Raw genomic sequence first — 55,543 nt, forward strand, 5'->3', positions numbered from 1 at the left:
CCAACGGCCGCGTCGGCGCCTACACCGTCACGACCAGCACGGACGGCGCCACGTTCGGGGCGCCCGTCGCGAGCGGCACCTGGAAGGACGACGACACCGTCAAGGGGGCCACCTTCTCCCGCACCGTCAGCGCGCGTTACGTACGCCTGACGGCGACCACCGAGGCGGGCGGGCGCGGGCCGTGGTCCTCGGCGGCGGAGATCCGGCTCAGCACCCCGGCGAACCCGGCGACCGCCGGCTCCTGGGGCCGGGTCACCGGATTCCCGCTGGTGCCCGTGGCCACCGCCTTGTTGCCGAACAACAAGTTGCTCGCCTGGTCCGCGTACGGCGTCGACCGCTTCGGGGGCAGCAACGGCTACACACAGACCGCGATCATGGATCTCGGCACCGGGACCGTCACACAACGGCGCGTCGACAACACCCGGCACGACATGTTCTGCCCCGGCATCGCGGTCCTGAAGGATGGCCGGGTGCTGGTCACCGGCGGCAGCAACGCCGAACGGGCCAGCCTCTACGATCCGGCGACCGACACCTGGACAGCCACCGCCGACATGAACATCGCCCGTGGCTACCAGGCCATGACCCTGCTCTCCAACGGCGACGCCTTCGTCCTCGGCGGCTCCTGGAGCGGCGGCCAGGGCGGCAAGGACGGCGAGGTCTGGTCGCCGGCCACCGGCACCTGGCGGGGGCTGCCCGGCGTACCGGTGACCACCACCATGACAGCCGACCCGGCGGGCCCCTACCGCGCCGACAACCACCAGTGGCTGCACGCGACTTCGGGCGGCCGGGTCCTCCAGCTGGGACCGAGCAAGCAGATGAACTGGATCTCCACCCAGGGAGACGGCTCCGTCACCGCCGCCGGAACACGCGCCGACAGCGCGGACGCCATGAACGGCAACGCCGTCGCCTACGACATCGGCAAACTCCTCACCCTGGGAGGTGCGACCGCGTACGAGAACACTACGGCCACCCGGCGCGCCTACACGGTCGACCTCAACGGGGGCGGTACCCCGGTGGCCGCGCGCACCGGCGACATGGACTTCGCGCGCTCCTTCAGCAACAGCGTGGTCATGCCGGACGGCAAGGTCGCCGTGTTCGGCGGGCAGTCCTACCCCGTGCCGTTCAGCGACGCGACCTCCTCGCTCACACCGGAGATCTGGGACCCGGCGACAGGCCGGTTCACCCGCATGGCGAGCATGGCCGTGCCGCGCAACTACCACAGCGTGGCCAACCTGCTGCCCGACGGACGCATCTTCTCCGGAGAATGCGGTCTGTGCGGCGACTGCGCCACCAACCACGCCGACGGGGCCGTCTTCACACCGCCCTACCTGCTCAACGCCGACGGCACCGAGCGCACCCGCCCGGTCATCACGGGCACCGTGCCCGCCCACGTGGCCGACGGGGCGACCGTTCCGGTGACCACGGACTCGGCGGTCACCTCGTTCGCCCTGGTCCGGGCGGGAGCGGCGACCCACTCCACGGACAACGACCAGCGGCGCGTGCCGCTCACCTTCACCCGGGACAGCGCGACGTCGTACACCCTCACCGTCCCCTCCGATCCGGGGGTGGCGCTGCCCGGCAGCTATCTGCTGTTCGCGCTCGACTCGGCCGGGGTACCGAGCAAGGCCCGGACGGTCAGCGTGGGGTGACCGCGCGCGGGCCCGGCCCGCGACGTTCCGCGGCACCTCAAGGGGATCAGGACAGGGCGTCCGGCGGGCAGAATGGCCCCATGACAAAGCTGCCGGTACGGTCGTCGGTCCGTCGCCCCTGCTCTGGTTCGGTGCTGTCCTTGTGGTCGCGGGACTCCGTACTGTCGATCGGCTCGGTAGGTTCGGTGCTGTCCGTGGGGTCCGTCGGTTCGGCCCTGTCGGTCGGCTCGATCGGAAGTGCCCTGTCGGCAGGCTCGATCGGTTCTTCCCTGTCGCTGATCTCGACCGGGTCGTGGCTGAGTACGGGGTCCTTGTTCTCGGCGCACTCGCGGTGGTCGGTGCTCTCCTGGCGCTCCTCCCACGGCTTCCTGGCCGCAGGAGCGGCAGGGGCCGCGATCGGAGGCGCTCTGCTGCTGACCCGGAGGGCGCGCCCGGACAAAGCCCTTACTGTGCACGGGCGTTGATCCCGGACGCTCGTGGGTGGGAAGGGGCATCGCTCTCGGCCGTCATGGGCCGGACCGGTGCCCCTCCCCTTCGTCCGCGGTGACTTCGCTCAGGCGCGCTGGAAGAACTCCACCTCCGCGAGGGCGATGCCGCGCCCCTTCGTCAGCCCGGCGGGGGCGTTGAGCGTCAGACGGATCGTCGTGACGTCGCTGATGCCGGCCTGCAACGTCTGCGGGCCCGGCTTGTCGCTCAAGGTGAACTGTTCCCGGTGCACGTCGCCGTCCCGCGTCGTCATCTCGGCGTCGATACGCAGCGCACGGGCCTGGCGCGCGTACTCCTCGGCCGACTTCGAGGCGCCGTTGGTGACGATCAGGTCGACCAGCCGGAACGGTGTGCCGAACGTGTACGTGACCGAGGCCCCTGGACCGGGCACGGCCCAGTACCGGTTGCTCAGGCCGTCGGTGCTGTCGGCCGCGGGATGACCGGGCAACTGGGCGGTGGCGGTGACGCCCGACGGGGTCACCGCCTTGGCCTTGCCGAGCTTGTCCCGCGTGTCCTCGATCAGATGGCGCCCCGCGGGGAGCAGGAGGAGAGCGCCGACGCACAGCGCCAGGACGACGCCGAGGACGACCAGCAGCCGGACCATACGGCCCGAGCCGGCCCGGGTCCGCCGCCGGAACGGCCACACCGTCCGCCACCACGGCAGCCGGGCGGCTGCGACGGGCGCGGTCAGCGGCGCCGCGCACCGGCGGCAGAAGCGACGGCCCGGCTGGTTCGGCGTACCGCAGACCGGGCACGGCACACCGGACGTGTCCTCGTCCGCGCGGGCGGCCCGGGCCGCCGGGCGCGGGGCGGCCGCCTTGGCCGGCTTCACCGGCTGCGGCGCGGGCGCGCGGGGCGGGACCTGCGGCCGTACCGGAGCCGTGGGAGCCGGGGCCTGCGGCCGTACGGGTGCGGCGGGGGCCGGGGGCGCGCTGTCCGTCGCCTCCTGTGCGGGGGCGGGGCCGGGGAGGGTGCCTGGCGTCGGGCCGGGCCGCGAGGCGGCGTCCGTCCGGCGGACGGAGGGCGGTGCGGACGGCACGGCGGACGGCGGGGCGGTGTCGGTGCCCGCCGCGTCCGAGGGGCCTTGGGGCGGGCGCCCGGTGCCGGTGCCTGTGGCGGCGCCGGTTCGCGAGTCCGGCGGGGTCGCGGGCCGCGGCGCGCTGTCCGGGGTGCGGGACGGCGCGGCCGCGCGGGCGGCGGCGGGCGGCAGGGTCGCGGGCGCGGAGTCGCCACTCGTCGGTGACGGCAGGCCGAGCGGCCCTTCGCCGTGCGGCCGCCCGGCCGCCGGCCCTCCGGCAGCCGACGGTCCGCGGCCGGATCCCTCGGCACCCGCCTCCGCCTCCGCCTCCGCACCCGCTCCCCGGCTCGGCCGCACGGTCGGTTCCGGGCCAGGCGGTTCGGTAGGGGCGGCCGTCGTGGCGGGGGCCGGGTCCGGCTCCGGGCCCGGGTCCGGGTCGGCGGCGGGTGTCCGGGGCGACCGGCGCGAAGCTTCCTCGTCGGACCAGCCCAGATAGCTGCCGCAGTTGCCGCAGAAGTCGTCCGTCTCCCCGTTGGACGCCCCGCAGGCAGGGCACTCGCGCATCAGGTCACCTTCCGTCGTCGGCGGGCGGCCCGGACAGGACCTCCAGCCGGTACGCCATGTGCACCGGGCACAGGGCCCGGAGGAGTTCGTGGACCCGGTCCGCCTCGACGGTCGCTGTCCGGTCGGGCCAGACCCGGACCAGGACCTCGGCGGCCGGGGCGGGCGGCAGTGCGGCTCCCGCGGTGCGCGACCAGGCCGCTCCCCCGCCGCCGACCACGTCCGCGCCGACGCCGAGCACCACCCCCAGCGCCTCGGTCAGCCCGCGTGCGGTGCCGCGTCTGCGGTGCAGTTCCATCGCCCGGACCGTCGCCTCGCGGCGCAGTTCCAGCGGGCGGCGCGGGTCGTCGGCGGCGCCGACCCACGAGGCGAGCCAGGCCAGGAAGTCGGCCGGGGCCACCCGCGGGTCGAGGTAGGCGGGCAGGTTGTCGAGGGTGGCGAACACCGGTGCCAGGACCGTGTCGAGCCCGGCCGTGAACCGCTGCGCGAAGTCGTCCTCCGCGTACAGGGCGGGCAGTTGACCGCCGATGGGATACCGGCTCGGCAGGCCGGGAACAGCGGCGCGGCTCATGATCCGGCCCCCGGCTCCGCGGCGGTGACGACCACTTGGTGCTGGTACGAGAAGACGAGGGTGCCCGCGCCGATGTCGATGCGGTCGGCCGGAGAGCCGCGCCGCCCGGTGATCGGATCGGCGGCGAACAGCCGGATGTCCTCCACCAGGACGTCCCCGACGGCGCGTTGCAGCACCCCGAACACCTCCCCGTACTGCACCGGCCGCCCGAACGGCCAGCCCATGCCGTCGGGTCCGCCGTGCAGCGGGTTGAGGTGGCGGAACAGCGCGGCAAGGGCCGCCGTGCGGACCCGGTCGACGTCGGCTGCCGGGGCGGTGAGCCGGGCGACGACGGTGACGCCCTGGTAGACCGGTGGCTCCACGACGAGCCGGGTGCCGATCAGCCGGCGTTCGTCGAGGGCCTCGGTGATCGTGGCGAGGACCTGGTCGGAGGGGATCAGCTGCTCGAAGCGGAGCCGGTCGTCGCCCTCGTCGGCGACCGCGTCCGGCACCACCAGGACCCGTACCGCGCCCGGTTCGTCGGCGGCCGGCAGACAGCGCGCCCGCCGGACGGAGGGCGCGGCCTGGCGGGCGATGATCTCGTGGTCCTCCGCGGTCACCGCGCGCTCCTGCATGCGCAGGGCCTGGGGGGCGCGCAGCCTGGCGTTGGCGACGGTCTCACCGGCGACGCCGCCGTGCGCCGCCTCACGGTTGTCGACCCGTGCCACGTAGGGGACGGAGCTGCGCAGCACGTTGATCGCGCCCCGGGCGACGTTGCCGGCCGGGCCGCCGCCGGTGCGGTAGCGGGCCACGCGCACCTGGGCGCCCTTCGGTGGTACGGCGCCGCAGGAGCGGAGCGTGCCGTCGGCCTCACGCAGCACCGGCGCGAACATGAACTCGCCGGTGGAGGCGTTGACTTGTACGTGCGTGTCCCCCGGTCCCGAATGCCCGAAGTGGTCCACGACGTCCCAGCGCCGCCATCCCTCGGACGTGGACACCTCCACCACCGGCGGCTCCCCGTCGAGCAGCACGGGCGGCCGGTCGAGGCGGAAGGACTGCCCCGCGACGCCCTCCGACGCGCCCAGCGGCACGTCGACGACCGTCTCCGCGTGCTCCACGCGCACGGTGCCGCCCACGGTGAACACGGCGGCCTCGCGCACGGTGGGCGACTCGGAGTAGAACGGCTGGCCCGGCTCCGGTTCGACGACCCGGCAGCGCAGCCAGCCCGCACGGGCACCGCCGATCACCGACGCGGTGTGCCCGGCCGGGACGTACACGATGATCTCGCCCGGCCGGTTCAGACCGCCGGTGGAGTCCTCGCCGGTCTCGCACCGCTGCCAGCGGCCGCCGTCCCACGCCTCCCACACCAGCGGGGGCTGGCGCGGGTCGACGCCGACGCCCTCGACGCGGCTGTCCAGGCGCACCGCGACGATGCAGCGCGGCGTCGCCGTCGGCAGCCCGAACAGCAGGGCGTCGCCGGGTTCGGGCGTCGCCTGGAAGCAGGGCACGTCGAGGCCCTCGCTGAGCGCGTTGGTCCTGTCGGTCTGCTCACCGCTGCGCGGCGCGGTCACCAGCCGCACCAACTCACTGGGCACGATGGGCAGTTCGCGTACCGTGGCGAAGACCACGGCGTCCTCGTCCTCCCCCGCGGCCGTGGTGACCTCGGTGCCCGCGGTCACCGTCACCAGCTCCGGTTGCGGGGCCGACAGCCAGAAGTCGATCTCGGCCCCGGCGGCGGCGGGCGGGAACAGCTGGATGCCCAGCAGGTCGAGGAAGGCCAGGTAGTTCTTGTCCGGGACCCGGTTGAGCCGGTACAGCAGCTGGTCCACGAGGTAGGCGAACGTCTCGATCAGGGTGACGCCCGGGTCGGACACGTTGTGGTCGGTCCACTCGGGGGCACGCTGCTGCACGTACCGCTTCGCCTCGTCGACGAGCTGCTGGAACCGTCGGTCGTCCAGGTTCGGGGAGGGCAGGGCCATCAGTTGCCGACCGCTTCCTCGGCCCCCTCCTCCGAGGGGATCGTGTAGAAGGGAAAGACCAGGTTGCGCCGGTCGTTGGTGCTCCGCACGGTGTAGTGCACGTCGATGTAGAGCGTGCCCGCGTCCACCGAGTCGAAGGCGACGACCACGTCGTCCACGCCGATCCGCGGCTCCCACCGCTCCAGCGCCTCGCGGACCTGCTGGGCGACGCGCCCGGCGGTGGCGCCGTCGCCCGGCGCGAAGACGTAGTCGTGGATGCCGCAGCCGAACTCCGGGCGCATGGGCCGCTCGCCCGGCGCGGTGCCGAGGACGAGCCGGATGGCCTCCTCGATCTCCCGGCTCCGGTCGACCATGGCGATGCCCCCGGTGGGGCCGACCCGCAGCGGGAACGCCCAGCCGCGGCCGATGAACCGCTCGCTCACAGCACGCCTCCTATCTCCACGGTCAGCGCGCCCGGCAGGATCTGCGCGCCGCACGCCGTCTTGTCGCCCATCCGCGCGGCGGGCAACCCGCCGATGAGGACGGCGCCCCGGGTGAGGGCCGCCGGGTTGGGCAGGATGACGTTGGCCGGGCCGAGCGCGGCGTGCGGCACGATCGGGCAGACGTGCAGGCTGCCGACGACGGCGGCGGGCAGGCCCCCGATCAGCACGCGTGCCACGGCGGTGGCGGCCGGGGGCGGCGCGGTGGTGATCCGGCCGCCGTGGCTGCTGGGGTCGCCGGTACGGGCTGCTGCGGGCATCAGGGCTCCTTGTGCGGGGGACGGGTTCGGGTGCGGGCCGGGGCGCGGTCAGTTGATCTTGATGAGCTTCGCCTTGAGGATCCCGAGCAGCCCGCCGTCGATGGTGGTCTCCGTCCGTCCGGTCACCGCCACCTTGCGGGCGGTGACGTCGACCGAGGACTGGCCCTCGATGTTCACCCTGCGTCCCTTGATGTTGACGGCGCCCCGGCCCGCGTCGAGGGTGATGCCGTCCTTGTCCATGACGAGGGAGGTCGCGGCCTGCTTCGCCGTGCGGTAGACGGTCACCTCGATACGGTCCTTGCGGTCGTCGAGGCGTACTTCGAGGCGGCTGTCGCCGGTCGTCAGGCGCAGCCCCGACGGGCCGGGGGCCGGAGCGTCGAGCAGCTCCACCCGGTGCCCCGAACGCGACACCACCGAACGGCGGTTGACCTTCCCGCTCGTCTTGTCGATGAGCGGGACGTCGTGCGGCGACGGCTTGTCGACGCCGTTGTAGAGGCCCCCGATGACGTACGGGCTGTCGAGCAGGCCCTGTTCGAACCCGACGAGCACCTCGTCGTTGACCTCGGGGCTGACCACGCCTCCCCCGCCCTTGCCGCCCCACTGCACGGTCCGCACCCAGTCGGTGACGTAGGTGTCGTCCAGCCAGGGGAACTTGAGGCGCACCGCGCCCCGGTCCGAGCCCACTGGTTCCTCGCGCACGTCGGTCACCACGCCGATCGCCAGGCCGGGGATGCGCGGGCCGCGGCCCGGCGCGTTGGCGCCGGTCACCAGGCCGGTCAGCGAGCGGTCCGGGCTCGTACTCACCCACACGGTCGTCCGGTAGCCGCCGTGCGGTTCGATCACGTGCTGCACGGCCGTCGTCGTGTACCGCCCGGAGAACGCCTTGCCGACGTTGCCCAGCGCGATCGGCTTCCCGGCGCGCAGCAGTGGGTTGCCCTCGACGACCACCTCCAACTCGGCGAACCCGGACGCCACTTGCTGCGCCGTCGCGCGCGCGACGGCCGTCGTCTCGGCCAGCGTGCGGTACGGGGTGTCGGTGACGGTGATCTGGGTGGCCTTGCCGAACCGGTTGACGGTCGCCGGGTTGAGGCCCGGCACCACCGTGCCGCTGACCATCGACGCCTGCTCCGCGATCAGCGGCCGTTTGGTGGTGACGTCCCAGCCGCGCACCTGCACCTTCGACGCGGCGTCGGCGGTCGTCAGCGCCGCGCGCAGCGCCAGCAGGTTGCGCCCGTACTCAAGGACCATCGGGTCGGTGGTCGCCGATGTCGTCGGCGCGGGCGCCCCGGACGCCTTCACCGGCCGCGTGAACTGCAGGACGCCCTTGTCGTCCACGCGCACCAGCGCGCCGCACTCACCGGCCAGATACTGCAGGAAGTCCCAGTCGGACACGTTGGCCTGCGAGAGCTGCTTGTGCGTGACGGCCGGCGCCTCCACCTTGCCGACGGCGAGCCCGGCGCCCGTCGCCACCTTCCGGATGATCGCGGCGGTCGTCATGTTCCGGTACGCCACCACCTTGCGGCCCCGCTGAAGCCGGTGCGTCTTGGAGTACGCCCGTACGACGGTGAAGGTGCCGGTGCTGTCCCGGTCCAGTTCGAGGGCGGTGACCTCCCCGTTGAACAGCCGCTCGCGCGCCCGTCCCTTCACGGTCATCACCGACACCCGCAGCGGTGTCCCGATGGTGATGCCGGTCGCGCCGAGGAACTCGTGGCCGTCGTCGCGGAAGGCGAGCACCGCCGTGTCCGGCAGGCCGACGTTCTCGTCGACCACGCAGCTCACCAGTTGCGCCGCCCAGGTCGGCGGCAGTTCGCCGGGTGCCTCGACGATCGGGTCGGCCGCGAACGACCGCCCGTCGCGTGCCTCGGGTGTCGTCACGACTCCTCCTCGTCCCACGCGTCCCGCGCGCCCGGTACCACCAGCTCGGTGCCGGGGACCAGCGCCATCGGGTCGTCGATCTCGTTGGCCTCCGCGATGGCCCGCCAGGCGGTGGCGTCCCCGTACTCCCGCCAGGCCAGCAGCGCGAGGCTGTCGCCGGCCACGACCGTGTGCGTACTGCGCGCGGTGCGCGAGCCCGAGGTCGGGTTCTGTCCCGGCGGGTCGACGCTCGCCTCCTCGATGGAGAGCGAACAGGTGGCCCGCAGCGGCTTCCCGTCCACGTCGAAGAGCGTGTACGACACGGACAGGGAGGCCATCACCCCGTCGAACGACGTGGTGCGTGCCGTCCCCCACTCGAACCTCACCCACGGGCTGGCCGGCTTCTTGCGTCCCAGGCTCGCCGGGGTCGGCACACACGCCTTCATCAGCTTCTCCACCGCCTGCTCCACGGAGTTGTCGTGGGTGGCGGTGGCGTCCAGGAACACGTCGAGGTTCAGGCTGCGCGGACCGCTGCCGACGAACTCCGGCAGCGCCGACTCGCCGGCCATCCGGGACGGCGTGCGCCGCCACTCGGTGGACTTGCTCAGCGCGAGCGTCGACGGGTTGAACTGGAGGTTCAGCCGCGCGATCGTGCCACCGGGCCGGGCCCCAACGGAGGCCGGCGGCTCCTTCAGGGTGAGCTGAGCCCTGGCGCGGCTGGCGCGGCCCGCTGGGGACATGGTGGACGTTCCTTTCCGGATGGGTGCGTACGGGCTCGCGCGTGAGGTCCGCCCTTCGGGGGTCGGGTCAGGAGGGCGAGAGGCCCTCGTGGGCGATCTCCAGCGTCTCCACCGCCGCAGCGGAGTTGGCCGGGTCGAACGACGGCCCCTGCCAGCGCACCGGCACGATGCCGTAGACCTGCCAGCTGATGATCCGGCTCAGGTCGGGGCGGAGCGCGACGATCTCACCGTCCTTGGGCTCGACCTTGCGCAGGGTCTCGTCCAGCCAGCGGGCGATCTTCGCCGTGTCGGCCGTGACGGGCCGGGTGAGCGTGATGTTCGTCCAGGTGACCCGGCCCGGCAGCTGCCAGGTGAAGCCGTTGTTGCCGCCCTCGGCGTAGCTCTCCATCTCGACCTCTGCGCCCATCCCGGAACAGGTGTGGAAGGCGCCGAGGTCGTTGCCGCCGATGGCGAGCCGGAAGAACACGCTCGTCGCGAAGATGTTGTCGGTCATGCGTCCGTCCGTCGTCCGTTCCTGGTGCGGTACTGCTCGTCTGGTGCCTGTACGCCCGCGCGGGCCCGGCTCGCTCAGCGGCGGCCGTCGGCGGGCCTGCCCGTGCGTTCCCGGCCGCGTCGTAATTCGGTGCGCAGCAGGCGGGACACGGGATCGATCAGCCGCCGCGCCAGGTCGTCCAGGTCGACTCCGGGGGCGGGCGAGGTCTGTGAGCCGGCGGAGGCGGTGGAGGCCCGCTTCCCCGTCGCGGCCGACGCCGATGTCTGCGTGCCCGCGGCGGTCGTGGTGGTCGTGGTGCCCTCGGTGGCCGTGGTGCCCTTGGTGACGGTGGTGGTCTTGGCGGCGGTGGTGGTCTTCGTGGTGGGGGCCGCGGCGCCGCCCGCGCCCTCGTGGTGTGCCGGGGTTCCGCTGTCCCGCTGGACGACCCGCGCCGTGGGACGCACGACGGGCACCGGCCCGGCGGCGGCCTCCTGCGTCTGCCGTGCCGTGAAGGAGGGCTGCACCGTGGGCAGTTGTGCCTGCGGTGCGGTGACGGGCAGCGCGCGGGCCGGTCCGGACGCGGGGCCGGGCCCCGGGTTCGTGACGACCGGCTGGACCGCGCGTGCGGCCGAGGCGGGGCGTACGACATGCGCCGGCGCGGCACCGGGAGCGGCGGTGCGCTGGATGTCGGCCCGGTGCGGACGTGCGCCGCCGGACGGTGTGCTGTCGCCGCGCGGCGGCTCTCCGTCGCGGGGCCAGCGCGCGGCGACGACGGGGCGCCCGCCCGCGCGCGCGGCGGGCGGGGTCGCGACGGGCGCGGCGAGGGTGCTCACGGCGAGCGGACGTGCGCCCAGGAGCTGCACGGTCGGCCGGATCACCCGGGGCGCGCCGGTGCCGGGGGCCGCGCTGTGTGCGGTGCCGTGTGTGGTGCCGTCCACGGCGCGTGCGACGACCAGGGGGGTCGGCCCTGCCGGGTGGGAGGCGCCACGGGTGGACACCACCGGCTCCGGGCGCCCGGCCGGTCCCCCGAGGGGCGTGGCCTGCGTGCCGTGCGGGGTGGTGTGCGGGGTCTGCGTGGCCGTTGCGTCGTGTACGTCGTGGGTGAGCGCGCTGCGTTGTACGAGCGGGGCCGGCGCGCCTGGGACGGCCGGCCCGGCGGCGATCGGTCCGGCGGCGGTCGGTCCAGTGGTGGCCTGCCCGGTGGCGCCTCGTCCGGTGCTGGTCAGGGTGGCGGCGGGCGGCTCGCCCGGAAGGTTCGACGCCGGCGCGTCCACGGCTGGGGACCGGCCCAGCAGCGGGGCCTGTGCCTGGCGGGCCTGCTCCGCCGGAACGCGTTGGACGGGCGTACGGGGAGGGGCGACGGCGCGGGCGTTCGCACCGGGGACCTCGGCGCTCGCCGGGAGCGCGGACAAGGGGGCGCCGAGACCGGTACGGGCCCGGGACCGCTGCGGTTGCGCGGAGGACCCCGGGCGGGCGGCGTCCGGGGAAGGAGCTGGCCGCGTGCTCTGTCCGGCGCCGGTCGCGCTCGGCGCCCGGTCGGCAGCGGCGTCATCGGTCCGGCTCTGCACGACGGGCAGCGCGGAAGGCCCTGCGGAACCCGATCCCGAAACGGGCTCACTTGTACGCAACGGCACGGCCGTCGAAGGGAGTTGGGCCAGCGGGGCACCCAACGGGGGTCGGCCGGAGCCGTGCGGCGCGGGCCCGTCCGTCCGGCTCGGGGCGGACGGCCGTGCGGGCTCCTGCACTGCTCCAGGCACCGGCTTGCCAACGGAGGCAGGAGCGGAGGCGGGGGCGGCGGCGGCGGCGGCGGCGGCGGGGCGTACCGCAGGGATGCGCCGCGCCGGAACCGCCGTGCTGCGGGCGACGACCAGCGAACGGCCCGAGGGACCCGCGCGGACGGCCGGCGCGGGCTCGGCCCCACCCGTCGTGGAGACGGCATGGTGCGCATCGGTGTTCATACGCCGGACGCCAGGGGTGGGCGTAATTCCCCTCTGCGGGGCCCCAGTTGCCGTGCGGGACGCCTGTTGCGCCGGGCGGCGTCCGGGCCCGGGGGCCGTCTGCGAAGAGGCCGCTTCGGCGCGCGCCTCCGGCACCACCGCGATCCTGCGCACCAGAGGGAAACGGACGGGTGCCACCGGTGCGGCCGGGAGAGCGTCGCCCGGCGCGGCTGTCCGCTGCACGGCGGCCGGAACCGAGGCGCCCAGTACCGCCGGAGACTCTCCGGCCACCAGGGAGCGCTGAGCGGATGCCACCGCACGGTCGGGAGCAGGCGCGGCCCGCACCGAACTGGCGCCTCGACCTGAACTCTCGTCATCCGGCGCGGACTTACTGGGCCCCTGCGAGGCGCGGGATGCTGTACGCGGGGTCCCCGTTCCGGTGCCGGCATCGGTGTCTGGGCTCGTCCGGCCCGTGCTGTCCCCCTGCGCCCGGCGCTGCACCTGCGGCTGCGCGTGCGGCAGAGGGGCCGCCTCCGAACGCGGCGCGTCGGTGTCGGCCCGGCGCTGCACCTGGGGCGGTTCCCGCCGCGAAGCCTGCGGCGGCAGCGCCTGCGCCCGGTGCGCGGAGTCAGCCGCACCCGCTTGCGCCCGGCTGCTGCGAGGGCCCTTCCGCGCCCGCGCCGGGTCCTGGCGTTCGGGCTTCCCGGAGCCGGGCCCCGCGGCGCCGGGAGACGGGTTCGGCGTGGACGCGTTGTCGCCCGGCGCCCGTTCCCCGGCTCGCGCGCGGCGCTGGACCTGCGGCAGGGGCTGCTCCCGGGGCGCCGCCGGGCCGCCGGTGCCGACGGGACGCGCGGAGGCAGGGTCCGGCGTGTGCGGGGTCTGGCCTCCACCCTGCGGGACGATCCGCTCGCGCCGCGCCTGCGGAAGCGTAGAGGAGGACGAGGTGGCGGAGGTCGAAGAGGCTGAACCAGACAGCTCAGCAACGGAGTTGGCCTCCCCTCCGTCCGGTGACAGCGCGCGCAGCAGCAACGGGCCGCCACTGCTGCGCTCGGCGCGAGCCGCACCTGTGGCCGGGCGCGTGACCCCGCTGACGAGTCCGGTGGGCGCCGAGGGCAGCACACCGTGGGCGAGCCCCGTGTCGAACGACGGGTCGCGCCACGCCGCGAGCCCCGCGCGGAAGACCATGCCGTCGCTGACGGCCAACGGGGAGCGGGAGACCGTGAGTTGAGGTGGGCCTGCGTGCCGCCACCCGCCGTCCCAGCCGCCGGGCACGCCGGAGCCCCGCTCGCCCGGCCCGGCGACGGCGCCGGGCTCGGAGTCGGGTCCGGGGCGCCGCGCGGCCGGGCTCACCGGTCCGGCGGGCCGCCCCTTGCGACGCACCCTGTCCCGCCATGCCATGCGTTCAACCGCCTTCGTTCACGCGGGTGTTGATCCGGGCGATCTCGGAGACCCACTGCCGGCGTTCGCCGTGGGTCAGGTCGAGGATCTCCTCGCGGGGCCAGTGGAAGTGGTAGGCGATGTACGCGATCTCCTCCCGCAGCCGGGGGAGCGCGTACGTCACGATTCCCCCAGGCGCCCACCCGAGAGGTCGACCTCGAAGCCGCCCTCGCAGTGCGGGCACGTCACGGCGGCGCGGGTGTGTCCCTCGCTGTTGACGCGGCGGTAGAAATCCTGGAGGAACGCCACGTCGGTGGCGTACATCCGCTCCACGACCCCGGCGTGCACATCGGTGACGGTGCCGATCCGGGTGATCACCTGGCTGAGCAGGACGACGCTCAGGTACGCCGGGTTCTCCTTGACGCGCAGGTCGATCTGGGGCCGCAGTTCGTCGCGGGCCGTCGCCAGGCGCATCGCGCCGTGCCGGTGCACGGTGCCCGCCTCGTCGACGTACCCGCGCGGCAGCTCGAACTCGAACTCGGTCCGCAGCCCGTGGTCCCGGCCGGGGGCGGGCGCGGGGGCGGCGGCGGGGGGCTGGGGGGCCACCGCTCCCGTGTCCGTCGCGGGCGCCGTGGCCTGGAGGATCTCGTCCAGGTTGCCCGCTGTCACCGTACGGCGCCTCATTCGACGACGATCTCCTCGAACACGATGGTCACGGACTCCGTGGCCGCGGAGGACTCGCCCGCCTTGAGGGAGGGGCCCTCCCACTTCGACGCCCAGCCCTGCATCAGCTGGATGCGGCGGACGGTCTCACCGGTGGAGTCCTTGATCTCGATGGTGAGGTTCTGCCGTGCCGTGTCGACGGCACCGTTGTTGAGGGTCTCTTTGATCCACTTGGTGAACTCGCTGCTCTGGTCGAGTCCCCGGGTGATCGTGATCTCGCCGGCCTGCCGGGCGCCCGGCTGCTTGCGGATGATCTGTTTGCCCTCCGCGCTGACCTGGCGGACCTCGACGACCTCTTCCTCGACGGTCAGGCCGCTGATCTCCTGGATCGACTCGACCAGGTAGCCACCGAGCTGCACGCCGAAGATATGGGTGGAAAGAGCATCGCCCTCTGCCATGACTGTCTGTCACCTTTCCTTGCTGTCCTGGAGGTTGCTTGTCCGGCGGGCCTGCGTCACTCGTCGACGAGGCTGGTGCTGTCGGAGAACTGGGCGAGCCGGAACACCACGAACTCGGCGGGCTTGACCGGTGACACACCGATCTCACAGACCACACGGCCCTGGTCGATGGATTCCTGCGGGTTGTTGTCGCGGTCGCACTTCACGTAGAAGGCCTCCGCGGCGGTCTGCCCGAACAGCGCGCCCCGGCGCCATTCCTCGGTGAGGAACGCGCTGACGTTGCGGCGGATGCTCGACCAGAGGCGGTCGTCGTTCGGCTCGAACACCACCCACTGGGTGCCGAGGAGGATGGACTCCTCCAGGTAGTTGAAGAGGCGGCGCACGTTCAGGTAGCGCCAGGCCGGGTCCGAGGAGAGGGTGCGCGCGCCCCAGATCCGGATGCCACGGCCGGGGAAGGCCCGTACGCAGTTCACGCCGATCGGGTTGAGCAGGTCCTGCTCGCCCTTGCTGAGCCGCAGCTCCAGGTCGACGGCGCCGCGGATGACCTCGTTGGCCGGGGCCTTGTGCACGCCGCGCTCGGCGTCGCTGCGCGCCCACACACCGGCGACGTGACCGCTCGGCGGGACGATGGTGTTGTGCCCGGCGGCCGGGTCGAAGACCCGCACCCACGGGTAGTAGAGCGTGGCGTAGCGGGAGTCGTAGCCCGCCTCGTCGTTGCGCCAGGTGCGGACCGCCTGCGCGGAGAGGCCGGGCGGTGTGTCGAGGACGGCGACCCGGTCGCCCATCTGCTCGCAGTGCGAGATGACGGCGAGCTGCACGGTGCGGACACCCTCGTCGTCGATGTCCCCGCGCTCGAAGGCGCTCATCAGGTCGGGGACGGCGACCATCGTGATCTCGTCGATGGTCTCCAGACCGGAGAACCCGGTGCGGGAGTCCGCGTCGCCGACGTACTCGGCCGGGTCGAGCCTGGCCACTTCGCCACCCGCGACGGGGGCGGGCGCGGCCGGCGCGTCGGGCACCGCCACCGTCTGCGCGGCGGGCCTGCTCTGGGTGGCACCGCGCTGCTCGGTGACCTCGATCAGCTTCGAGGCGCGGGTCTGAGTGAGCAGATAGCCCTTGACGTTCTTGCGCAGGGAGGCGTCGTACGTCTCCACCACCTGCTCGCCCTGGCGCACAAGCACCTTGAAGCGGTCCTCGGGCGGGTTCTCCCCGTCGGGGTCGGCGATCTCCACGGAGACACCGCTCACGCCGGGCCGCGCCGCGACGAGGAAGCCGCCCAGCTCGACGCCGCGCGCCACGGCGTGGTTCTGCCGAACGGCGGCACCGTCCACGGCGGGTGCGGAGGTGTCGTCGGCAGAGCCGCCGATGCGCACGATGTACGCGGCGCCGCCGCCGTTGGCGAAGAAGCCGTACACCGAGTGCGGCAGGTACGTGCCCTGGGTGAAGCCGCCGAAGTGCCGGGTGTACTGGTCCCAGCTCGTGACGAGGGTCGGTGTGTGGAACGGGCCGTCCTCGGCGAAGCCGACGAACGCGGCGACGGCGGTGCCGACTCCTTCGATGGGACGAGCACCGGACTGCACCTCCTCCATGTAGACACCTGGGGTGAGGTACGTCGGCATGCTCGCTCCTTCACGGTCCTGCGGTCCGGGTCACCCCAAGCCTCGTCGCGGATCGCCGCTGGTGGCAGAGGCCCCGGCGCCCTGCCCGGGGGCAATCGCCCTGCCCGCGCGGGCGCCCGCCCAGGTCCTGGCGTGCAGGCTCACGCGCCGGTGACCTGCGCGAGGTAGGGCCCGAACTCGCTCTCCAGGACCAGGCGGCCGAGCTTGCGGTACTCCTGGGCGACCGCCACCACCACCTGTCCCATCGTCAGCGGGGCGGCGGACTCGGCCGACAGGTACGCGGCGGTCACCGCGCACGACCGGATCGAGCCGCCGGCCAGCTCGAACCGGTCCGCGCAGAACGCGAGATCCAGGTCGTCGGCGCGCGGCAGCCGGTCGCCCAGGCACCGTTCCCACAGGGCCAGGCGCTGGGTCCCGTCGGGCACGGGGAAGTCCGCGACGACGTCGAGGCGCCGGGTGAACGCCTCGTCCAGGTTGGCCCGCAGGTTGGTGGTGAGCACGGCGATGCCGTCGAAGGACTCCATGCGCTGGAGGAGATACGCCGACTCGATGTTGGCGTGCTTGTCGCGGGAGTCCTTCACCTCGGAACGCTTGCCGAAGATCGCGTCGGCCTCGTCGAACAGCAGCACCGCGTTGACCGCCGACGCCTCCGTGAAGATCCGCTCCAGGTTCTTCTCGGTCTCCCCTATGTACTTGTCGACGACCGTCGACAGGTCCACCACGTACAGGTCCATGCCCAGGTCGGCGGCGACCACCTCGGCGGACATCGTCTTGCCGGTGCCCGACTCCCCGGCGAACAGGGCGATCACCCCGCGCCCGCGGCCACCGCCGGGCCGCATGCCCCACTCGCCGAGGACGCGGTCGCGATGGCGGGCGCGCACGGCGAGTTCGCGCAGCTCCCGGTGGGTACGGGGCGGCAGCACGAGATCGTCCCAGCCGACCGCAGGCTCCACCCGGCGAGCCAGCCGGGCGAGGCCCGCGCTGTTCTGCGCCCGCACGGCGGCCCGCAGGTCCTCCGACGACACCGGGCGGCCGGCCAGCGCCGCCGTGCGGGCGGCGGCGTCGGCGGCGCGCCGCAACTGCCCGGCGTCGAGGCGGTGCGCGGCCACCGACCGGGCGAGCGCGGCGACGTCCGTCTCCGGCGCGTCCTCGTCGGCGGCGACGTCCAGCGCGTACCGCCAGCGTGCGGCCTGCTGCTCGGGGGTGGGGCCGGTCACGGTCAGGGTCACCGGTGTCCTGGCCGCCCACTCGGGGTCCCAGCCGTGGCTGCCGTACGTGAAGAGCGGGAGGCCGGTCAGCGCCGTGCACAACGTACGCAGGGCGTGGGCCCGTTCGGAGGGTTTGTCGGGCAGCGCCTCCACGGGGCCGACGACGACCCCGGCGCCGGACAGACGGGCTTCTCGGGCGGCGGCGCGGGCCAGTTCGGGCAGGTCGGCGGGGCGCCGGGCGAGGGCCGCGGCGTCCAGGACCAGGGGGCGGCGGCCGGCGGTGCGCAGGGCGGCACCGGCCAGGCCCTCGGGGGCACCGCCACGGGACCGCAGGTGCACATGGCCGGTGCCGCTGCCGGCCGCCGCGGCCGCCTGCCGGACCTGGGCGGCGTCCACGGTCGGGTCCACGGTGTCCGTACCGAGCACCGGGGTCAGGCAGGCGGCGGGCGCCGGGTCACCGAGCAGATGCGCGGTGACCCGGTCGGGCACCACCAGCACCCGGGACAGCGGCGGGCGTTCGGGTTCGGTGACCTCCAGCAGGCCGCCCGCCAGGAGCGGCGCGCCGGGAGCCAGCCGGAACCGGCCGCCGGACAGCCCGGTGTGGCCGCACAGTTCGAGCGCGAGGCCCACGGTCGGGCGGCGGCGCGTCAGATCGTCGTTGAGATAGCCGTAGAGCCGCTCGAACCGCGCGTCCAGGTCCGGCGCCACCGCGATCAGCAGCAGGTCCAGGTCGAGCGGCGCCAGCGTGAAGTCCCGTACGAGCCGGTCGAGCACGGAGCCGGGCGGCGGCGTGTCGGACGGCGGCGCGGGCAGCCCGGGGCCGGGCGGCTCGTCGAGGATCCGGGCGACCGCCTCGGGGGTGAGGTACTGGCCGCGGTAGGGGTCGTCCGGGTCGGGGTCGCCGGCGCGCCGCAGCGCCACGGCCTGCCGCACCCGCTGCTCCACCAGCCGCAGCCGCCGCCACAGGAAGGGCGCCTCCTCGGTGTCGGCCGGGGCGGTGGGTTCGACGGTGTACGTCACGGCTGGCGGTCTCCTCGTCGTCGGCGCGCCGGCTGCGGGCGGCGCTCCCGCGCTCCGCCGAAGCCCTCCCGGCCCGGGTCGCTCACCTCGGTGTAGCGCAACCGTCGCGCCGGATCGGGCGCCTCCGGCGCGGTGTGCGGCACGGAACGTACGACGACGCCCTCGGTGACGGGGGGCGCCGCGACCTGGCGGATCCCGGCGAGCGGCGCCCGCACCCGGATCCCGAGCGACGGCTTCAGCTCACCGCCGAGCGCCGACCACACGTCGGAGGCGGCCGGCGCGTCGAGCCCGGTGCCGCCCGCGTCCAGGCCGACGATCAGGCCGAGTTCGGCGAGCGAACCCGTGAGGAGGTCGGGGCCGAGGGTGTCGGTGGAGATCAGGCAGGTCAGGACCTCGGAGAGCAGCCGGTGTTCGTCCTGCGGCCGGCTCGCCCACGCCGTGAGCAGATACGTGAGCTCGAACCAGCGGGCCGGCGCGCGCCGCGCGACGACGAGGCCGTCCTCGTCGTACAGCTCCCCGCTGCTGCTGGCGCGCCGCGTGTTGTCCTCGCGGATGTCGTAGAGGAACACGCAGACCGTGGGGGCGCTGCGCCGGGCCGCCCAGTCGCGGGTCGGCGCGTCGAAGACGACCTCGACGCCGGACGCCGCGAGCCCGGACCCGTCGAGGAGCCTGCGCAACCCCTCGTCGACCTCGTGGATCATCGGCGGGTCACCTCGTCCGGTGGCTGCACACTGCCGTTGACGACGAGGAAGTCCGTCTTCACCGGGGAGAATCCGGGGCCGCGCGCGGTGATGGTCCGCGGCCCTGTCTGGTCCTTGCTGAGGATGAGCAGCTGGGCGATGAACGTGCCGTTCGGTACCGGCACCGTCGGCGCCGCGGCGGCGGTGATCCCCGGCTTCCAGCGCAGCCGCACCGGCACACCCGGCGGGAAGTCCTTGCCGCGTACCGATGTCACGAAGCCGGGCTTGCCGATCGGCGGCACCGCGACGATCTTCGGCTGGAGGATCCGCAGCCGCTGCCGGGCGGAGTTGTCACCGAGGTCGGCGTCCGTACCGCTGGTGGTGAGCGCTCCCGTGACCTGCGTGGTGACGGCCTTCTTCGGGGTGAGTACCACGGTGAGGACGCTCTGGGCGCCCCGCGCGAGGTCGGGCAGCGCGCAGACCCAGGCGGCGTCGCAGCCCGGGGGCCGCCCATTGTTCGGGATGCCGGCGGGCAGCCCCAGGCGCAGGCGGAGCCCGGTGGCCAGGGCATTGCGGCCGTTGCGGACGGTGTACGTGACGACGACACGGCCGCCCACGTAACCGGGTTCGGGTCGCGCCGTGACACTCACGCCGGGGCCGGCCTTCGGGGCGGGCGGCTGCGCGGGGGGTGCGGGGGCGGGCGGGACGGGCGCTGTGGTCGGCGGTTTCGGTGTGGGCGGGGGAACGGGCGGGGTGGTGGGCGGCGTCGGACTCGGCGACGGGTCCGGCGGCGCGGGCGCCTCGCGCACCGGCACCACGGTCCGGTCGCTGTTGTCGGTGGGGTTCGGGTCGAGGACGGCGCCGGTGACCGACCAGTCGACGGGCTGGTCGCCCGCGGTGACGCCGGTGACGGTGACGGTGACCGGGACGGTGCTGCCGGGCGGCACCACCCCCAGGTCGCAGGTGAGGGCCGCGGCGTCGCAGGTGGCGCCGGGCGCGGTCAGTCCGGTGACGGTGACGCCCGTGGGCGGGGCGACGGTCAGCTCGGTTCCGGGCGACGCGGCGGGCCCGTGGTTGACCACGTCGACCCGGATCGTGCCGGTGCGGCCGACGACGACCGACCCGGAGGTGTCGGGTGCCTGCACCGCGAGGTCCACGGACTGCTGGACGCTCGGCTCCTTCTGGCGTCCGGGCAGGTCCGTGGTGAGCGGGGTGAGCGCGCCCGACGCGACGTCCACCTGGTGCAGGTGCTCGGGGCTGTTGGCGGCCAGTGCGGCGCGGGAGGTGAAGACCAGGCTGCTGCCGTCGGCGGTCCACGCGGCGTCGCGGGGCTGGAACGGGCCGGTCAGCGAGGTGTCCGGCAGTTCCCGGCCGCACGCCCCGGCCTGGCCGCGCGCGGCGGCGGGCAGCAGGACCCGGCAGTCGTCACCGGTGAGCGAGGTGAGCAGGATGCCGTTGTGCTGGTCGACCCGGCCGGCGCCGTTCTTGCGGTTGAAGGCGATGGTCCGTCCGTCGGGTGAGAAGGCCGGGCTGTCGTCGATGACCTGGCAGTCGCCGGGGCAGTCGGTGGCGCTCAGGTCGCGCTGCTGGTCGAGGTGGTCCACCGGCACGGTCCAGATGTGTTTGTTGCCGCCGCTCCCGCCGATCACCTCGTTGCGGGTGAAGGCCAGGGTGGTGCCGTCGGAGGACCAGGTGGGCTGGGCGTCGCCGCCGGTGGCCTCCCCGGCGGGCGGGGTGATCTCGCCCTGGATCGCACCGGTGGCGGCGTTCGCGACCAGGACCCGGCTCGGTCCGGCCGCTTCGCCGGTGCCGCCGGGCGAAGTCCGGGTGAAGGCGAGGGACTTGCCGTCGGGCGAGAACGTCGGGTCGGTGTCCCAGTCCTTCTCCCCGCGCTCCGCGAGCGGCATCTCCTTCTTGTTGGTACCGTCCGCGTCGACCAGCCAGATCCGCTCGATCCGCCCCGCTTCGGTGTCCTCGAAGCGGGTCACCACGATGCGGCGGCCGTCGGGGGTGTAGTTCTGCCGCTCGGTCCACGGGTCGTGTCCGGCCGCCGGCTGGAAGAGCGGGTCCTTGGCCGGATCGGTGTTGGTGTCGGCGGCCGGATCCTCCCCGAGGATCGTCAGACCGAGGTCACGCGGGTCGGAGCCGTCCGACCTGATGTCCTGGAGGGTGACCACGTGCGGGCCGTCCGCGGACGTGCGGTCCACGACGGCGGTGCCGCCTTCCGTCGGTCCGAGCCAGGTGGCCGTGCCGATCTCCCGGTCCTCGCTGAGCACCAGTGTCGGCGTCGCGTCGGAGTGCGCCGGTACCCGGAAGACGTGGTCCCAGTCGCCCTCGCACTCGCAGGTGACGTCCGGGCTGAGGAACAGCACCCCGTCCCCGTCGGGCAACCACGCTGCCCCGTGGGTCCGCCAGCCGGCCTGTGCGCCGGAGAGCAGCGGACCGCCTCCGGCGCCGCTGCCCGAGGTCCAGCGCAGCCGCGGCCCGTCGGGTCCTGTGGCCGTGTAGGCGATGACGTCGCGGTTCTCGTCGTCGTCCACCGGGTTCCACGCGGGCTCGCTCGCCGTGCCCTGCGCCGGGTCGGTGACGCGCCGCGCCGTGCCGCCCGCCAAGGGCCGCACGTAGATCTGCTCCCCCGCCGCGGCGTCGGCGTCACTGGTGTACGCGAGTTGCTTCCCGTCCGGTGAGAGCGTGGGGTGCTCCTCGTTCGCGGGCGTGTTCGTCAGCCGGGTCGGTTCGGAACCGTCGGTGGGTACCAGCCACAGATCGCGCTGGGTCCCGCCACCGGTGGGCTCCGCCGAGTCGAGGACGACGGCCTGCCCGTCCGGTGTCAGCCGCGGATGCGCCGCGTCCCGGCCGCTGGTCAGCTTGCGCACCGATCCGTCGGCGGCGCGCAGATAGACCTGCGGGTTCTTCTCGTCCCGGCGGCCGGCGAAGACCAGCCGGTCGCCCAACGCGGAGGGCTGGACGTCGAGGTGGGCCGGTCCCTCCCCGAAGAGCGGGGCGGAGGACGTGGTGGTCTTGACCCGGCCCAGACTGCGGTGCCGGGTCCCCGCGTACGCGATCCGGGTGTCGGCCGGGGCCGCAGCCACCGCCCGGGTCCGCACGTCACCGGGCCCGGCGGCCGCGGTCACCGCGAACAGGGGTACCAGCAACAGCAGCGCCATGCCGATACGCCCCGGGCGGTACCGCCGACCGTCGGGTCCATCCGTGCCTGTCACGGGCCACCTCACCGTCCGAACACCGCCGTCGCACACATACCCGTCATCGTGCGTCCCGCGGGCCCGGGTGCGGCAGGTCCCGCGGGACGCACCGAGGGGAAGCGGACGGTGGGCGTTCGGGCAGCGACGGGGCGACGCGGGCCCCGGCCGGGCCGTCAGAGCCTGTCTTCGAACCCCCGTCTGCTCAGATCAGGCCGTTGCGCAGCGCGTAGCCGACGGCGTGGGCCCTGTTGCGCAGTTGCAGCCGGGTGATGACCTCGTGCAGCACGTTCTTGACGGTGCGTTCGGAGTACGCGGTCTTGCGTGCGATCTCCGCGGTGTCCAGGCCCTCCGACACCAGGCGCAGCATCTCCGCCTCGCGCGAGGTGAGCGTCGACAGGGAGGCGGCGCGCGGGTCGAGCGTGGAGCGCTGGAGGCTGCCCACGTGGCTGAGCAGCTTCGCCAGCAGGTCACCGGGGAGCACGCCCTCACCGTTGGCTATGGCCAGCACCAGGCGCAGCAGCCGGTCCTGGTCGGCCTCGGCCCGTCGCAGTACCGCGGCGACCCCGGAGTCGATGGCCCGTTGCAGCGCGTCCCCCGACTCGAAGGTGCCGACCACGAGGCCCGTGCGGGTCTCGGAGTTGTGCCGCAGACGGTTCAGCAGGGTGCTCGTCTCGTCGTCCACCGTGTCGACGGTCACCAGCGACACCTGGGCGCTCTCCGCGCCGGCGTCGTCGACCAGCTCGATCTCGGGGCGCTGGCGCAACTGCTGCACGACACCGACGTACAGGACGGGGTCGGGGGCGTAGACGGCCACGGTCACCCGCTCGGTCCGGACGTCGGCCGCCGTCCAGCGGGCGGTGCGCGCGTGGGGCGCGGGGGCAGGGGCGGTTGCCTGAGGGCAGGGCATGGTCAGTACCTGTTTCGTGAAGCGTTCGAGGTGGGGCGGATCGCGCCGTGCGGGGAGCGTCGTGTGGTGGACCGCCCGGGTGGTCCCGGCGATCCGGCGCTGTCGGCGGGTGCCGGCAGAAGTCATCGGAAGGTGAGTCGGCGGGCGCTGCGCAGGGCATCGCGGCTGCCCGGCGCCTTGCCCTCAGGTCTCTCGAAGGGGCCGTGGTGGCGGCGTACGGTCGCCGGGTGACGTCTCCTGCAGCCTCCCCCAGTTCCGGTGCGCCCGGCCTCGACATCCCCGAGGTGTCTGTCACGCCCGGCGACACCGCATCCACCAGCCTGACCGTCCGCAACGACAGTGACATCGTCGAGGCGTACACCCTGGAAGTCGTCGGCGAGTGCGCGGCCTGGGCGACCGTGGAACCGGAGCGCGTCTCCCTGTACCCGGGGACCTCCGAGACGGTGACGATCCGTCTGGCGCCGCCGCGCTCCCCGGAGGTACGGGCCGGGGAGAAGCCGCTCGCGGTGCGCGTGCTGCCCACGGAGCACCCCGAGACGGTCCGGGTCCCCGAGACCACGGTGCGCGTCGAGGAGTTCCGGCAGCTGCGCACCGAGATCGCGCCGCGCCGCCGCCGCGGCTGGCTGCGCGGCCGCTACCGCCTCGCCCTGCGCAACGAGGGCAACTGCCCGGTCCAGGTGGGCTTCACGCCCGCCCAGCCGGGTGAGGAGCTGGGGTTCGCGTTCCGGCCGACGGTGCAGAAGCTGGAGCCGGGCGAGTCCGTGGAGGCCGGGCTCCGGGTGCGTATCGCGAAGCCCGTGTGGTTCGGCGCTCCCGTCGTCTGGCCGTTCACGATCGCCGTCGCGGAGACCGGGGACGCCGCCGCGCGGCGCGAGACCGAGGTGGTACCGGAGGTCCGGGCGCCGCTGGACGCGGAGTTCGTGCAGATCCCGGTCTTCCCGAAGTGGCTGCTCGTGGTGCTCGCCGCGCTGATCGCGCTGCTGCTCGCCTGGTTCACCCTGGTGCGGCCCGCGGTGCGCAGCACGGCCAAGGAGGCCGCCAACGAGGTCGTCCAGCCACGGCCGACGCCGGGCGGCGCCGACGGCCAGGGCGCCGGTGGCGCCGACAAGCAGCCCGGTGGCAGCGGCTCGGACACGCAGCCGGGCACGGGCGGCAGCGGACCTGGCGCCGGAACCGGGACGGGCAACGGCACCGGAACGGGCACGGGGACCGGAACCGGGACGGGCGGTGCGGGCGGCCAGAGCTCGGCCACCATCGACCTGCAGACGGGCAGCGGGGCCGACAAGACCGGCACCTACACCGTACCCAAGGGCAAGGTCTTCGACATCACCGACATCGTCGTGGCCAACTTCCAGGGCGACGAAGGGGTGTTGACCATCAACTTCGGCGAACGGAAGATCACGACGATCGCGCTCGAGACCTTCCGCAATCAGGACTACCACTGGGTCACCCCCATCAGGATCACCGAGAACGACACGGTGACGGCCCAGGTGGCCTGCGCGAAACCGGGCACGCCGGCGACGGGCCGCCGTGCGCAGGGTTGCCACGAGGTACTCAACGTGAGCGGCGTGCTCGGCAGCACCAGGTGAACCAGGCGTCACCTCAATGTTCGACGAGAGGGGGCGCTGTGCAAAGGGAAGCGGTCCCGGGGCGTCCGGAAAACAGACCCCCGACCCTCGGGTCCCGTTGTCCCCTTTCTCGTACTTTGTTCTAGTGTTGTCGTCCACATACCCGGGTGTGATGCGATGACGGCCCATGTACCGGCTCGTCAAGATTGGCTGGATCGGGGCGTTACCCCTGGAGCAGAATGGTCAGGACGAGCCGGTTGCCGGACTCACTGCCCGGCGTGAACCGGCCCTCCCAGCCCCACTGTTCATGGAAACTTTGCATGTTCTGCTGGGGCCCGTACATCTGGAAGTACCACTGCGGATCGCCGCTGCTCAGCGTCTTGTCCTCCTCGTGCCGGGCGTAGTTCTCCAAGGTGATGTGGTCCTCGCCGCTCTTGGCGACCACGCCGCCGAAGTGGAAGTCCAGCCCGCCCGAGGAGGCGTCCGGCCGCAGCGCCTTGATCATGAAGACGTCGCCGATGCCGGCCGGCGGCGTGAACTGGTTGACCCGCAACTGTTCGTAGGCCGCCGCGAGTTGCGGAGCCAGCGCCGGATCGTCGCGATAACTCATGACCTCCTGGATCAAACCGGCCAGGGTGTCGGACAGATACTGACGGGCCTCCGGCGAGGTGTCCGTCGCCGCCCGGTCCCAGGCGCCCTCCAGATCAGCCTTGTACCGGGCGGTCGTCCGCGTGGCCGACAGACTCCCCAGCACTTCGGCGAGCACGTTGAAGTAGCGCTGCTCCCCCGTGATCTCGGGGCTGTGTTTGCCGCTGACCGCGGTGGCGATCTCGTTGCAGCGCTGCGGCAGCCGGACGTCAAGACCGCTCTGGCGGGTGGCGGGGCGCTGGGTCGTCGCCGGGCGGTTCAGCACCGGCACCACCTGCCACAACGTCAGCTCCTTCTCATGGGTGATGATCTTCAGGATCTTGGCGGTCTTCGTCAGCGTCATGAAGTTGTCGCCCTGCGCCAGGCTCACCCGTCCCCGCAACCGGTCGTTCGCCTGCTTGATGCGTTTCTCCGTGGCGAAGAACGTCTTGGCCTGACGGTCCCCGTCCGTGTCCTCGACGGCCAGGTCCAGATTGCCCGCGAGGCGCAGGGGCGCCTGCCCCCGGTACTCGACGTTGAGATTGCCGTCGGCGTCCACGTAACTGTCCGTCCGCTGGGTCTGCCCGTGGGAGTCCGTGACGTCCCTCGGGCGCGAGACCTGGCCGGGGAAGAACTCCTCCGCGGCCGCGCCCGGCCGGCCGTGCTCGTCGACGCTTCCCAGCACGGGGTACTGCGCGCTTCCCGGCTGTACCACCGCGTACCGCTGGAGGGTCGCGGCGGCGTCGCCCGCGTGCCCCCGGTGACCGTCCGCCACCGGTCCTTCCGCCACGGGTCCGGCCGCGGACGCCCGCGGTGCCGGCCCCCGCAGCGCGCGCCGTGCGGTGTGCTCCGCCGCCTGCTCGAACCGGTCGGAGGGGTCGCTGACGCTCAGCCCCGACCCGTTGTCGGTCCCGGCGACCGGGCCCCTGCGCTGCTGGATCACGTGCGCCAACTCGTGCGCCAGGACATGGCGGTCGCCGCCGCCCCGGCCGAGGACGATGTCACTGCCCGAGGTGTACGCGCGCGCCCCCAGCTCCGCGGCGGACCGCTGGGCGACCGTGCCGGTGTGCAGCCGTACGTCGGAGAAGTCCGCGCCGAGCCGGGCCTCCATGTCGGAGCGCACCGGCGCGGCCAGGGGCCGGCCGCCGGACCGCAGCGCGTCCGGCACGGACGACCGCTGCACCGGCTCCCGACCCGGCCGCAGCATCCTGGCCACCGCGCTGTTCCCCGCCGAACGCTGCAACGCGCTCACCGTTCCCGCACCCGGCGCCGGCCGCCCGCCCTCGCGCACCTCGTCGGCATCGCGGGCCTGCGGTGCCCGGGCCGGAGCGTTGCGGGGCTGGTTCTCGTCTTTCCTCAGGCGCATGCGGCGGCCTCCAGATCGCTGTCCACCGGTCGTCCCCGCCAGATATACGCCCGCGCCGGGCCCCGGGGCAGGGCCGCGAGGGCAGAGCCGGGGGCAAGGACGCCTGCCGCGGGTCGAATGCGGGACGGGTCCAAGGGCGTGGCGGGGCTCCGGCGGTGCGCGGGGCGCGGTCAGCCCGTCCGGCGTCTGCCGGACCGACCGGCGAGCGCCTCTTCCAGCCGCCGCGCGAACGCGGGGTCGGCACGGCGCCAGGAACTGATGCGTCCCGGGTGGATACCGGTGCGCTGCGCCGCCCCCGCCAGCGTCGACCCCATCCGGATCCGGTCCAGGACGGCCTGCTGCGCCCGGGCCGCCCCTTCCTCGACGGCCCGTGCGACGGCAGCCTTGAACGCGGGGTTGCCCCGCATCCAGGACGTCATCGTCGAGCCCGGTACGCCCAGCCGGTCCCGGGCCTCGGGCACCTCCACGTCGCCGGTGCGCAGCAACGCCAGGAACTGCACCTGGAGGGAGGCCCGCTCCTCGGGTCTGCGGGTCCGCGTGGCCGGCTGCGTGAGGGCATCGGTGACGCGCATGCCCGAGGCGATGCGCTGGACCAGCGCCTGCGCGGTGACCTCGAAGCGGGGGTCATCGGCCCAGCGGGCCGCGCTCTTGGTCTCGCCGAACGCGCTGATCTCGGCCTGTATCCTGCGCCGGCGCGACCGCCCGACTTCGGTGAGCGTGACCTCCAGTTCGGTGAACGCCGCCGCGGTACGCCACTGGCGGAGCCGCTCGGGCGGCGCGGTCGGCGGCTCTCCGTGGAAGAGGGCGAGCAGATGGGCGGCGGCGCCGTCGAGCGCCTCGTAATCCGGATCATCGGCAGTCATGACCGGGCCACGGTAGCCACAGGGCGGGCCCGGCGGCCGGCGGCCCGACGGCATCCGGCCGGAGCCCGTCGGGGCCGCCGCCCGTATCCGGCGGACAGCACGGATCAGGGCGACGTCGACATGCGGTCGTCCTGATCCTGGAACTCGTCCCCGCTGCTCTGCGAGTCGAAGGTCAGGCTCAGGAACGGCTGCCCCGGCGACTGCGACTCCTGCGAGGCCTCGCCCATCTCCGCGTCGGAACCGCTGCTGGAACTGGAGTCGCTGTCCATGGAGGGCTGGGGAGCGTCGCCCATCTCGTAGACGGCCTTGTCGCCGGTGCCGGTCTGGGTGACCAGTTTGAGGGTGACGTACCGCTCGATCAGCTTCTTGCGCTTGTCCGCCGGGATCGTGGTGCGGGTCATCCCCGCCGCGTGCGTGGCCGCGGTGCTGTCGCCGGGCTTGGCACCCTGGGTGACCTTGTCGTGATAGTCCATCTGGGAGAGCATGTCGGCCCGGTCCTTGGCCAGCGCCTTCAGCGCGAAATCGTGCATCTCGCTCTCCGTCAGCTTCTTGCCCGACGTGTATCCCAGGTCGCCCATCGTCTCGCTGTACCAGTCGAACAGGTCGCTCGGGTCGAAGCCGGACCGGATCAGGTCGTTCGTGTCGGGCTCGTTCTCCCACTCCGCGTACGTGCCGCTCGGGGTGCCGGTGTGGAAGATGTCGATCCTCGTCGGCACCATCACCGCACGGCTGTTGCCGGAGACCGTCGCGTACTGCACGTGGAACTCCACCCGGCCCGAGTTGAGGTTCGCCAGCGCGACCTCGATGCTGCGCCACATACCGGTGCCCTGGTTCAGCGACCACTGCGGGACGATGTTCTTCGGGATGTCACCGCCGCCGACCTCGAGACCCATGACGTGCCCGCGGTCGTAACCGGCGCCGCCGAACAGGACCCGCCACACGTCCGCGTCGCTCGGCACCTTCCACTTGTTGACCGACGCCTGGGCCTTGTACGCCTGCTGGAGCGTCTTCACCGCGATGGGGTTGGGGGCCGCGGCCCGGCCCTTGGTGCCCGTCTTCTGGACGTCACCGGTCACCTTCTTCGGCCGCTGCACCTTGAGACCCTGGGCGACCCCCGCGCCCTCCTTCTTCGGGTCGAAGTGCGACACGGTCGCGGTCTCCAACTCGGGTGGGTCCATGGCGCGTTGGACCGCGTCCACGTCCCCGGCGTCCGGGGCCCGCTGCACCTGGCCGCCGGCCCCGCCACCCGCGTCCGGCGCGCGGCCCGCCATGACCTTGTGCGCGTTGGCCTCCGCCGCCCGCTCGAAACGGTCCCCGGGGTCGGACAGTGCGAAGCCGTGCCCGGAGTCGGTGCCGGACACCGGGCCGCTGCGCTGCTGCACGACGTGCGTCAACTCGTGGGCCAGCGTGTGTTTGTCGCGGCCCGCGCGCCCGATCACGACATGGCTGCCGGCCGTGTAGGCGCGGGCACCGATCTCGGCCGCGGACCGTTCGGCGGCCGGGCCGGTGTGCAGCCGCACGTCCCCGAAGCCGGTGCCGAACCGGGACTCCATCTCGCCGCGCACCGACTCCTGCAACGGCCGGCCCGCACCGCGCAGGACGCCGTGCACCGACGACCGCTGCACGGCCGCCGCCGCGGCCGCGTTGCCCGCCGAACGCTGGAGCGCCGCCACCTCGCCCGGCCGCGGCGCCCGCCCGGGCGCGGCCCGCACGACACCGGGCGCCTCCGCCGGCGTCACCCGCGCGGCGGGCCCGCGCCCCTGGTCGGACTCCCGTACGTCGTGCCGGTCCCGGCGTTCGTGTGTCGGCATGCGCACCTCCGTCGTGTGCCTCCACGATCAACGGACCCGGCGCCCACGTCCAGAGCGTTTCAGGCACCGTAGGGGCACAGTGAGGGGCAGCGCCGCTGCACCGGACCACCCCCCTGAACGGGCCGGCCGGGCGGGGTGGCTGTGTCCGTGGGCGTCACCAGCCCGGATAGCGGTCCGACCAGTGCGGGTCCCACCCCTGGACGTGGTCGCTGCCACTGGGCGAGTCGTCGAATTCCCACACCAGGTCGCGGGCCAGGGTGTCCAGGACCCACGCCAGTTCGTGCCGCCCCACCAGGTCGACCGGCAGGGCCTCGATGCCGTGGACCGCGCCGAGGAGCGCGCCGGTGACGTAGCCGACCGACGCGCCGTCGGGGGCGCTCGCCGCGAACTCCAGCGCGGCCCGGAAGTCGGCGCGGCCGGGGAACGCGGCCGCCGTGTAGAGGCCGCCCAGCAAGGCCGAGGGCGCGGTGGCGTCCGGTGCGAGCCGGGCCAGGCGTCCCGTGTCCGCCGGCTCCTCGACCGCATGCCGCAACGCCGCCGTCAGACGGCTGTATTCGTCGTCGCCGAGGGGCCGGCCCATGGACGGCAGTGCGGTGACGCCCGCCCGCAGCGCCTCCAGGACGAAGTCACGGGACCGAGCGGACAGGTTGTACGAGGTGGTGCCTGCCGGAAGAGGGTGGGTCAGACAGTGGTGCGCCAGCACGGTCGCGTGGACGGTGGCGGCCTGCGCGGCCCGGTCGCCGTGGGTGAGGGCCGCCACGTCGCCGGCCTGATCGACCCCTCCGGCTCCGGCCACCGCGACGGGAAGGCTCCGGGTCAGCGCGTGACAGCCCCGGCTCGCCGTGGCGATCCGCTCAGCGCCCTTCTCGATCCGGGACAGGGCCGCCACGGTCGCCGGTGCGCTGCCACGCCGCTCGGCCAGCGCGGGCACGTCCACGAGCCAGCCGTCCGGCCACACCGAGGTACCGCACTCGTTCCAACGGCGCTGCATCCTCTCCCGCTCGATGCCCTGCAAGTGGGCCCACCTGCAGTAGGCGTGCAGGGTCACGCTCGGCGCGTGGCAGATCCCCCTGTGGTGCAGGCGCACCTGGGCCCGGATGATGCCTTCGGCGGTGAAGCAGGCCAGTTGCGTACTGACTCCGGCCCGCAGGGGACCTTCGGTCGGCAACCCGCCGCGGGCCCCTCCCACCGTGTCCCCGAGCGCCAGGCCGAGCATCATCCCCCGCACGCGGGACTGCCGGGCGAAAAGCTCCCTCTGATGGTCTTTCTCATGTGGCAAGTGACATGGTCCTTCCCTCTGCCCGGTCGTGGCCGGCTCTCGTAGGAGGCGCAAGATACCTGCAGGTCAGTCCTCGATGAGCGGCCGGGCCGGTGAGAGGAACGGGTCGAGTCGCGTCGTCAGCTCGCCGCGCGCCAGCACCCGCACCCGGAAGGCGCCCGGCCCCGGCGGCGTGGGAAGGTCGTCCGAGCGCTCGTACAGCAGGCCCCACGCACCGGGGAAGCGCTCCGCGATGAAGGTGACCAGGGCGTCGAGCTCCTCGACCTCGTCGCGCCTGCGGTTGACCAGGCCGTCCGCGCGCACGAACCACTCCCCGTTGTGGGCACGCAGAGCCGCCTCTCCCGTGGACCAGTCGATCGCCTCGACCCTCGCACGCAACGCGGCCAGGCCCTCGTCCAGAGTTCCGGTGTCGGCCTCCTCCGGCGACTCCGCGATGCCGAACCAGCCGTGAAACTCGTACATGGTCCTCTTCCGATGTGTTCCGGTGCGTCACAAAGGGCTGACATCGATGACGGGTTCGATGCCATAGCGTCTGCCGTAGTCCCTGATCTTGTTGAGCACCTCTGGGGTCGGGGCGCCCTCGAAATGGAAATACGGGGTGCGACCGGACTCTATCGCCCGCTCGAACGTGGCTTTGGCCTGGTTGCGGAAGGCGCTGCCCATCTGCATCCCCTCGGGCTTCGTCTGGGCCACGTAGTCGTCGCTGATCGCGTCGAACTCGCGGCCCGACGGGTCGTTCTCGAACTTCATCCGGGAATCCCCGCCCAGCTTCTCGGCGAGCCTGTCGGCGGCCGGGTCCGGTTTGGGGACCTTCTGCAATTCGCCGAGACCGCCGTTGTTCTCGTAGGGGGCGAGGCCCAGGGGGTCGCTGGTCGTGCACGGGTTGTGCACGTACCCGGCCGGGTCGGGCGCCGGAGCGAGTCCCAGCGGATCCGGTGTGGTGTACCGGGCCGTCAGGGGATCGTAGTAGCGGTGGTGGTTGTAGTGGAGGCCGCTCTCCGGGTCGTAGTACTGGCCGGGGAACCTCAGCGGGGTGTACGCCGCGGCGTCCGTGTTCCATGTCGTGACGCCCCACAGCGTGGAACGCGACTGCCAGGCGGTCCGGCCCTGCTCGTCGACGAGTTCGGTCGGCGTGCCGATGAGATCGGTGGTGATGGCGAAGAACCGGGCGTCGATCTGCGCCTGGGTGGCATCGTCGGTCAGCCGCTCCGTCTGGGCGATCGGGGTGAGACCGTCGTAGTCCCAGGTGAGCGTGGTGCGATGGGGCAGTCGGCGGTTGGCCGCCGTGCTCTGCTCGGCGAGCACCGGGCCGTCCCACACGAACTCGGTGCGGTCCAGCACGCTGCCGTCGGCGCCGAGTTGCTCCTTGGCAGTACGACGGCCGAGCGGATCGTAGCGGTAGCGCCACACCGTGCCGTCGGGCGTGCGCACCCGCTCCAAGCGGTCCTCGGCGTCGTAGGCGTACGTCCACGTGTCGGGTCTGCGCGACAGCCGCTTGCGGGTGCGGCGGACCAGCCGGCCACCCCCGTCGTACGCGTACCGGTGGGCGCCGGCCGTGACGACGCGGGTGCCCTGGTACGCGCGTGGCCCCACGGCGTCGGCTCCCGCGTGCCGCTCCGGCCAGGCCGCCTCGGCCGGTGCGCTGCCGGCGCCCTGATACGCGTACGACTCCTGCCAGCGTGCTGCCGTGACGCCGGTGACCCGCCCCGCGGCGTCGAGGGTGTACCGGCGGGGGCCGCGCAGGCTGTCCTGCTCGGCCGTCGGCCGGCCGTCGGGCGTGTAGGTGTAGCCGCGACGGTGCACGGCACGGCCCGCGTGCGCGAGGTCCCGGCCCACGATCCGGCCCGCCGCATCCCGCTGGGTCGTCAGCGTGAGGGTCTCGCCGAAGCTCCGGGTCAGCTCGTCGCCGGCCGGGTCGTGGGTGAACGCGATCTCGCGTCCCGCCACGCCGAGCCGCTCGGTGCGCCCGGCCTCGTCGAAGGCGTAGGTCGTGACCTGCCCGCTCGGTGTCACCCGGCGGGTGCGGCGACCCACCGCGTCGTAGGCGAAGGTGAGCGGGCGGCCGTCGAGGAGTTCCGTCTTGACCCGGCCGCACCGGTCGTACTGGTACGTGAGTTCCCCGCCGGGGCCGGCCGCGTGCACGAGGCGTCCCGCCGGGTCGTACTCGTACGTGGTGACCGCGTCCCTCCCGGCCCCCGGGTCCTTGCGCACCACTTTGCCCATCGCGTCGCGCGTGTAGCGGACGGTCGTGCCGAGCGGGGTGTGCCGGGCGGCGACGTGGCCCAGCGGGTCGTTGTCGTAGCGGGTGGTGCGGCCGTCGAAGTCGGTCTCGCTCGAGAGCCGCCCGGCCGCGTCGTAGGAGTAGGTCCACTTCAGGCCCTGCGGGCCGGTGACGGCGACGAGCCGTAGTTCGGTGTCGTGCGTGAACGTGTGGCGCGAGCCGTCCGGGTCGGTGCGGGCCGCGATCAGGTCGAAGTGGGTGTACTCGAAGCGGGTGGTGCGGCCGGCCGGGTCGGTGTGCGTCAGGCAGTTGCCCTCGCCGTCGTACGTCCATGACTCGGTGGCGCCGTCCGGGCCGGTGCGGCGCGCCAGGCGGCCCTCGGGCGTCCAGTCGAAGGCCGTCGTGCCCCCGCGCGGATCGGTGAGTTCGACGATCCGGCCGAAGGCGTCGCGGCGCCGGCGGCCGACGCCGCCCGCCGGGTCGACGCGCTCGACGAGCAGTCCCGCCGCGTCGTGGCGCAGCCTGGTCACCGCGCCCAGCGGATCGGTCACCGACGTGAGATGACCGCGCTCGTCGTGCGTGTAACGGGTGGTGCGGCCCGCCGGGTCCGTGACACCGCACCTCAGGCCGCGGTCGTCGAACTCCTGTTGCCAGCGCGCGCCGCCGGGCAGCACCAACTCGGCGAGCTGCCCTCGTGGGCCGTAGACGGCGGACCGCGTGCTGCCGTCCGGCCGGGTGACCGAGACGAGCCGGCCCTCCGTGTCGTACGAGAAGAGCGTCTGCCCGCCCAGCGCGTCGGTCCGTGAGAGCAGCCGGCCCCGGCGGTCGCGGGAGGTGCGCACGGTCGCACCCGTCGGATCCGTCTCGGCGACGACCTGCAGGCGTTCGTTGACCCGGTAGCGCCATGTGTGGCCCAGGGAGTCGGTGACGGTCGTGGTGGTCAGACCGGTGCCGGAGTCCGGGGCCGAGTAGTGGAAGTCGGAGCGCAGATGGCCTTCGACACCGGTCTGGGTGACACAGCGGTCCCTGTCGTCATAGCCGAACGTGAAGCGGGAGCCGTTGGTATCGGTCCACGAGGTGACACGCCCGTCGTCGTCGTACGTGAAGTGCGTCGTGCGGCCCGACGAGTCGGTCAGGGAGGTGAGGTGGCCGTCCGTGTAGCCGTACCGCACCAGCGGCCCAGCACCCGAACCGGCCAGGTCCAGCGCGGTGACCCGGCCGTCGTCGACCGTGAAGTCCAGGCGGTAGCCGCCGGGGTGGACCAGGGAGACGGGCGCCCCGTCGGTGTCGTACTCGGCGATGAGCGTGCGCCCGGCGCTGTCACCGACCGATGCGAGCAGGGCGGTGCCGTCACCACCGGGCTCGGCGCTCTCGGGAGCGGAGAAGGTGTACGTGAGACCGGACTCGGGGTCGTCGAGGGTGTAGCTGCCGTCCGGGTGGCGTGCGAGGGGGCGGCCAGGACCGGCCTCGGGCAGCACCGGGGAGCCGGGCGCGGGGTGCGGGTAGGTCAGCAGCAGGTTGTCCTCGCCGTGGAAGACGACGCCGATCGCATCGACCTCGAGACGCTGGTCGATCGTCGAGGACCAGGTGGGCCCGAACCAGCGGCCCGCCCGGTAGGAGGACTCGAAGTCGCGCCGGAAGCTCAGCGGCAGAGAGCCGGGCAGGTCCACGTCCACCTGGGGCAGGAACATCCGCCCGGTGGCGAAGTCGACGGGTTCACGCCCGGAGCACTTGCAGTTCGGTGGCCGAGCCGGGTCCCGTACGTCGTCGGCGCGGCGTCCCGGCGTCCCCGCGTCATCGGCCAGTCCTTCGGCACGCCGGGCCGCGTTCGCGGCGTCGGCCGCCTCCTCGGCGAGCCGGGCTCCCTTCACGCCGGCGCCGGCGCCGCCGGTGGCGATGGTCAGCGCGATGTCGGGAACGAGGGTGCCAAGACCTTCGCCCGGGTCCTTCATGAAGTTGTCCAGCATCTGCTTGCCCGTGCCCCAGGGGTCGTTGGCGGCGGTGACGAGTCCCGCTACCGTGCTGTTGAGGCGGGTCAGGTATGCGGCAGGATGCGTGATGTTGTACGGGTCGGTCGGGTTGAGCCCGCGCGCGAAGTTGACGATGCCCGCGGTGCCCTTGACGATGCCGGCGCCGAAGTGGGTCTTCATCAGCTCGAGTTCATCGAGCCCGTCCGTGACCTGCTGAGCGTAGGAGGGCTTGGGCGGGGCGGCGTCGCGGGCGCGGGTCACGGCGCTGCGCGCTGTCTCGGCCGCCGCGTTGCGCTGCCTGCGCGCCTCGGCGAGGGTCTCCTGCGCCTCCTGCATCAGGTGTTTGCCGGGGTCCTTGAACTCGCCCGGCTTCGGCGGCAGTTGGGAAGGGTCTCGCTGATCCGCGGGCTTGGCGTTGTACTGGTCCACGGCTTTGTTGTAGGTGTCGACCTTGCTCTTGTGCGCGTCAGCGGCCTTCTCGGACGCCTCGGTCCCGGCTTTCCATTTGTCGATCGCGGTCTGTGCCTGGTTCTGCGCCCAGGCGACCGTGTCGGCGAACGCGTCCAGGGCCTTCGCCGCGTCCTCGAAGGCGTCGGCGCCCTTGTACCACTTGGGTGGCTCGATCTTCACGGTCTTGCGGAAGGCGTCCGCCGCCTGCCCTTTGAGACTGTCGGAGTCGAGCCCTTCAAGGCCGAGACCGACGTTGTTGAACGCCTTGTGGAAGTCGCTCAGATGTCCTGCCGTGGACCGCAGTTTGCCCGGGCTGCCATAGATGAGCTTGGTCTTGTCCTCGGTCTGCCCGAGGTCCATCTCGTCGACTTCCGCGCCCATGCGGTTGGCCACCGAACGCGATTTCTCGCGGACCCAGTCGGCGCCCGATTCCCAGCCGACGTCGTCGAGCCGGTCGGCCGTCCAGTCACCCGCGTCCTCCACGCGGTCGCCGGCCCACTCGACGCCGTCCTCGACCGCGTCCTCGACCGAGTCCGGCGTGATGTCCTTGATGAAGTCGCCGATGCCCACGACTAGTTCCCCCCGTCACCGTCGCCCTGCTGCGCCTGCCGTGCGCGCTCCTCGGGCGAGGGCCCGAAGGTGTCGTCCACGGCCTGGTCGAACTTCTGCTGGTCGACGCCGAACACGTCGTTGAGCACGTCGGACTGCATGCCGCCGTTGCCCTCGGTCACAAGCGACCGGCCGGTGTCCTTCCACGTCTGCGCCGCCTCGTCGCCCGCGTTCTCGAAGGATCTGCCGCTGTAGTCGGGATCGAGCCAGTCGGGTGTGGCCACGTCCCCCCAGCTCTGCTTGGCGAGCTCCTCCTCCGTCGCGTCCGGGTTGCCGCCCGCGATCGCGTTGAGGCCGTACTTGAACGTGGTCTCGACGTACCTGTCCTCTTCCCACACCAGTCCGGCGGCGAGACCCAGCTTCGCCGCGATCGTGTTGGCGTCCTGGACCAACGCGCGCACGCCCCACTCCCAGCGCTCGCAGTAGTCCTCGAAATCGACGGACAGACCGTGATGGCCGGCCTCCATCCCGGTCATCGCCAGCTGCGAGAACCCCTTGCCCATGACGGAGCCGGTGGCGTCACCCACCTCGCCCAGCTCACCGATGGCCTCACTCAGCCCGATGGTGATGCGCCGCACGCTGTCCGGATCGACGTGCAGGTCCGCCGCGTCGCCGCCCATCAGCTCGCCTCTGCCGCGGTGTCGGGCTCGCGGTCCACGGCGACGGATTCCGGCACGATCCCGAGAACGGGCGGGAAGAGCATGGCGCCGTCGTCGTCGGCCACGTCGACAGCGATCCCGGCAGGCTCCGCCATGGCGGGCACCACCTCATCGAGCAGCCGTGCTCCGAGCAACTCCGCGTACTCCCAGGTCCGTTGACCGCCTCCGCGCGTACGCGCGAACCGGGCGAGCGCCTCCTCGCAGGTGAACGCGTAGATCCACCGGACTCCGCCCAGGTGCCCCGTCCACATCCCTTTGCCGTCGAGCGGGACCAGGAGCGCCGCACGCCGCAACTCCCCGACCATTTTCCGAGGATCGCCCACCCCGCCCCGGCACTCGGCGATGCGCTCGGCGAGTGCCATCCCTGCACTGTTGCTCACCACGACCTCCGTATGCACGTTCGTCAGCGGGCCACCATCCAGCACCGTAGGGCAACACGCCACGACCACGCAGTTGGTTGCACTATCGCCGCACCGCGGCATGGGAGGGGGCCGGGCCGGCCCAGCGCTTGAGCGAGTACGAGGTCCACGCCACGCACCCCGGGCGTGCATCCGGGAGCCGTTCTGTCTGAGATTGCCCCCGTTGGGAACGACCGCGGTACTGGCCCTGGTGCCGCGGGCTCAACCGCTGCTGACGCCGGCCGCCGAGGTGGACCCACGGGTGGTACGGCCCGGCGTGCCGGCGCACGCCGCCCTGCTCTACCTGTGGCTGCCCGCCGATCAGGTCGACGGCTCCGCACTGGAGCGGTTGCGGGCCGCACTGTCGGCCGGCCGGATCCGGATCCGGCTGACCGAGGTGGAGCGGCACGACGGTTTCGTGGCGGTCGCGGTGCCCGAACTGCGGGCCGCGGCCACGGCGGTGCGGGCCGCGTACCCCGCCCACGTGCCGTACGGCGGCCGCTTCGGCCCGAACCCGCCGGTGCATCTCACGGTGGCCCTGGACGCCGACGCGCCCACCGCGGCGGCCGTCGCCGAGCGCGTCACGGCCCTGCTGCCGATCAGCGCGGAGCTGGCGGCGCTGCACGTGGTCGCCCTGACGCCGGCCGGCCGGCGGGAAACGGCGGAGCTGCCGCTCGGCCCGTGAGGGACGAACTCCCTGTGACAGAACGAAGACCTGGCAGAGGACAGCCTGTGACTCGGTGCGAGATGCAAATATTTCAGACCGCACGCACAGCGCTGCTTCTGACGTCGGGCTCCGGGAAGGACACGAGGACGACCTCGAAGAACGCGACGCAGACCGGCGGCAAGGTCACGTTCTGCAAGACGGCGGACCTGGCCGTGGACGCCGTGGACGCCGCGCCCGACGCGAGCTCCGGCCGAATCAACATCACCATGTTCAACCGGGGTGCGGACACCTGCTCGGCGACGGGTTTCGCGGGCGTCGACATCAAGGACGCCGACCACACCTCCAACCCCATCGAGCGCGGCCCCGCCCAGCCGCGCGTCCCCGACCGACATCCTGGTGACGCCCCCGAACGAGACCCACACCGTCACCCTGCCGTGGCCCGCGGGCGCCGGCGACATCAAGGGCGCCTACACCGACGTTCAGGTCTACCCCACGCACACCACCAAGTGACACCCGCACCGCTGCCGCCTCAAGCCTGACGGCGCCCCCTCGGGGCCCGTTCAGGCACCGGCGCGCGGGACCGTCTCCTGCTTTCCGGCCGTGACGACGAAGAACATGATCAGCGCGCCCGTCACGAACACCACGGCCCCGGCCAGCAGGGCGTGGGTGAAGCCGTAGGTCATGGCCGCCTGGGCCTTCACGACCAGAGCGTCGTCGCCCCGGTCCACCGCGTCGGAGTACACCGTGCCGGCCTTCGGCAGGCGGGTGTCGGCAAAGGTGTGCGCCAGCATGGCGAGACTGGCGACACCGAAGGCACCGCCGACCTGCTGCGCGGTGTTGAGCAGGGCCGACGCGCTGCCCGAGTCGGCCTCGTCGACCCCGCGCACCGCACCGAGCGTCAGGGGGACGAAGGCCAGGCCCAGTCCGGCGGCGGTGATGAACATGGCCGGCATCAGGATGCCCGTGTAGGAGGAGTGGGGGGTCAGCCGGCTCAGCCAGACCAGCCCGCCGGCGGCGACGAGCAGGCCCGGCCCGGCGACGAGCCTGGGCGGCAGCTTGGCCACGAGCTTCGAGGCGACGGGCGCCATCACGCCGATGCCGACACTGAACGGCAGATAGGCCAGACCGGTCCTGACCGCCCCGTAGTCCAGCACGTTCTGCATGTAGAGCGTCAGGAAGTAGAAGGTCGAGAACATGCCCAAGCCGGTGAGGAACAGCGCCGTGTACGTACCGGCACGGCTGCGGTCCTTCAGGATGTGCAGCGGCAGCATGGGGTGTTCGATGCGGGCCTGCCGCTCCATGAACAGCACGAGCAGCACCGCGGCGAACGCGAAGCAGGTCGCCGTGAGGCCGTCGGTGAAGTGCGTCAGTCCGCCGCGGGTGCCCCCGTAGATCAGGCACAGCAGACTGGCGGTGCCCGCCGCCGCGCCCAGCAGGTCGAGCCTGCCCTGGTCGCGGTCGGCCTCCCGGAGGACCGATGTCCCGGCCAGGATCGCGATGCCGATGGGGATGTTCACCAGCAACACCCAGCGCCAGTCGAGGTATTCGGTGAGGAGCCCGCCGAGGATCAGGCCGAGGACGGAACCGACACCGGCCATGGCGGCGTACGTGCCCATGGCGCGGTTGCGCTGCTTGCCCTCAGGGAAGTTCGTCGCGATCAGCGCGAGCGCGGTGGGCGCCGCGACCGCCGCGCCGACGCCCTGGAGTATCCGGGCGCAGACGAGCAGCGCCTCGTTGGGGGCGAGGCCGCCGAGCACCGAGGCCAGCACGAAGGTCACGACACCGAGCCGGAACACCCGGCGACGGCCGAAGAGATCGCCGGCCCGGCCCCCGAGGAGCATGAGCCCGCCGAAGGTGACCGCGTACGCGTTGACCACCCAGGCCAGGTTGCTGTCGGAGATGTCCAGCGCGTCCTGGATGCTCGGCAGGGCGATGTTCACGATGGTGGCGTCGAGCACCACCATCAGCTCCGCCGCGGCGATGACGAGCAGCGCGAGACCCGGACGGCGGCTGAACCCGCTCGACGCCGCCGTCTTCGGGCTCGTACCGGTCTCTACTGCGGATGACATGGGACCTCCAGGTCGTGGCCCCCGCTACCGTGGGACTTCCTCGTCCTCAGGGCGACTTGGTCAGCAAGAGCCGGATTACTCAACTAGGGACAGACTGATGCGTGTTCGCATACTGAAGGGCATTGCAGTCACCGCCACCGGACTGCTCGCCGGCGCATTCGGATACGGCGCGGTCAATCTGGGACCGACCTTCTGGGAGGTGCCGGTGCACATGCGGCTGGCCTTCCATGCCGAACTGATGAAGATGAACTCCCCCGTGATGCTGTCGGCGATGGGGGTTGCCGCCCTGAGTTCGCTGGCGCTGACCCTGCAGACCAGCGGCCGCGAGCGGCTGCTCGCGGCCGGATCGACGGCGCTGATCGGGACGTCGTTCCTGGTGACCCGCTTCGGGAACGTGCCGATCAACGCGCGGATCAAGGAGTGGGCGGTGACCTCGCCGCCGGCCGACTACGCCGAGATCCTGCACCGCTGGGACCAGTTCAACTGGACCCGCACGTCCACCGCGGCCGCCGCCTTCGTCCTGCTCGTCGTCGTTCAGAGCGGGTCGAGCCGGCGGTCGACCCGGTCCGCCACGCCGTCCAGCTGACGGTCGAGGGCCTCCTCGGCGGCCGTCAGCGGCTCGTGCGGAATCCTTTCGGGATGCCGCGGTGCCGGTTCCTCGAACTCCGGGCCGGGAACGACGAACTGACTCCGTCCGTACGCGATGAACGAATCTGCGACGAAGCGCAGCAGGGACCTCAGGAACGAACGCATGGGACCATCGTGGCCGGTCGTGAAAAAGCAGGGATAAAGCCCGGGTACGGGCCCGCCCGGCATCATGACCCGCGGATGTCCGCCATCAGGCCGATGCCCGCATCGGCACGCGGAAGGCCGTGTCGTCGGCGAGTACGGCCTGGTGGGCCGCGCACAGTTCGAGCCCGGGTTCGATGCCGAGTTCCTCGATGAGATGCGCGCGGGTGCGGCGGTAGGCGGCGAGGGCGTCGCCACTGCGGCCGCTGCGGTGCAGCACCATCATGAGCCGGGCGCAGAACCCCTCGCTCAGCGGGTTCTCCGTGACCAGCCTGCTGAGTTCGCCGATGAGTTCGAGGTGGCGGCCGAGCCGCAGGTCCAGGTCGATGCGGCGCTTGAGGGCGCTCATCCACGCCTCGTCGTACTGCAGGGCGGTGCCGGAGAGCGCGGAGCTCTCCCTCAGGCCCTCCAGCGTCGGGCCCCGGCGGAGGTCGAGGGCCTGCCGGTACTGCTTCAGGGCGATCTCGTGGCGGCCCGCCGTGGCCGACTCCGCGGCCAGGGCACACAGCCGGTCGAAGCAGACGGTGTCGAGGATCCCCTCGTTGACCATCAGTTGGTAGCCCGGCGCCCGGGTGCGCAGGGTGCACCACCGGCCGTCGAGGTCGTAGCGGATCAGGAACTTGCGCAGCTGCGAGACGTACACCCGCAGCGCGGCGAGCGCGGTGGCCGGCGGCCGGTCGCCCCACAGTTCACGGATGAGGGACTCGTTGGACACGGTCGTGCTGGGCCGGATCAGCAGCGTGGCCAGGAGCTGGCGCAACTTGCGCTGGGGCAGCGGGACTTCGTAGGACCCGACGACGATCTCCAGCGGCCCCAGCAGACGGAGCGCGACCCCGCGGGGGCCGACCTCCTGCGGGCCGTACGCCGGCTGCTGCCGCGAGTCGGGCGTCTTCTCCAAAGTGACCGTCACCGCAGGACCTCCAGTCTGGGGTGGGCGCTGCGGAAGAAGGTCAGCGGCTGCTCCTCGCGCAGCAGGCCGAGGTCGACGACCTCGCCGACGACGATGAAGTGGTCCCCGCCCGGGAACATGGCGTGCGTCCGGCACTCCAGGAAGGCGAGCGCGTCGCCGAGCACCGGGGCGCCGGTGACACCGGGGCGGTGCGGCAGGTCGGCGAAGTCCGCGGTGTCGCGCCGGGCGAAGGCGCGGCACAGGCCGGCTTGGTCGGACGCCAGGATGTTGACGGCGAAGGCGCCCACGGCCCGGACGGCGGCCAGTGCCCGCGAGTCCTTGTGCACGCAGAAGAGCACCAGGGCCGGGTCGAGGGAGAGCGAGGTGAAGGAATTGACCGTGACCCCCACCGGTTCCTCTCCGTCCGCCCCCTGACAGGTAATGACTGCGACACCCGTCGGATAGCGGCCGCACACCTCGCGCAGCCTCCGCGCCTCCACGGGCGCCATGCCCCTTTCATCAGTACTGGAAACAGTCAAGCTGCCCACGTGACCCCCTAGATAATGCCGTACTCGCCTTTCATCAATGCGATGAAGAGCGTGGAGAACGAGCAGTACGGGATCCTGACCCTAACGAGGCCGTGTCAGGGACGCCTACGCCCCAAGGGACGAGCCAGGGCGTACTTTCGGCCAGAGCGCCCCTCCCCGAAGTACCGGCCCGGAGCAGATAAGCCCTGCTCAAGGCCCGGCCGGCAGACCGCTCCGAGCTGCGACGACGTCACAGACTGGGCAATCTGGGAGAGCCGCGCACGGGCGCTGGTCTCCAGCCACCGCGGGCGCCCCCGGCGGGCGGCGGGGCCGCCGCCGCGCTCGCCCGTCTTTTCCTGGAGCCGCTTTTCCCTGCCCTCATTCGCGCTTTATCGCATCGGGTGATCCTGTGTGGGCTGGCCACCGAGGACCGGACCCGGAACGGGAGGAAAACGCAATGCGCAGCACTCTCATCGTGGCTCGCATGAAGCCGTCCGCCGCGGCCGACGTGGAGCGCATATTCGCCGAATCGGATGCCGGCGAGCTTCCCCATTTGATCGGTGTGAAGGAACGCAGACTGTTCCGCTTTAACGATCTGTATCTGCACTACATGGCCTCCGACGACGATGTGCGCGGACCGATCTCCGAGATGCGGGGCCACGAACTCTTCGTCGATGTCAGCGAGCGGCTGAGCCCGCACATCGCGGCCTACGCCCCCGAGACCTGGCGGGGCCCTCAGGACGCCATGGCCCACGAGTTCTACACCTGGCGCGCGGCGGACTGAGGCGGCTCGCGCTCGCACGACCCGGCGACGAGCGTCGCCGGGTGGGGGGGGGACCGCACCGCCGGTGCGGGACGACGAAAGGAGGCTGGCGTGGCCAGCGAAGGAATGACCAGGATCGCGGCGAAGGACGTGGCGTCGAACCGGCGTCGGGGGGGCGATCTGCGCACGCTGCTCAGCCCGGCCAACGCCCAGGCCACCTCGGGCTTCATGGGGGTGCTCACCCTCCAGCCCGGCGAGGTCGTCACCGAGCACTACCACCCGTACTCCGAGGAGTTCCTGTACCTCGTCAGCGGCGAGCTGCTGGCGAAGGTCGACGGGGAGCCGGTCCCGCTCGCCGCGGGCGAGGCGCTCCACCTGAAGATCAACGTGCGGCACCGGCTGGAGAACCACGGCACGGAGCCCGCCTTCATGGTCTTCCAGCTGGGCCCACTGGCGCCCCGCCCCGAGCTGGGGCACGTCGACACCGAGCCGCTGCCGGGAGAGGAGGGGGCGTGACCCGCCGCAAGGCCGTCGTCACCGGTATCGGTGTGGTGGCGCCCGGCGGCGTGGGCACGAAGGCCTTCTGGCAGCTGCTGACCGACGGCCGTACGGCCACCCGGGCGATCTCCCACTTCGACGCCTCGGCCTACCGCTCCAGGATCGCGGCGGAGTGCGACTTCGACGCGACCGCCGCCGGGCTGACCGCCGAGGAGGTCCAGCGCATGGACCGCGCCGCGCAGTTCGCCGTGGTCGCCGCGCGGGAGGCCCTGGCGGACAGCGCCGCGCCGGCCGACGGGGTCGAACCGCACCGCATCGGTGTCTCGATCGGCAGCGCGGTGGGCAACACCATCACGCTGGAGCAGCAGTACGTCCGGGTCAGCGACCGGGGCAGCAACTGGGTCGTCGACCCGTCGAACCCGTACGAGCACCTCTACGGAGCCCTGGTGCCCGGCTCGCTCGCCACCGAGGTGGCGTGGACGGCCGGTGCCCAGGGTCCGGTCCGGGTGGTGTCGACGGGCTGCACCTCGGGCCTCGACTCGGTGGCGCAGGGTGCCCAGTTCGTCGAGGACGGGCAGGCCGACATGGTGCTGGCCGGTGCCACCGACGCCCCCATCTCACCGATCACCGTGGCCTGCTTCGACGCGATCCGGGCGACCTCGCCCAACAACGAGGACCCCGAGCACGCCTCGCGGCCCTTCGACCGCGACCGGGACGGCTTCGTGCTCGGCGAGGGCGCGGCCGTCCTGGTCCTGGAGGACGAGGAGTCCGCGCGCCGCCGCGGTGCCCGGGTGTACTGCGAGGTCGCGGGATACGCCCAGCGCAGCAACGCGTTCCACATGACCGGGCTGCGCCCTGACGGCAAGGAGCTGGCGGAGGCGGTGCGGGTGGCGCTGGACCGCGCCCGTGTGCCGGCCGACGCGGTGGACTACGTCAACGCCCACGGCTCCGGCACCCGGCAGAACGACAAGCACGAGACGGCCGCGGTGCGGGTGTCGCTCGGCGAGCACGCCCACCGCGTACCGATGAGCTCCATCAAATCGATGGTGGGGCACTCCCTGGGGGCGATCGGGGCGCTGGAGGTCGCCGCCTGCGCCCTCGCCATCGAGCACGACGTCATTCCGCCCACCGCCAACCTCCACCATGTGGATCCGGAACTCGGCCTGGACTACGTCCCGTTGACCGCGCGCGAGCAGCGGACCGACGCCGTCCTCAGCGTGGGCAGCGGTTTCGGCGGGTTCCAGACGGCGATGGTGCTCACCGCGCCGAGGAAGGGGGCACGCCATGTCTGACCGGGCGACGGCTCCGCGCCGCGTGGTGGTCACCGGCATCTCGGCCGTGGCGCCGAACGGTGTGGGGGTCAAGGATTTCTGGGAGGCCGTGCTGGAGGGCCGCGGCGGACTGGGTCCGGTGACGCAGTTCGAGGCGGACGGCTTCCCCGTGGCGACGGTCGGCGAGGTCTTCGGGGACGGCACCCTGCCCGGTGTCGACCCCCGGCTGGCGGTGCAGACCGACCGCTGGAGCCAGTTCGCGCTGATGGCGGCCGACGAGGCGCTGGCCGATGCCGGTGTGCGGCCGCAGGAGTTCTCCCCGTACGACCTCGGGGTGATCACGGCGTCCTCCTCCGGCGGCAACGCCTTCGGCCAGCGCGAGATCGCGGCCCTGTGGTCGAAGGGGCCCCGGCACGTGGGCCCGTACCAGTCGATCGCCTGGTTCTACGCGGCCACGACCGGCCAGCTCTCCATCCGGCACGGCATGAAGGGCCCCTGCGGTGTCGTCGTGGCCGAGCAGGCCGGCGGTCTCGACGCGATCGCGCAGGCCAGGCGCGCTCTGGTGCAGGGGGACGCCCGGCTGGTGCTGACCGGCGGCACGGAGGCGCCGCTGAGTCCGTACGCGCTGACCTGCCAGATCACCTCCGGGCGGCTGAGCGCGAGCGCGGACCCGGAGCGCGCCTACCGGCCGTTCGACGCGGCGGCCCAGGGCCACGTGCCGGGCGAGGGCGGCGCGATCCTCGTGCTGGAGGACGAGGAGAGCGCGCGGGCGCGCGGTGTCGACACGCCGTACGGCGAGATCGCCGGCCACGCGGCGACCTTCGATCCGGCTCCCGGCACGCCGGGGGCCGGGGCGTCCGGCGCGCTGCGCCGGGCCGTCGTGTCGGCCTTGGCCGACGCCGGGATCGGGCCCGAGAAGGTCGACGTCGTCTTCGCCGACGCGGCCGGCACTCCCGACCTCGACCGCGCCGAGGCGGACTGCCTGGCCGAGGTGTTCGGTCCGCGCGGAGTGCCCGTGACGGCGCCCAAGGCACGGTACGGGCGGCTGTACGCGGGCGGCGCGCCGCTCGATGTCACCGCCGCGCTGCTCGCCCTGCGCGAGCAGGTGATCCCGCCGACCGGCCCCGGCGCCGTCGCGGACGCCGCGTACCACATCGACCTCGTGGCGCGGGCCCGTACGGCGCGGCTGCGCACGGCCCTGGTCATCGCCCGCGGCCACAGCGGCTTCAACTCCGCCCTCGTCGTGCGGGCCCTCACCCCGTGACGGCGCCACCGACGCCACCGACGAACACGGACATCCCGAGCTGGAAAGGACCACGCATCATGACGGCAGCACCCCTCGCGTACGACGAATTCCTGCCCATCGTCGAGCAGTGCACCGGTGTCCCTCTGGAGACGCTCCGGACGGACGACCCGACGCTGACCATCGACGACCTGGGGATCGACTCACTGGGTCTGATCAACGTCCTGACGGAGGTGGAGAATCGCTACGGCATCCGGCTGGACGCCGAGGGCCTCACCCGGCTCCCGGAGGTTCTCGCCCTGATCAACGAGCAACTGCGGCCGGCGCCCGCGCGCACCGAGAACAGCATCGTCGTCGACGCGCCGTTCGACCTGCTCTGGGACATCACCAACGATGTCGCGAACTGGCCGGACCTGTTCAGCGAGTACGCCGCCGCGGAGATCCTGGACCGGCAGGGCGACACGGTGCGCTTCCGCCTCACCCTGCACCCGGACCCCGACGGGAAGGTCTGGAGCTGGGTCTCCGAGCGGGTCATGGACCGCGAGAACCGGACCGTCAGCGCCCACCGGGTGGAGACGGGCCCCTTCGTCTTCATGAACATCCATTGGACGTACGCGCAGACCGACGCGGGCGTGGAGATGCGCTGGGCGCAGGAGTTCCGGATGAAGCCCGGCGCCCCGCTGGACGACGCGGGGATGACCGCACGGATCAACAAGAACTCCCCGGTGCAGCTGGCGCTCATCAAGGAGCGGGTGGAGGCGGCGGCCCGCACCGTGGCGGGGGTGGCCCGATGACGACGCTCGACTTCGGCCTCAAGGGCCGGCACGCCCTGGTCACGGGCGGCGCCCGCGGCATCGGGCGGGCCACCGTGCTCGCCCTGGCCGCGCAAGGCGCCTCCGTGACGGCCTGTTACGTCAACGAGAGCGAGCAGGTCGAGTCGCTGCGCCGGGAGCTGGCGGACCTGGGGGCCCACGGCACCCTCGTGCGCTGCGACATCTCCGACCACGCGCAGGCCGCCCGGCTGTCGGCCGAGGCGCACGAGCGGTACGGGACGGTCGACGCCGTCGTGAACAACGCGGGCGTCATCAGCCATCTCCCGCTGACGGACCTGGCGCCCGACGAATGGCACCGTGTCCTCGACACCAACCTGTCGGGCATGTACCACGTGATCCGCGGGGCGCTGCCGTTCCTCGCCGACACCGCCTCGATCGTCAACATCAGCTCCGCCGTGGCGCATCACGGGATGCCGGGCGCCGCCCACTACGTGGCGTCCAAGGCCGGGGTGATGGGGCTGACCAGGGCTCTGGCCAAGGAGCTCGGCCCGCGCGGCGTACGCGTCAACTGCATCGCCTCCGGGCTGGTCGAGACGGACCAGATGAAGGCCGTCAGCGCCGAGGGGAAGGCCGCGTACGAGCAGCGGATCTCGCTGCGCCGGCTCGGTGGTCCGGCGGAGATCGCCGACGCGGTGCTCTTCCTCGCTTCGGACGCCGCCCGTTACGTCACCGGCGCCACGCTCGACGTCGACGGCGGCATCTGAGACCGAGGGAGGGGGCACCTCGTGCTCCGCACCGTGTTGGAGATGGTCGTCCGGGAGGGCCGCGAGGACGAGTTCCGCGCCGCCTGGCTGGAGACCGCGCGGGTCGCCGCCGAACTGCCCGGCTGCGTCGGCCAGTCGTTGCTGCGGGACCCGCGTGATCCCCGTACCTGTCTGGTCATGGCCGACTGGGCCGACCGGAGCGCCCTGGACGCCTTCCAGAACAGCCCCGAGAGGGAGCGGCTCAGCGCCCGGCTGGAGCCGTTCCGTGAATCCGCCCGCAAGCACGTGCTCGACGTCGTCGAGCACGTGCCGGGCCCCACATCGATGAGAGGTGGTCCGTCGTGACCGTACGCATCATGGTCTCCGCGCGCGTCGAGGAGAAGGACCAGGAGGCCTTCGAGGAGGCCTACCGGCAGGTCACCGCCGTGGTCAAGGGCACCCCCGGCCATCTGCGCGACGAGCTGCTGCGCGACGCCGAGCAGCCCGGCCGGTACATCCTGCTCGCCGAGTGGGAGAGCGAGAAGGCCTTCCGCGCCTGGGAGGACGCGCCGTCCCACCGGGAGATGGCGGCGCCGATGTACCCGTACTGGATCGGCGGTGACATCGAGCGGCGCATCTTCGACCTGCGCGCCCGCCTCGACAGCGTGCCGTCGCAGGTCTGAGCGGACCGCGAGCCATGGCGACCATCCGCAAAGCCCTGGTGATCGGGGCCGGCATCGGCGGGCTGACGACGGCGGCGGGCCTGCTGCGGCAGGGCATCGACTGCGAGGTCTTCGAGGCGCGTCCCACTCCTGGGCGGCTGCTGACCGGTGGCGGGTTCATGCTCTGGCACAACGCCTTCCTGGCGCTGCGCAGGATCGGGCTCGACGAGGCCGTCGCCGCCGACGCGGTGCGCATGCGGTTCCACGAGTTCCGCTCCGACTCCGGACGGCGCCTGGCGCGGTGGCGGCTGGACGGCCCGACGGAGCGGGCCGGGGCGCCGGCCTGCGCGCTGCGCCGCTCCGTGCTGCACACGGTGCTCACCGACGCGGTCGGTGAGCACCGGATCCACCTCGGCCACCGGTTCACCGGCAGCACCGAGGACGCGGACGGTGTCACCGCGCACTTCGAGGACGGCTCCACGGCCCACGGTGACGTGCTGATCGGTGCGGACGGGCTGCGCTCCACCGTCCGCGCGACGATGCGCAACGGGTTCGAGCCGCCGCCCCGGTACGCGGGCTACACGGCCTGGCAGGCCATCACGCGGCTGCCGGGCGAGTCACAGGTGCCCACCGGCACGTTCTTCAACCTGTGGGGCAAGGGCGGCCTGCGCTTCCTGTACTGCCGGCTGAACGAGAACGAGGTCTACTGGGACGCCATCACCAGTGACCGCGCGTACGCCGGGATCGACACCCTGCGCCTGTCGCGGGGGGCGGCGCTGGCCGCGGCGTACCGCCACTGGCCGGACCCGGTCGCCGCGATCATCTCCTCGACGGACGAGGAGGCGATCCTGCCGGTGCCCATCCACGACCGGCCGCCGGCCGGCGGGTGGAGCAAGGGCCGGGTCGTGGTGACCGGCGACGCCGCCCATCCGATGACCCTCAACCTCAGCCAGGGCGCGGGCCAGGCCATCGAGAGCGGTGTGGTGCTCGCCGACCTGCTGGGGCGCTGCGCGCCGGACGCCGTGCCCGCCACCCTGCGGGCGTTCGAGTCCGCCCGGCGGGCGCGGGCCGCGGACATGGTGACGACCTCGTGGCGGATCGGCACGCTGGGCCTCGCGCACAACGGTCCGCTGTGCCGGCTGCGCGACGTCATGATGTACGCGTTCTTCGACTCGGTCGCGCGCGGCCAGAGTTACTCGCTGATGCTGGACGACCGGCTGGAGCGGGCCCCGCTGCGCACGGCCGAGCCGCTCGGCCACGGGGCGGGGTGAGCCGGGCCGTGCTGATCGCCCTGCTGACCGTCGTGTTCGTACTGTGCACGGGGGTGCTGGCCGGCGCCCTGATAGCGGTGGAGCGGGCCGTCGTGCCCATGCTGCTGCGGCTGCCGCGCCAAACCTGGTCCGACGTGCACCGGCTGCTGGACCCTGGGTTCGACCCGCTGATGCCGACCGTCAACAAGGTGGCCCTGGCCGCCGGTCTCGGGCTGGCCGTGTTCGCCCCCGGGGCCGGCGCGAAGGCCTGTTTCGCGGTGGCGCTGGCTTCGGTGGTGGGCGTGGCCCTGGTGTCGGAGCTGCGCAACGTGCGGATGAACCGGGTGATCGACGGCTGGGCGGCGGCCGGTGAGGTCCCCGACAACTGGGGCCTGCTGCGCACTCGTTGGGCGCGCGCCAATCTGCTGCGGACCGTCTTCGCGGGTGCAGCGTTCTGTGTCGCGCTCGGCGGCTGCTGGCTGATGTGGGCCTGAGCGGGCCCCGGCGCCCGTCCCTTCGTCAACTCAGGAACTCAGGAACAGAGGAGGAGATCCGGTGAATCCGGCACATGAGGAGCGCGACGCGCTCGGATCCGCCCGCGAACCGGCGGAGTTCGCGGGCCGCGTCGCCCTGGTCACGGGTGCCGCGCGGGGCATCGGCGCGGCCACCGCCCGCATTCTGGCGGCGCGGGGGGCCCGCGTCGCGGTGAACTACCACAAGAGCGCGGAGCGCGCCGAGGAGGTGGTGGCGGCGATCCGGCAGCAGGGCGGCGAGGCCGTCGCCGTCCAGGGCGATGTCACCGACGCCGACGGGACGGCCGCCCTCGTCGCGGCCGTCGAGGCCGGGCTGGGCCCGACCGACGTCCTGGTGCTCAACGCCGCGGGCCTGGGCGCCCACGAGGCCCGCATCGCCCCCGCGACGGAGCTGGCCTGGGAGGACCTGGAGCACGTGGTGAGCCAGCAACTCAAGGCGCTGTTCCTGACCGCGCAGGCCGTGCTGCCCGGCATGATGGCCCGGGGCTGCGGCTCGGTGGTGGCGGTCGGGGCGGCGCTCGCCCGCCGGCCCGCGCCGCGCTTCCTCCCGCTGACCGTGGCCAAGGCGGGCGTGGAGGCCGCCGTGCGCACGCTCGCGCTGGAGGCGGGCCCGCACGGGGTGCGGGTCAACGCGGTGGAGCCGAACCTCATCCTCACCGAACTCGCCCGTTTCATACCCGAGGAGGCCCGCCAGGCCGCCGCCGAGCGGGCCGCGCTGCGGCGCAACGGGACCCCCGAGGACATCGCGGAGATCATCGCGTTTCTCGCCTCGGACCGTGCGTCGTATCTCACCGGGAGCTGCCTGGTCGCCGACGGCGGCACGGCGCTCGCCTGACCGTCCCGGCTCCCCGGTTTGCCCTGTCTTTATCTCCCCCTTTGCGGCCGCTGGTTGTCTGTCACCCGGCCGACGTCCGTCTCCGGACGACCCGAGCGAAAGGAACGCACCATGGCGAAGACCGAACGGAAAGTGGTCGACCGGGACGATGTCGAGCCCGTCTGCTGGTTCGGCGAGGAGGGTCGCTTCCTGCTCCGCAAGGAGGACACCGGCGGCCTGTACAGCTTCTACCAGATCACGACGCAGCCGGGCAGCGGTCCGCCGCTGCACACCCACGAGACCGCCGACGAGGCCTTCTTCGTCAACAAGGGCACGTACGAGTTCGAGGTCGGCGGAGTCACCGAGACCATCACCGAAGGCACCGTGATCTACGGGCCGCGCGGCGTACCGCACCGTTTTCTCAACGTCGGTGACGGGCCGGGCCAGTTGCTGGTCATCGCGACGCCCGGCGGCGTGGAGAACTTCTTCATCGGGCTGTCCGAGCTGGTCTCCGGCGGCATGCCGGACTGGGAGAAGATGCAGCAGCTCGCCAAGGACAACGAGATGCGCGGCTTCATGCCGCAGCCGGGCGCGCACGGCGACGTGGCGGGCCCTCCCGCCGGGCTGCACGGCCGCCCGGGTGCTCCCGCCAGGGCGCAGGGCTGAGGAGGACACCATGCCCGCTCAGCCCGCCGGCCACCGTACCGGCCTGCGGCTCGCCGCGCCGCGCGACCGCCATGACGTGATCATCCTGGGTTCCGGCATCGCCGGGTCGACCCTCGGCGCCATCCTCGCCAAGCAGGGGGTGTCCGTCCTCCTCCTGGACGGCGGCACCCATCCCCGCTTCGCGGTGGGCGAGTCCACGACGCTCTACACCCTGAAGGCGTTCCGCCTGCTCGCCCGCCGCTACGGCATTCCCGAGCTGGAGTCGCTGACCTCCTCAGACGGCATCCGCGACGACATCGCACCGACGTCCGGCACGAAGCGGCACTTCGGCTTCATCCGGCACGAGGAGGGCAAGGAGCCCGACCCGGCGGAGTTCCTTCAGTTCAGCCCGCCGTCGAAGGCGCTCCAGACCGGTCATCTGTTCCGCCAGGACACCGACGCGTACCTCTTCCACGCGGCCGTCCGCTACGGCTGCGACGTCCGGCAGGCCTTCCACGTCGAGGACATCGAGCTGGCCGAGGACCACGTGGCCGTGGTCGGCAAGGGCGGTGAACGCCACGAGGGCCGCTATCTGGTGGACGCCAGCGGGTTCCGGTCCCCGATCGCCAAGAAGCTGGAGCTGCGCAAGGGGCCGGAGGCCCTCAAGCACCATTCCCGCTCCATGTTCACGCACATGCTGGGCGTGCGTCCGACCGACGAGTGCCTGCGCGTGGGGCCCGAGGACGCGCCGCCGATCCCCTGGGTCGAGGGCACCATGCACCACCTCTTCGACCGCGGCTGGTTCTGGTCCATCCCCTTCAACAACTACCCGGGCTCCAAGAACCCCCTGGTCAGTGTCGGGCTCACGCTCGACGAGCGGATGTACCCGAAGAACCGCGACATCACGCCGGAGGAGGAGTTCCGCGCGTTCGCGGCGCGCTTCCCCGCGGTGGAGCGGCTGTTCGCGGACGCGCGGACCGTCCGGCCGTGGGTGTCGGCCGACCGGATCCAGTACACGTCGACGCAGACGGTGGGCCACCGCTGGTGCCTGATGTCGCACGCGGCCGGCTTCATCGACCCGCTGTACTCGCGCGGCCTCACCAACACCGGTGAGGTGGTCAACTCCCTGGCGTGGCGGCTGCTCGACGCGCTCGCCGAGGACGATTTCGACGAGGAGCGCTTCCGGTACATCGACGAGCTCCAGCAGGGGCTGATCCGGTACAACGACGAACTCGTCAACTGTTCGTTCATCTCGTTCCAGGACCACACGCTGTGGAACGCCGTGTACCGCATCTGGTGCGCGGCCGAGGTGCCGATCAACCTGCGCTTCGACCGGTTCACCGAGCGCTTCCTCGGGTCGGGTGACGACGGTGTGCTCCGCGCGATGGAGGAGGCGGCGTACCCGGGCCTGCCGGTGCCCGGATCCCACGGCTACAAAGCCCTGTTCGACGACATGGTGCGGATCTGCGAGGCGGTCGACCGCGGCGAGCGCACCGCTGCCGACGCGGGCGCCGAGCTGATGAAGACGGTGGCCGGCTCGCCGGTCGTGCTGGACCATCTCGGTCTGCGCGACGCGGACTGCCGCTTCGTCTATCCGCTCGCCGACGACCTGCGGCGGATGGCGGCCTGGCTGCGTCACGAGGGCCCGGATGAACTGCGCTACCTGACCACCGGCGTCGACGTGCACGGCGTGCCGGTGCCGGCCGAGCCGGATGTGGAGATGGCGCTGCCGCACTGACACGGAAGCGACGCGACGCGAAAGGAGCGGGCGGCCCCCACGCAGATGTGGGGGCCGCCCGCTCCTTTCGCGTCGTCGCCGTGCCGTGGCCTCAGGACGGGCGGGGCACGGCACGGAAGACGGGGCAGCGGGGCGCGGCCGCCTCGAAGTGCTCCGGGGACGCCGACTCGACCAGCCCGTTGCGCAGGAACGCGTCGACGCCGCGCGGGACCTGGCCGGGGAACTCCCGCAGGACGCGGCCCCGTTCCTCGACGGGCAGCTCGACGAGGTCCACCTGCTGGGCCCTGCGGCCGCGGGTCAGCACCCCGTGCCCCGCGGCGCGGGCGTTCTTGACCCAGTCGGAGCCCGGGTACGCCTGGAGGATGTAGCGGGTCCCGTCGACGACCACCGGGGCGACCGGATTGGTGCGGGGCCGGCCGCTGCTGCGACCGGGGACGGTCAGCAGATGCATCGGCCCGAAGGGCACTCCGAGCCGATGGGAGAGGACGACGACGTTGTTGCGGATCCTGTGCTTGGGGGAGAGCGGGCGGCGCGTGCTCATACGGGTCACCTTTCGTGAACGCGTCGTGTGATGGCGCGGACCACCGACCGCGGCATGGCCCGCATGAGGGGCAGCCGGATGCGGTAGGCGAGGCCCGGCACCGTGGACGGCTCGCCGGCCGCCACCGCGTCCAGACCGGCCCGGGCCACCTGCTGGGCCGTCAGCCACTTGATCTTGGGCAGTGCGTCGTCCGACACCCCGGCCGCGGCGTGGAAACCGGAGCGGGTCAGGCCCGTGTGCACCGTGGTCACCTGTACGCCGTGCCGGGCCACCTCCATGGCCAGGCTCTCGCCCAGCGACGACAGGAAGGCCTTGGAGGCAGCGTACGTGGCGGAGCGCGGCTTGGGCAGGACGGCGACGAGCGAGGAGACGTTCACGATGCCGCCGTGGTGGCGGGCGATCATTCCCGGCAGGCAGGCGCGGGACAGTCTCAGCGGGACGATCGCGTTGAGCACCGCCGTGTGCAGCTCGCGCTCGGCGGGCAGCTCCGCGAAGTAACCGGAGCCGCTCGACCCGGCGTTGTTCACCAGCAGCTCCAGCGGCCGCTCCGGATCGGTGAGCCGCCGCTCGGCGACCGCGAGCTGGCCGTCGTCGGTGAGGTCGAGCGCGAGCACCTCCACCGTCACACCGTGCGCGGTCTCCAGCTCCGTCGCGAGCCGCTTCAGCAGCTCGGCCCGCCTCGCGACGAGGACGAGGTCGACGCCCTCCTGGGCCAGGAGCCTGGCGAAGCCCTCGCCGATCCCGCTCGACGCCCCGGTCACCATGGCCGACGCGTACGGAAATCGCCGCATGACATTCCTCAAATCTCTTCGGGAATTGATTCGATACGTGCCGTCACATTAGTCGCAGGAACCCGGAACGGGCCAGTGAAAGTAATAGGCGGGGCACCCTCCTACAGAGCAGGTTTATTTCGGCTTAAGCGAGGGTTCATCGGTCGGTGATGAAATGCTGAAGCACGATTGGCTGGGCTTCTCATGTCCGCCGTCCGCACCCCGTCCCCGTCGAAATGGCTGGTGTCGTTTCCATGAGTTCGTCCTCGCTGAAGCGGGAATCACCGTCCCAGGCACCCCCCGCACCCGGCGCCGGTCCGGCCGACCGACTGCACTCGCTCACCGGCCTGCGCTGGATCGCGGCCCTCGGCGTCTTCCTCTCGCACGTCGGCACGCTGCTGCCGCTGCCCGACGCGAAGCCGTTGCTGAGCCTGGGCTCCTCGGGTGTGACGTTCTTCTTCGTCCTGTCCGGCTTCGTCCTCACCTGGACCTACCTGGCCGGCGACCGGGTGGGGCCGTTCTACGGCCGCCGGTTCGCCCGCGTCTGGCCGATGCTGCTGGTGGCCGTGCTGATCCCGCTGTTCCTCCAGCTCCCCGACGCGCAGCCGGGCCAGGGCACGTCCCTGAAGCTGATGGCGCTCTCCGCGATCCTGATGTACCAGGCGTGGGTGCCGGGCTACATCCTGGGCAGCACGAACCCGGTCACCTGGTCGCTGGCCTGCGAGGCGTTCTTCTACGCGATCTTCCCGTTCGTCGCGCGGATCATGGCGCGCCGGTCGCTGCGCTGGCTGGGCTTCGCGGCCGTGACGCTGGTCCTGGTGGGCTGGGGCATCAAGGTGTGGCTCTGGGAGGCCTATCCCCCGAAGCTGCCCCCGTCCTTCGACGGCGTGGACGGCATGATCTTCGGCATGTACTCGCCGATCGCGCGGGTCTGGGAGTTCCTGCTCGGCGTGGTCGCGGCGACCGCCGTGCGCAAGGGCTGGCGCCTGCCGCTCAGCGCCGCGTCGGCCACCACCCTGCTCGCCGCCGGCTTCCTCGTCCTGTGGGTGCTGCGGTTCGAGACCTGGCGCCTGGTCAGCATCTACGACGCCCTGCCCCAGGTCACCGCCCCGCTGTACGCGCTCGTCGTGGTGGCCGTGGCCCAGCGGGACCTCTCGGGACGGACCTCGTGGCTCCAGGCGAAACCGATGGTGGCGCTCGGCGAATGGTCGTACGCCTTCTACCTTCTGCACTTCACCGTGCTCTTCGAGATTTCCTCTGCGCTATTCGACCGGAAGGGCATCATGAAATATTACATGCGCCCCGCCGAGGCGAGCTGGACGAATGCGGGGTGGGCCGTGCTCGCCCTTGCGATCAGCATTCTGGCCTGCGCGTTGATGTACCAGTTCTTCGAGCGTCCCGTCGAGCGGTGGATTCG

General features: G+C 72.6%; 51 protein-coding genes and 2 pseudogenes (2 of these 53 cut by a window edge). 22 read left to right on the forward strand and 31 right to left on the reverse strand.

Annotated elements, in window-relative coordinates:
- Both ACZ45E_RS02815 and ACZ45E_RS02820 read left to right on the forward strand, forming a co-directional pair.
- Positions 1 to 1,649, forward strand: the 3' portion of a protein-coding gene (locus ACZ45E_RS02815; protein WP_468215609.1) for a discoidin domain-containing protein. The gene continues 895 nt to the left of window position 1, outside the view; 1,649 of the gene's 2,544 nt are visible here — the last part of the coding sequence; its start codon lies beyond the left edge, outside the window; its stop codon occupies positions 1,647 to 1,649.
- Between the two features lie 80 nt (positions 1,650 to 1,729).
- Entirely contained in the window at positions 1,730 to 2,113 is a 384-nt protein-coding gene (locus ACZ45E_RS02820) for a hypothetical protein (protein WP_468215611.1), read from the forward strand.
- 89 nt (positions 2,114 to 2,202) lie between these two features.
- Here ACZ45E_RS02820 and ACZ45E_RS02825 read toward each other — a convergent pair whose 3' ends face one another.
- From ACZ45E_RS02825 to ACZ45E_RS02865, 9 genes are all read right to left on the reverse strand, one after another.
- Positions 2,203 to 3,717 carry a zinc ribbon domain-containing protein gene (locus ACZ45E_RS02825; protein WP_468215613.1) on the reverse strand — a complete coding sequence of 505 codons (1,515 nt, stop codon included), beginning with the start codon at positions 3,715 to 3,717 and terminating at the stop codon, positions 2,203 to 2,205.
- A 4-nt stretch (positions 3,718 to 3,721) separates the two neighbouring features.
- On the reverse strand, positions 3,722 to 4,285 hold the full coding sequence (locus ACZ45E_RS02830; RefSeq protein WP_468215615.1) for a phage tail protein: 564 nt from the start codon (positions 4,283 to 4,285) through the stop codon (positions 3,722 to 3,724).
- Positions 4,282 to 6,243, reverse strand: a complete 1,962-nt coding sequence (locus ACZ45E_RS02835) for a putative baseplate assembly protein (protein WP_468215617.1) — start codon at positions 6,241 to 6,243, stop codon at positions 4,282 to 4,284. Before ACZ45E_RS02835 ends, ACZ45E_RS02830 begins: the two co-directional genes overlap by 4 nt.
- Positions 6,243 to 6,665 carry a GPW/gp25 family protein gene (locus ACZ45E_RS02840; protein ID WP_468215619.1) on the reverse strand — a complete coding sequence of 141 codons (423 nt, stop codon included), beginning with the start codon at positions 6,663 to 6,665 and terminating at the stop codon, positions 6,243 to 6,245. The genes ACZ45E_RS02835 and ACZ45E_RS02840 overlap by 1 nt, the downstream gene beginning before the upstream one ends.
- Positions 6,662 to 6,982 (reverse strand): PAAR domain-containing protein, encoded by a 321-nt coding sequence (locus ACZ45E_RS02845; protein WP_468215621.1) that lies wholly within the window; start codon positions 6,980 to 6,982, stop codon positions 6,662 to 6,664. Before ACZ45E_RS02845 ends, ACZ45E_RS02840 begins: the two co-directional genes overlap by 4 nt.
- A 48-nt stretch (positions 6,983 to 7,030) precedes the next feature.
- Positions 7,031 to 8,857 carry a VgrG-related protein gene (locus ACZ45E_RS02850; protein ID WP_468215624.1) on the reverse strand — a complete coding sequence of 609 codons (1,827 nt, stop codon included), beginning with the start codon at positions 8,855 to 8,857 and terminating at the stop codon, positions 7,031 to 7,033.
- Entirely contained in the window at positions 8,854 to 9,576 is a 723-nt protein-coding gene (locus ACZ45E_RS02855; protein ID WP_468215626.1) for a CIS tube protein, read from the reverse strand. The genes ACZ45E_RS02850 and ACZ45E_RS02855 overlap by 4 nt, the downstream gene beginning before the upstream one ends.
- Positions 9,577 to 9,643: 67 nt before the next feature.
- Positions 9,644 to 10,069, reverse strand: a complete 426-nt coding sequence (locus ACZ45E_RS02860) for a phage tail protein (RefSeq protein WP_468215628.1) — start codon at positions 10,067 to 10,069, stop codon at positions 9,644 to 9,646.
- A 74-nt stretch (positions 10,070 to 10,143) separates the two neighbouring features.
- Entirely contained in the window at positions 10,144 to 11,460 is a 1,317-nt protein-coding gene (locus tag ACZ45E_RS02865; RefSeq protein WP_468215630.1) for a DNA polymerase III subunit gamma/tau domain-containing protein, read from the reverse strand.
- Between the two features lie 1,468 nt (positions 11,461 to 12,928).
- On the opposite strand from ACZ45E_RS02865, the gene ACZ45E_RS02870 reads away from it, so the two are divergent.
- Positions 12,929 to 13,213 (forward strand): hypothetical protein, encoded by a 285-nt coding sequence (locus tag ACZ45E_RS02870; RefSeq protein WP_468215633.1) that lies wholly within the window; start codon positions 12,929 to 12,931, stop codon positions 13,211 to 13,213.
- Between the two features lie 174 nt (positions 13,214 to 13,387).
- On the opposite strand, the gene ACZ45E_RS02875 is transcribed toward ACZ45E_RS02870, so the two are convergent.
- The 8 genes from ACZ45E_RS02875 to ACZ45E_RS02910 all read right to left on the reverse strand — a co-directional run bounded on the left by ACZ45E_RS02875 (position 13,388) and on the right by ACZ45E_RS02910 (position 23,120).
- Positions 13,388 to 13,546, reverse strand: coding sequence for a DUF6760 family protein (locus tag ACZ45E_RS02875; protein ID WP_468215635.1), 159 nt, complete (start codon positions 13,544 to 13,546; stop codon positions 13,388 to 13,390).
- A complete protein-coding gene (locus tag ACZ45E_RS02880; protein ID WP_468215637.1) occupies positions 13,543 to 14,046 on the reverse strand; it encodes a hypothetical protein in 504 nt (167 codons plus the stop codon). The genes ACZ45E_RS02875 and ACZ45E_RS02880 overlap by 4 nt, the downstream gene beginning before the upstream one ends.
- Positions 14,043 to 14,483: a phage tail protein gene (locus tag ACZ45E_RS02885; RefSeq protein ID WP_164560583.1), complete on the reverse strand. Its 441-nt coding sequence runs from the start codon at positions 14,481 to 14,483 to the stop codon at positions 14,043 to 14,045. The genes ACZ45E_RS02880 and ACZ45E_RS02885 overlap by 4 nt, the downstream gene beginning before the upstream one ends.
- Before the next feature lie 56 nt (positions 14,484 to 14,539).
- Positions 14,540 to 16,102: a phage tail sheath family protein gene (locus ACZ45E_RS02890; protein ID WP_468215640.1), complete on the reverse strand. Its 1,563-nt coding sequence runs from the start codon at positions 16,100 to 16,102 to the stop codon at positions 14,540 to 14,542.
- 140 nt (positions 16,103 to 16,242) lie between these two features.
- Positions 16,243 to 18,330, reverse strand: coding sequence for an ATP-binding protein (locus tag ACZ45E_RS02895; RefSeq protein ID WP_468215643.1), 2,088 nt, complete (start codon positions 18,328 to 18,330; stop codon positions 16,243 to 16,245).
- Entirely contained in the window at positions 18,327 to 19,031 is a 705-nt protein-coding gene (locus tag ACZ45E_RS02900; RefSeq protein WP_468215647.1) for a Pvc16 family protein, read from the reverse strand. Before ACZ45E_RS02900 ends, ACZ45E_RS02895 begins: the two co-directional genes overlap by 4 nt.
- Complete coding sequence (locus ACZ45E_RS02905; protein WP_468216043.1) at positions 19,028 to 22,177, reverse strand: hypothetical protein; 3,150 nt, start codon at positions 22,175 to 22,177, stop codon at positions 19,028 to 19,030. Before ACZ45E_RS02905 ends, ACZ45E_RS02900 begins: the two co-directional genes overlap by 4 nt.
- A 238-nt stretch (positions 22,178 to 22,415) precedes the next feature.
- Positions 22,416 to 23,120: a helix-turn-helix transcriptional regulator gene (locus ACZ45E_RS02910; protein WP_468216045.1), complete on the reverse strand. Its 705-nt coding sequence runs from the start codon at positions 23,118 to 23,120 to the stop codon at positions 22,416 to 22,418.
- Between the two features lie 227 nt (positions 23,121 to 23,347).
- Between ACZ45E_RS02910 and ACZ45E_RS02915 the strand changes: the two genes are divergently transcribed.
- Entirely contained in the window at positions 23,348 to 24,709 is a 1,362-nt protein-coding gene (locus tag ACZ45E_RS02915; RefSeq protein WP_468215649.1) for a COG1470 family protein, read from the forward strand.
- A gap of 202 nt (positions 24,710 to 24,911) precedes the next feature.
- Here the strand turns inward: ACZ45E_RS02915 and ACZ45E_RS02920 are convergent, their stop codons facing one another.
- From ACZ45E_RS02920 to ACZ45E_RS02955, 8 genes are all read right to left on the reverse strand, one after another.
- Positions 24,912 to 26,681 (reverse strand): eCIS core domain-containing protein, encoded by a 1,770-nt coding sequence (locus ACZ45E_RS02920; protein WP_468215652.1) that lies wholly within the window; start codon positions 26,679 to 26,681, stop codon positions 24,912 to 24,914.
- A gap of 170 nt (positions 26,682 to 26,851) precedes the next feature.
- The gene (locus tag ACZ45E_RS02925; RefSeq protein WP_468215654.1) at positions 26,852 to 27,544 is read right to left on the reverse strand and encodes a hypothetical protein; all 693 of its coding nucleotides are present in this window, start codon (positions 27,542 to 27,544) and stop codon (positions 26,852 to 26,854) included.
- A 104-nt stretch (positions 27,545 to 27,648) separates the two neighbouring features.
- On the reverse strand, positions 27,649 to 29,355 hold the full coding sequence (locus ACZ45E_RS02930) for an eCIS core domain-containing protein (protein WP_468215656.1): 1,707 nt from the start codon (positions 29,353 to 29,355) through the stop codon (positions 27,649 to 27,651).
- A 154-nt stretch (positions 29,356 to 29,509) separates the two neighbouring features.
- Positions 29,510 to 30,634: an ADP-ribosylglycohydrolase family protein gene (locus ACZ45E_RS02935; protein ID WP_468215658.1), complete on the reverse strand. Its 1,125-nt coding sequence runs from the start codon at positions 30,632 to 30,634 to the stop codon at positions 29,510 to 29,512.
- A gap of 66 nt (positions 30,635 to 30,700) precedes the next feature.
- Positions 30,701 to 31,096, reverse strand: a complete 396-nt coding sequence (locus ACZ45E_RS02940; protein ID WP_468215659.1) for an Imm7 family immunity protein — start codon at positions 31,094 to 31,096, stop codon at positions 30,701 to 30,703.
- A gap of 27 nt (positions 31,097 to 31,123) precedes the next feature.
- Positions 31,124 to 35,845, reverse strand: coding sequence for a putative T7SS-secreted protein (locus ACZ45E_RS02945; RefSeq protein ID WP_468215661.1), 4,722 nt, complete (start codon positions 35,843 to 35,845; stop codon positions 31,124 to 31,126).
- Between the two features lie 2 nt (positions 35,846 to 35,847).
- Positions 35,848 to 36,504, reverse strand: coding sequence for a hypothetical protein (locus ACZ45E_RS02950; protein WP_468215663.1), 657 nt, complete (start codon positions 36,502 to 36,504; stop codon positions 35,848 to 35,850).
- Positions 36,504 to 36,905 carry a hypothetical protein gene (locus ACZ45E_RS02955; protein WP_468216048.1) on the reverse strand — a complete coding sequence of 134 codons (402 nt, stop codon included), beginning with the start codon at positions 36,903 to 36,905 and terminating at the stop codon, positions 36,504 to 36,506. The genes ACZ45E_RS02950 and ACZ45E_RS02955 overlap by 1 nt, the downstream gene beginning before the upstream one ends.
- Before the next feature lie 220 nt (positions 36,906 to 37,125).
- Between ACZ45E_RS02955 and ACZ45E_RS02960 the strand changes: the two genes are divergently transcribed.
- Both ACZ45E_RS02960 and ACZ45E_RS02965 read left to right on the forward strand, forming a co-directional pair.
- Positions 37,126 to 37,626, forward strand: coding sequence for a 2'-5' RNA ligase family protein (locus tag ACZ45E_RS02960; RefSeq protein WP_468215665.1), 501 nt, complete (start codon positions 37,126 to 37,128; stop codon positions 37,624 to 37,626).
- A 203-nt stretch (positions 37,627 to 37,829) separates the two neighbouring features.
- A pseudogene (locus ACZ45E_RS02965) lies at positions 37,830 to 37,907 on the forward strand (DUF4232 domain-containing protein); the annotation flags it as partial.
- A gap of 261 nt (positions 37,908 to 38,168) precedes the next feature.
- Here ACZ45E_RS02965 and ACZ45E_RS02970 read toward each other — a convergent pair.
- Positions 38,169 to 39,677: an MFS transporter gene (locus tag ACZ45E_RS02970; RefSeq protein ID WP_468215666.1), complete on the reverse strand. Its 1,509-nt coding sequence runs from the start codon at positions 39,675 to 39,677 to the stop codon at positions 38,169 to 38,171.
- Between the two features lie 97 nt (positions 39,678 to 39,774).
- On the opposite strand from ACZ45E_RS02970, the gene ACZ45E_RS02975 reads away from it, so the two are divergent.
- Positions 39,775 to 40,263 (forward strand): anthrone oxygenase family protein, encoded by a 489-nt coding sequence (locus tag ACZ45E_RS02975; RefSeq protein WP_468215669.1) that lies wholly within the window; start codon positions 39,775 to 39,777, stop codon positions 40,261 to 40,263.
- Here the strand turns inward: ACZ45E_RS02975 and ACZ45E_RS02980 are convergent.
- The 3 genes from ACZ45E_RS02980 to ACZ45E_RS02990 all read right to left on the reverse strand — a co-directional run bounded on the left by ACZ45E_RS02980 (position 40,212) and on the right by ACZ45E_RS02990 (position 41,864).
- Positions 40,212 to 40,430, reverse strand: coding sequence for a DUF6059 family protein (locus tag ACZ45E_RS02980; RefSeq protein ID WP_468215671.1), 219 nt, complete (start codon positions 40,428 to 40,430; stop codon positions 40,212 to 40,214). The two genes, ACZ45E_RS02975 and ACZ45E_RS02980, sit on opposite strands and share 52 nt — an antisense overlap.
- Before the next feature lie 85 nt (positions 40,431 to 40,515).
- Positions 40,516 to 41,376, reverse strand: a complete 861-nt coding sequence (locus ACZ45E_RS02985; protein WP_468215673.1) for an AfsR/SARP family transcriptional regulator — start codon at positions 41,374 to 41,376, stop codon at positions 40,516 to 40,518.
- Entirely contained in the window at positions 41,373 to 41,864 is a 492-nt protein-coding gene (locus ACZ45E_RS02990) for a flavin reductase family protein (RefSeq protein ID WP_468215675.1), read from the reverse strand. Before ACZ45E_RS02990 ends, ACZ45E_RS02985 begins: the two co-directional genes overlap by 4 nt.
- 475 nt (positions 41,865 to 42,339) lie before the next feature.
- On the opposite strand from ACZ45E_RS02990, the gene ACZ45E_RS02995 reads away from it, so the two are divergent.
- From ACZ45E_RS02995 to ACZ45E_RS03060, 14 genes and pseudogenes are all read left to right on the forward strand, one after another.
- Positions 42,340 to 42,666: a TcmI family type II polyketide cyclase gene (locus ACZ45E_RS02995; protein ID WP_468215677.1), complete on the forward strand. Its 327-nt coding sequence runs from the start codon at positions 42,340 to 42,342 to the stop codon at positions 42,664 to 42,666.
- Positions 42,667 to 42,771: 105 nt separating this feature from the next.
- A complete protein-coding gene (locus ACZ45E_RS03000; RefSeq protein WP_468216049.1) occupies positions 42,772 to 43,161 on the forward strand; it encodes a cupin domain-containing protein in 390 nt (129 codons plus the stop codon).
- Positions 43,158 to 44,435 carry a beta-ketoacyl-[acyl-carrier-protein] synthase family protein gene (locus ACZ45E_RS03005; protein WP_468215678.1) on the forward strand — a complete coding sequence of 426 codons (1,278 nt, stop codon included), beginning with the start codon at positions 43,158 to 43,160 and terminating at the stop codon, positions 44,433 to 44,435. Before ACZ45E_RS03000 ends, ACZ45E_RS03005 begins: the two co-directional genes overlap by 4 nt.
- Complete coding sequence (locus tag ACZ45E_RS03010; RefSeq protein ID WP_468215681.1) at positions 44,428 to 45,678, forward strand: ketosynthase chain-length factor; 1,251 nt, start codon at positions 44,428 to 44,430, stop codon at positions 45,676 to 45,678. Before ACZ45E_RS03005 ends, ACZ45E_RS03010 begins: the two co-directional genes overlap by 8 nt.
- Positions 45,679 to 45,737: 59 nt before the next feature.
- A pseudogene (locus ACZ45E_RS03015) lies at positions 45,738 to 45,947 on the forward strand (acyl carrier protein); the annotation flags it as partial.
- A 24-nt stretch (positions 45,948 to 45,971) separates the two neighbouring features.
- Positions 45,972 to 46,451 (forward strand): SRPBCC family protein, encoded by a 480-nt coding sequence (locus ACZ45E_RS03020; protein WP_468216051.1) that lies wholly within the window; start codon positions 45,972 to 45,974, stop codon positions 46,449 to 46,451.
- The gene (locus tag ACZ45E_RS03025; RefSeq protein WP_468215683.1) at positions 46,448 to 47,194 is read left to right on the forward strand and encodes an SDR family oxidoreductase; all 747 of its coding nucleotides are present in this window, start codon (positions 46,448 to 46,450) and stop codon (positions 47,192 to 47,194) included. Before ACZ45E_RS03020 ends, ACZ45E_RS03025 begins: the two co-directional genes overlap by 4 nt.
- 21 nt (positions 47,195 to 47,215) lie before the next feature.
- Entirely contained in the window at positions 47,216 to 47,539 is a 324-nt protein-coding gene (locus tag ACZ45E_RS03030; RefSeq protein WP_468215684.1) for a putative quinol monooxygenase, read from the forward strand.
- Complete coding sequence (locus tag ACZ45E_RS03035) at positions 47,536 to 47,856, forward strand: antibiotic biosynthesis monooxygenase family protein (protein WP_468215687.1); 321 nt, start codon at positions 47,536 to 47,538, stop codon at positions 47,854 to 47,856. Before ACZ45E_RS03030 ends, ACZ45E_RS03035 begins: the two co-directional genes overlap by 4 nt.
- Positions 47,857 to 47,870: 14 nt before the next feature.
- Positions 47,871 to 49,106 carry an FAD-dependent monooxygenase gene (locus ACZ45E_RS03040; RefSeq protein ID WP_468215689.1) on the forward strand — a complete coding sequence of 412 codons (1,236 nt, stop codon included), beginning with the start codon at positions 47,871 to 47,873 and terminating at the stop codon, positions 49,104 to 49,106.
- 8 nt (positions 49,107 to 49,114) lie between these two features.
- A complete protein-coding gene (locus ACZ45E_RS03045; RefSeq protein ID WP_468215692.1) occupies positions 49,115 to 49,579 on the forward strand; it encodes an anthrone oxygenase family protein in 465 nt (154 codons plus the stop codon).
- A 61-nt stretch (positions 49,580 to 49,640) separates the two neighbouring features.
- Positions 49,641 to 50,453 (forward strand): SDR family NAD(P)-dependent oxidoreductase, encoded by an 813-nt coding sequence (locus tag ACZ45E_RS03050; RefSeq protein WP_468215693.1) that lies wholly within the window; start codon positions 49,641 to 49,643, stop codon positions 50,451 to 50,453.
- A 111-nt stretch (positions 50,454 to 50,564) separates the two neighbouring features.
- The gene (locus tag ACZ45E_RS03055; RefSeq protein ID WP_468215695.1) at positions 50,565 to 51,098 is read left to right on the forward strand and encodes a cupin domain-containing protein; all 534 of its coding nucleotides are present in this window, start codon (positions 50,565 to 50,567) and stop codon (positions 51,096 to 51,098) included.
- Between the two features lie 10 nt (positions 51,099 to 51,108).
- On the forward strand, positions 51,109 to 52,815 hold the full coding sequence (locus ACZ45E_RS03060; RefSeq protein ID WP_468215698.1) for an NAD(P)/FAD-dependent oxidoreductase: 1,707 nt from the start codon (positions 51,109 to 51,111) through the stop codon (positions 52,813 to 52,815).
- A 91-nt stretch (positions 52,816 to 52,906) separates the two neighbouring features.
- Here ACZ45E_RS03060 and ACZ45E_RS03065 read toward each other — a convergent pair whose 3' ends face one another.
- Entirely contained in the window at positions 52,907 to 53,356 is a 450-nt protein-coding gene (locus ACZ45E_RS03065; RefSeq protein ID WP_468215700.1) for a nitroreductase/quinone reductase family protein, read from the reverse strand.
- 5 nt (positions 53,357 to 53,361) lie between these two features.
- Entirely contained in the window at positions 53,362 to 54,147 is a 786-nt protein-coding gene (locus ACZ45E_RS03070) for an SDR family NAD(P)-dependent oxidoreductase (RefSeq protein ID WP_468215702.1), read from the reverse strand.
- A 233-nt stretch (positions 54,148 to 54,380) separates the two neighbouring features.
- Between ACZ45E_RS03070 and ACZ45E_RS03075 the strand changes: the two genes are divergently transcribed.
- Positions 54,381 to 55,543: the 5' portion of an acyltransferase family protein gene (locus ACZ45E_RS03075; protein WP_468215704.1), read on the forward strand. It continues 76 nt past the right edge of the window; only the first 1,163 of its 1,239 coding nucleotides appear in the window; its start codon is at positions 54,381 to 54,383; the stop codon falls past the right edge of the window.

This window comes from Streptomyces sp. NPDC030991 (assembly GCF_055571235.1).

Excerpts from the sequence above, each read along its gene's own strand:
- ACZ45E_RS03065 (WP_468215700.1), bottom strand. The coding sequence starts at position 53,356 with ATGAGCACGCGCCGCCCGCTCTCCCCCAAGCACAGGATCCGCAACAAC.
- ACZ45E_RS02830 (WP_468215615.1), bottom strand. The coding sequence starts at position 4,285 with ATGAGCCGCGCCGCTGTTCCCGGCCTGCCGAGCCGGTATCCCATCGGC.
- ACZ45E_RS02820 (WP_468215611.1), top strand. The coding sequence starts at position 1,730 with ATGACAAAGCTGCCGGTACGGTCGTCGGTCCGTCGCCCCTGCTCTGGT.
- ACZ45E_RS02990 (WP_468215675.1), bottom strand. The coding sequence starts at position 41,864 with ATGGCGCCCGTGGAGGCGCGGAGGCTGCGCGAGGTGTGCGGCCGCTAT.
- ACZ45E_RS02950 (WP_468215663.1), bottom strand. The coding sequence starts at position 36,504 with ATGGGCGGCGACGCGGCGGACCTGCACGTCGATCCGGACAGCGTGCGG.
- ACZ45E_RS03070 (WP_468215702.1), bottom strand. The coding sequence starts at position 54,147 with ATGCGGCGATTTCCGTACGCGTCGGCCATGGTGACCGGGGCGTCGAGC.
- ACZ45E_RS02890 (WP_468215640.1), bottom strand. The coding sequence starts at position 16,102 with ATGCCGACGTACCTCACCCCAGGTGTCTACATGGAGGAGGTGCAGTCC.
- ACZ45E_RS02835 (WP_468215617.1), bottom strand. The coding sequence starts at position 6,243 with ATGGCCCTGCCCTCCCCGAACCTGGACGACCGACGGTTCCAGCAGCTC.
- ACZ45E_RS02995 (WP_468215677.1), top strand. The coding sequence starts at position 42,340 with ATGCGCAGCACTCTCATCGTGGCTCGCATGAAGCCGTCCGCCGCGGCC.
- ACZ45E_RS03060 (WP_468215698.1), top strand. The coding sequence starts at position 51,109 with ATGCCCGCTCAGCCCGCCGGCCACCGTACCGGCCTGCGGCTCGCCGCG.
- ACZ45E_RS02940 (WP_468215659.1), bottom strand. The coding sequence starts at position 31,096 with ATGTACGAGTTTCACGGCTGGTTCGGCATCGCGGAGTCGCCGGAGGAG.
- ACZ45E_RS02900 (WP_468215647.1), bottom strand. The coding sequence starts at position 19,031 with ATGATCCACGAGGTCGACGAGGGGTTGCGCAGGCTCCTCGACGGGTCC.
- ACZ45E_RS03025 (WP_468215683.1), top strand. The coding sequence starts at position 46,448 with ATGACGACGCTCGACTTCGGCCTCAAGGGCCGGCACGCCCTGGTCACG.
- ACZ45E_RS02980 (WP_468215671.1), bottom strand. The coding sequence starts at position 40,430 with ATGCGTTCGTTCCTGAGGTCCCTGCTGCGCTTCGTCGCAGATTCGTTC.
- ACZ45E_RS02925 (WP_468215654.1), bottom strand. The coding sequence starts at position 27,544 with ATGACTGCCGATGATCCGGATTACGAGGCGCTCGACGGCGCCGCCGCC.
- ACZ45E_RS02855 (WP_468215626.1), bottom strand. The coding sequence starts at position 9,576 with ATGTCCCCAGCGGGCCGCGCCAGCCGCGCCAGGGCTCAGCTCACCCTG.
- ACZ45E_RS02845 (WP_468215621.1), bottom strand. The coding sequence starts at position 6,982 with ATGCCCGCAGCAGCCCGTACCGGCGACCCCAGCAGCCACGGCGGCCGG.
- ACZ45E_RS02905 (WP_468216043.1), bottom strand. The coding sequence starts at position 22,177 with ATGGCGCTGCTGTTGCTGGTACCCCTGTTCGCGGTGACCGCGGCCGCC.
- ACZ45E_RS02910 (WP_468216045.1), bottom strand. The coding sequence starts at position 23,120 with ATGCCCTGCCCTCAGGCAACCGCCCCTGCCCCCGCGCCCCACGCGCGC.
- ACZ45E_RS02860 (WP_468215628.1), bottom strand. The coding sequence starts at position 10,069 with ATGACCGACAACATCTTCGCGACGAGCGTGTTCTTCCGGCTCGCCATC.
- ACZ45E_RS02885 (WP_164560583.1), bottom strand. The coding sequence starts at position 14,483 with ATGGCAGAGGGCGATGCTCTTTCCACCCATATCTTCGGCGTGCAGCTC.
- ACZ45E_RS02880 (WP_468215637.1), bottom strand. The coding sequence starts at position 14,046 with ATGAGGCGCCGTACGGTGACAGCGGGCAACCTGGACGAGATCCTCCAG.
- ACZ45E_RS02975 (WP_468215669.1), top strand. The coding sequence starts at position 39,775 with ATGCGTGTTCGCATACTGAAGGGCATTGCAGTCACCGCCACCGGACTG.
- ACZ45E_RS03040 (WP_468215689.1), top strand. The coding sequence starts at position 47,871 with ATGGCGACCATCCGCAAAGCCCTGGTGATCGGGGCCGGCATCGGCGGG.
- ACZ45E_RS02920 (WP_468215652.1), bottom strand. The coding sequence starts at position 26,681 with ATGCGCCTGAGGAAAGACGAGAACCAGCCCCGCAACGCTCCGGCCCGG.
- ACZ45E_RS03055 (WP_468215695.1), top strand. The coding sequence starts at position 50,565 with ATGGCGAAGACCGAACGGAAAGTGGTCGACCGGGACGATGTCGAGCCC.
- ACZ45E_RS03000 (WP_468216049.1), top strand. The coding sequence starts at position 42,772 with ATGACCAGGATCGCGGCGAAGGACGTGGCGTCGAACCGGCGTCGGGGG.
- ACZ45E_RS03010 (WP_468215681.1), top strand. The coding sequence starts at position 44,428 with ATGTCTGACCGGGCGACGGCTCCGCGCCGCGTGGTGGTCACCGGCATC.
- ACZ45E_RS02825 (WP_468215613.1), bottom strand. The coding sequence starts at position 3,717 with ATGCGCGAGTGCCCTGCCTGCGGGGCGTCCAACGGGGAGACGGACGAC.
- ACZ45E_RS02970 (WP_468215666.1), bottom strand. The coding sequence starts at position 39,677 with ATGTCATCCGCAGTAGAGACCGGTACGAGCCCGAAGACGGCGGCGTCG.
- ACZ45E_RS02955 (WP_468216048.1), bottom strand. The coding sequence starts at position 36,905 with ATGGCACTCGCCGAGCGCATCGCCGAGTGCCGGGGCGGGGTGGGCGAT.
- ACZ45E_RS02930 (WP_468215656.1), bottom strand. The coding sequence starts at position 29,355 with ATGCCGACACACGAACGCCGGGACCGGCACGACGTACGGGAGTCCGAC.